A 53,590-nucleotide genomic window follows, 5' to 3' on the forward strand; every position below is an offset into this window, starting at 1 on the left:
GCCCGCCGGTGCGGACCCCGATCCTCAAAACGCCGTTTTGAACGACACGGCTGACACGGAGGACATCGGCGGAGCTGATCGGCCTTTGGCCGATGGCGTCCCGGAGCCGCGCCAGGCCTCCGCCGAGCCGCTGCGCGGTCTTCGGCGGTTCCCCTATGACGACGGGGAGCAGGCTGCGTACTTCCTGGACCAGAAGATGAGCGACGCCGAGTTCTTCCGGATGGCTGACGCTGTTGCGGCCATGGCGACGCAGCGCCGGGAAAGAGCTGGCGCGGATTCATAGAGCCTAGTCGGCCCCGTTGCCCCCTCCTTGGGGGAGCGGGGCCGTTCTGGTCTCGTGGAGCCGAGCCTCGGACCCGGAGCGCAATGCCGCTGGACCTCCGCTCCCGTGGTGCCAAGAGTCGGGCTGAGGCGTCCCGGCAACGATGATCAACTAGTCGGCGGGAACGTCAGGAAGCCAGGCCGACCAGGTCTCCACTACTGCTGCCATCCCTCGTAGTTGCCCAGCAAAGCGCTCGGCCTCAGCCCGGGTGGAGACCTTGCCCGCGTTCCCGCCCGCCACATCAATTTCGATACCTGCTGATCCAGGTGTCCTGTCGGGATGAGACTGAGCAGTCAGAGACAGGATCCACTCGAGCCAGCCCTTAGACCCGTACCGTTCTACGGCAAGACCGGGGCCGAGCAGGATGTGCACCATGTCGTCGGTTGTTTGGACACCTGGGTCATCAGGGCCATGCGTCCAGTCGCACCACGGCGGACATGAGAAAGAGAGCGGCAGGGCAGTGGCCGGGATGATATTCAGGCGCCATATCCAGCTCGCTGGCTTCCTGTCCTTGGCACAGGCGCGCCCCGGAATTCTCGGGGCGTTGTGGAGTGAAATGCCTTGACCGCATAGCTTCGAAGAAGAGATCAACGAGTGGCCGTCCGAAGAGGTTCTTGCCCGTCTCGGAGGCCAGGCAGAGCCCGCCCGGACAGGGGTGGCGGCGATCGTCGAGGCGGCCTTCGACCTGATGGATCAGTCGGAGAACACCCGGCAGTTCATCGCCATGGCCACCGTCGGGGACTGGACCCTGCTGATCGAGCCCGTCGGCCACCTCGGCGCCACCGAGGAGCGAGCGCTGCCGGCCTCGGCGGGAACACGTTGGGTCTCGCACTTCCGCAACATCAACGGCCTCGCCTCATTCCTCTGGGCCCAGGACACGACGGAGCGCCTGACGTTCGAGCCTGGGGTACCCGACCGCCGCTGGGGAGCGACCCCGGACGAACTTCTGGAGCCCATGCACCACAGTGGATTCCAGTTCTGGGACGAGATCTCCGAGACCGAGCAATACCTGGGCGGAGAAGCGGCGTTTGCCCTGGCCGAGCACCTGACGGGGGTCCGCATCACACCAGAGCTGTTCGAGACCACCACCTTCATCTGCGGCAGCGCACAGATCGGGTAAGTCACCGCCAAGACCGTGAACACCAAGAGATGACGGCCAAGCCCTGCCGTGTTCACGGCGCCCCGTGAACACGGACCGGCGACTCGCCGACGGTCAAGGTGGGCGGGGCAGTACGGTGGCGGACGGCATGAAACGAACGCCACCTGCCGCCGTTGCAGCGACCACGCCGCTTGCGACGCAGTTCGGCCAGGCTCTCCCGGTACTCGCCGGCACGGGCTTTGCCCGGCCACAGCACTGCCGTTTTGAACACGGTGGGAACGCCCGCCGGTGGCGGCAACTCAGGCTGGGCCTGGGGGCGGGAACTCGTCGGCGAAGGGGGCGACCGGGCTCGGCCAGGTGAAGGCGAAGCGGTGGGAGGGCCTGTCGTACGTGACCGAGGCACCGCAGGGGGCGAGCCCGAAGCGACGGTGGATCCAGCCGTCGAGAGCGAGGGCAGCGACCTCCGCGCGGTAGTCGGCGCCGGGGTACGTGAACGCCTCGACGTCGAGGACCAGGGCCCGGCCGTCGGCCAACTGCTTGGCGTGCAGGGAAGCCCCGAAGGCAAGCCAGGCTGCCTCCAGCCAGTACGGGGCTCGGTCCGCGGGCAGCCGCAGGTACAGGGAGCGGTGGATGAGGAGGGCGGATGGAGGTGGAGGCTCGTCCGTCTGGTACGCGTCGGCGCACAGGTTGGCGGCCAGGCCCACGCCAGCGTGGAGGTAGCGGTAGCGGAAGGTCTCGTACATGGCACACATCCTTCGCTACGGACCCGCTTCGGAACCCGGGACCCCCAACCAACTGCGGACCGATCGAAGTTCAGTGGGATCGGTCAAGGTTCGCCGCGACAGAACATCAGGACACCATTCAGGCATTTCTGAGAAAACATCAGAAATGCGACGCGCAGAATGGTGCCATGGGAACCCGAACTCAAGTCCGTCGGTGTGATGGGACCCCCGAGAGGCTGAGAGGCGGTCAGCGAGCCGTACAGCGCTTCCGGACCTCGCGATAATGCCGTTTATCCCGTCAGGGCGAAGGCGCGGGCATGAAGGAGTCCGACGTTCCTGACGTGGCGAGCGCGGTTCGTGCCAGCCCGCGCAGCCAGGCGTGGGCGTGGTCGGTGTCGTAGCGCTGATGCCAGGACAGGTATATCGGCGCTGAGGGTAGTTCGAGCGGGAGAGGGAGCACCTCCAGGCCGAGGTCGGCGACCGCGGACCGTGTGGTGGCTTCGGGGACGCTGATCAGGAGATCGGAGCCGCGCGCGAACTCCAGCGCGGCCGCCTCCGTGGGCGCGGTCGCCACCACGCGGCGGGTGAGGCCGAGCCGCGCGAGGGCGTCGTCGAGGGCGTTGCTGAGGTTTCCCCGTCGCGAGACGGTGACGTGCTCAGCGGCGGCGTATCGCTGTGCGGTGACGGTTCTGACGCGGGTGAGGGGGTGCCCTTTCCTCACGACGATGACGAGACGGGTCTCGCCCACGTTCTCGGCACGGATATCCGGTGCGCTCGGGGGGTTGGCGTTCGCCTCCAGGTCGACCTCGCCGCGCCGCAACTCGGGGGTGTCGATGCCGGATTCCGCGATGAAGCGCAATCGCACGCCCGGCGCCTCTTCACGTACGGCCGTGAGCAGTGCGGGGCCGCTCAAGGCGACCAGGGAATCGTGCCAGCGGAGTGTGAAGGTGCGCTCCAACGTTGCCAGATCGAGTTCACGGCTGGGTGCCAGCACCCCTTGGACCTGGTGCAGCAGCTCGTGCACCTGTTCCCGGACGGCGATCGCGTACGGCGTCGGGGTCATCGTGCGGCCGGTGCGCACCAGGATCTGGTCCCCGGTCGTGCGCCGGATGCGGCCCAGGCTCCGGCTCATCGCGGGGGCGGTGACATGCAGGCGTGCGGCAGCCCCGGCCACACTGCCCTCCTCCAGCAGCGCGTCGAGCGCGGCCAGCAGGTTCAGATCCAATTGCATGTGAGTAATCCTAGTCGTGCTTTACATGCATTTGAAGTTAATCAAGGGGCTGTATAGCTTCGAGACCAGAGCGCTGAACAGAGCGCACAGTCTGGCCCGAACGGCCCCAACACCTCCTTCTCAAAGGGGAGTTCACCATGTCCGAAACAGTTCAGACCACTGATGTCGCCGCCTCCGACGCCGACCTGCTCGACCAGACCGCGATCGCCGTGAGCGCGGCCGGTTCGGCGCTGCGCGAGCGCTTCGGCGAGGTGGTCCGCTACCAGACCCGCGAAGAGCTGATGCGCGCGCTCGCCGCCAACGACGACACGGCCCTCGACATCCTGCGCCCCCGCCTCACGCGCCTGCGCCCGGACGCCGGATGGGTGGAGGACGAACTGGTCGGAGGGGCGCTGCCGCCCGGCGAATGGTGGGTCGTGGATCCGGCCGAAGGCAACGTCAACCACCTGCACGCCCTGCCCGAGTGGGCGGTGACCGCCACCCTCGTGCGCGACAACCAGCCGGTGCTCACCGCGGTCCACCTGCCGTTGACCGGCGAGACCTACACCGCGCTCACCGGCGCGGGCGCCCACCTCGACGGCCGGCCGCTGCATGTGTCCCAGACCACGGACCTCGGCCTGAGCATCGTGGCCACCAGCCAAGCCCGGCCGGACGAGGACGAGAAGGTCGTGCGGCGCGTCGGCTCCTCGATCACCGCGATGCTCTTCGAGGCGCTCGTCGTGCGCACCGCCGTGCCCGCGACCCTGCACCTGCTGCATGTAGCCGCCGGCCGGATCGACGCCTTCTGGCAGTTCGCCGGCGCCCGCGCGGACCTGCTGCCCGGGGCCCTGCTCGTCACCGAGGCCGGCGGACAGATCTCCGACGCCGAGGGCCGCCCCTGGACCCCGCAGAGCGAGAGCCTCCTGGCCGCCGCACCCGGCGTCCACGCCGAGGCCGCCGCCACACTCTCACGCTGACCGCGCACCACAACCTGCACGCACGGAAGGACCAGATCATCATGACCACGATCGCAGTTCTCGGAAACGGCCGCGTCGGCGGCAACCTGGCCACAGCCCTCACCCGGGCAGGGCATGAGGTGACCGTCGCGGACCGCACGCCGGGCGCCGCCGCCGACGCCGCCCGCACAGCCCAGATCGTCATCAACGCCACCCCCGGCGCCGGCTCGCTGGACCGGCTCGTCGCCCTGCGCGAGGAACTGCGCGACAAGATCCTCGTCGACGTATCCAACGCCACCGTCGACGGACCGGACGGACTGCCCGCCCACCTGATCTACCCCGGCTCAAGCCTCGCCGAGCAACTCCAGGAAGCGCTCCCCGAAACGCACATCGTCAAGACACTCAACACCATGCTGTTCCCGGTGATGACCGCGCCGGCCACGCTCACCCAGGCGCCCGACGCCTTCCTCTCCGGCGACGACCCGCAGGCCAAGCAGACCGTCCGTGAACTGCTCACCGACCTCGGCTGGCGCAAGGAGTGGATCACTGATCTCGGCGGGATCCAGACCGCCCGCGCTACGGAGGCCGCGATCCTGTTCGTACCGCACGTGATCCGGTCCAGCGGATTCGCGCCCTTCGCGATCTCGATCGCCCGCTGATCCGCACACAGTGCACCGCCCCCGCCGGGCCCACATCCACAAGCGCGTACGAAGCGCGCCTGCATTTCGGGTGCCCTGCGCCCGGTCGAGGCCGAGTTGAGCAGGGGCGTTCGCGGCCGCGAGGGGGGTGCCCAGGATCGGCTGCCTGGGCTGCTCTCACCCTTCGGGTGTTTCCACGATGACCAGGGTGCCCCGGCTCCCGGTGCGAACGGCATGCCGAACGCCTGCGGTCACCACGTACAGTTCGCCCGGTCCCCGGTCCCCGGTCCTACCGTCACTTCGGCTCCCTCCACGCTGAGTTCCAGTCTGCCGCGTCATCGTCGGGGACATCGATGTTGCAAGTTCAGTGTCCGCGTCGAACTCCGCCAGAGCCTCGCGCAGACGCCCCACGGTCCAGAACTCACGCTGCGGGTTCTCGTCCATAAGGGCAGCATCCTGCGATGCGCTCAACTGGCCAAGCGGAGCACTAAGTCACACCGGCAGCAGGGAGGAGCAGCACTGCTAGCGTCCCGATGACGGCTGTCCGGTCCCGGTGGAGGCTGCACGCTCGGTGGCGTGACCAGCGGCATGCAAGGTTTGGCTGCGCGCCGACTCCGCGGTTGGTCAAGCTGTTCTTGCACCTTCGGCGACTGCGTCCGGGGCTTCCGCTTCCCTGCCGCTGTCGGTGGACACGAGAAGCTGCCGTCAGCTCGGCCACAGGGTGAACAGCGCGACCATGAGCAAGATCAGCAGCGCCCAGCCGAGCACCCCGATTCCCCGGCGCCGCGGGTTGCGCCCCTGGGGCCATTCGTTGACTTCGCGCGGAGCGTCTCCCATAGCCGACCACCGTATCGCCCTGTCGTGGACGGCAGGGCGATGGGCAACCTGATCGCGGTCCGATGCAAGATCCGCCCGCAATGTGCAGCCTCAGATGCAAGGCCGATCTGACCTGTGCAAGGCCGACCGCTACCGGACAACGCCGTCGATGGTCACGTACCAGCGGGCTAGGGGGCGCTCCTGGCAAACCCCTACGGGCAGGCGTCGTGCGCGCCCGTCTGCGGGCCGATGCGGGGTCGGGGAGTCCGAGCCACATTGGGCACCATGAGACGAACTCATCGCATCGCGGTGTCCGGCATGCTCGCGATCGTGCTCTGCCTTCCGCTGGTCCTGCCGGCCGTCTCGGCGCAGGCGGCCGTCCCGGCCCCGGCCGTCACCGCCAGCACGGACGTCCACCTGGCGCTGCCCCGCCCCACCGGCCCGCACGCCGTCGGCCTCAGCACCTTGGAATTGGTGGACACCCACCGCCAGGATCCCTGGGTGCCCTCCGCCGGCCCGCGCCGGCTCATGGTCTCGGTGTTCTACCCCGCACGGTCCGGCTCCGGCGTACCCGCGCCCTACATGACCGTCGCAGAGGCCGCGCTGCTGCTGCAGAAGCAGGCGCCGGGAGCCGGCATCCCGCCCGGCACGCTCAGCGGCACGCGCTCTTGGGCCCGCACCGGCGCCCGTCCGGCCTCCGGCCGCTTTCCGCTGGTCGTGCTCTCACCCGGCTTCACCCTGCCTCGTACCACGCTCACGAGCCTCGCCGAGGACCTGACCAGCCGTGGCTACGTCGTCGCCCTCGTCAACCACACCTACGAGGACTCCGGGACCACGTTCCCCGACGGCCGGACGCTCACCTGCACCATCTGCGACACCCTTCCCCCGGGCGGCTGGATCGCTGTGAATGAGAGCCGAGGCAAGGACGTCTCGTTCGTCGTCAACCAGCTGACCGGCCGTCATTCGCCGTGGCCGTACCACTGGACGATCGACCGGAACCGCATCGGCGTGGCCGGCCACTCTGTCGGCGGCAGCGCAGCCGCCTCGGCCATGGCCGCCGACCGGCGGGTGCACGCCGGTGTGGACATGGACGGCACCTTCGACGTCCGGCCCCCCGCCGCGGGCGTGGGAGGCCGGCCCTTCCTGCTACTGGGCACCGAGTCCGGGCACGCTCCGGGCAAGGACACCTCCTGGGACCAGGCGTGGGCGGACCTCGGCGGCTGGAAACGCTGGCTGACCGTCGCGGGAGCGGTCCACTTCGACTTCACCGATCTGCCGGTTCTCGCCTCCCAGGCGGGTATCCCCCTCCCGGCCGAGACCATCGCCGCCGAGCGCGCCGCGGCGATCACCGGCACCTACGTCGGCGCCTTCTTCGACCTCCAGCTGAAGGGAATTCCACAGCCTCTCCTCGACGGCCCCTCCCGGGCCTACCCAGAGGTCATGTTCCAGCACCCTTAGGTGCCGCTGAGCAGCGCCGTCCGGCGGGGGAGGGCCATTCTTTCGGATCAGGCCGGCCCCGAGCGACGGCGCTCAGCAGGCCCCGCGGACAGCCGGCGACCGAGACCGTGACCTTCACCATGGCCCGGTGCAAAAGCACAGCATCACCCAGCACATCGAGATCGTAGCCTTCACCGGCACCGAGGAATCCGTGTGGTCCATGCGGCGGTTTGCGCCGGATGCCGTGCGGCTTTCGGCTTGCCCGGTAGGTGACACTGGAGGGGTCCGGCGGCGTGGACGTCCGGCCGATGCTGCCCGCCGCCGGACCCCGGCAGAGTCTGACGCGCGGCGGCTTCTCGAACCTCCCGCCCGAGCGGTGCCCCCTGGCTGGGTCTGGGCGTTGAACTGGGTGGTCCGGCGGGCAGGTTGCCCCCGTAAGCTCCCGTTGGGCGTTGGTCAACTCCGGCACGGAGCGGGTCAGGTGGCGGATGCACGTCGGAGCGGCGCTGAGTCACTGCTGTCGGTTGCTGGCCGAGATGGAGACGGCGGCCCGCGTTGAGCAGGAGATGGCCGCGCGCCTTCTGTTTCGGGCACATCTGGAGGCCGGGGCGGTGTGCCTGTACATCCATATCGGCGGGCACCAGGCCCTGGAACGCCTCGCGCGGGCGGAAGTGCGGTATCAGGAAGGTCTCCGACTGGAGGCCGACAGCATCCGCGCCCACCTCGCCGCCGCTCGCAAGGAAGCCCGCATACGGCGGAAGGGGGCGGGGAAGGAGAACGCTCACAAAGCCCAGTGGAACGCGGCCAACCCCACCGAAGTCGCCAAGTCTTTGACCGAGTTGCCGCACGCGCCGCAACTCAAGCCGCTGAGCATCGACCGCAGCGAGGCGATCGCGGAGTTCGGCACCTTGGGGGCACAGGAGCTGACGGTCTCCGAGATGGTGGACACCCTCACCAAGTGGGGGCCGACGCGCGGCTTCGGCACGGAGAACTTGCGAATCCTCTACCTCTACTACCGCCACATGTCCGGGCTCGGGTCACACACCACCATGCCCGTTTCCACGGCAGAGTCACCGTCGCCGCGATCCGGCTCTGGCTCCACCCGTGACCAGCCCCGGGCGCCGGGACGTGCTGGGAATCCGGTTTGACGTTCAACCTGGTCGGATGGTCAGGTCAGGACATGGAGGCCAGCACGACCGGTGATCGAGTACCCGCAGAAGCGGTCGAGCTCCTTGAGGCACTCCTCAAGAGCGACGACCCTGTTCATCGCGCTCTGCGGGCGCAGATCCCGCACCTGTGGGTGACCGGGCACTGCACGTGCTCCTGCGCCAGCATCGATCTTGGCCTGGACGAGGCTCTCACGCCTGCCGCTCGCATCGCCGATGATCCCGTCGTCGCCGAGGCCGAAGTCGTCGATGCCGACGGGCAGGCCATCGGCGGAGTGCTGGTCCTCGCCCATGCCGGCTACCTGTCCTGTCTGGAAACCTACACCTGGCTCGACGAGCAGATCACGCAATTCCCCTCCCCAGACCGGCTCCGCTGATGCCTCTGATGGAACGGCCTTCCAGAACCGGAGAGTCCCATGCGTTCGGCATGATCCTCCGGAGCCCTGGGCTCATTCGATGCCGAGCTTGCATAGTGCGTCCCGCTGTTCTGGGGTGAGTCTGTCCCGCCGAGTTTTGGTGTTGGAGATCCATACGCCGAGCTTCACGGCTATCGGGTCCGTTTCGCCGTTGACCGTGATCGTCTCGCTGTGGCCGCGCGGGACAGGTCGGTTGGCGCCCTTCCCGTTCCGCCCACTGCGTGAGGGCTAACAGGCCGCGTTGCAAGGCCTGTTGTGCTTTGCTCGGGCCGTTCGGCGCACGCCTGGCTGCGGGGGCGGGGGAAGGTGCCTGGGCGGGCTGCACACCCAATGCGGTCAGCCGTTCCTGTTGCTCGGTCGACAACTGCGCCCAGGTGCCGGGCTGTTTCCGCTGCTGGAGCCACCGTCCGATGTCGTCGCCGTCGAACTGCACGCCGGGCTGGATGTCGGGGAGGCTGCCGTCGGCGTCGACCAGGTCCGCGAGGATGCGGTGGTGGTGTTGCCAGTCCAGTGGCCATGGGCAGTTCCAGTCCGGGGCGATGGCCGTCAGCTGCTTTGCGCGTTTCGTCGCCCGTTCCGGGTCTTTGTCCAGGCCGTTCTTTGTTCCTTTCCGGCGGAGGTTGGCCATGTGCTGTCCGATGGGGACCATCGCCTCACCCTCGCCCCAGACCGCGTCCTGCCGGGGCGCGAGGTGCCCGGGTCGCCCGCCGGTACGAGCGCAGCGCGGCAAGCTTGGCCTTCCCACGCCTCTTCGCCCGGCTCCCAGACCATTCCGGCTCCGGGCGCGTCGAGCAGGGTCTTGCGCCGGGCCTCGAATTCCCGGCGCGCAGGGTCTTGCGTTGCTGGTGTATCCACCGTCCGAGGGGGAAGTTCTTGGTGACGCCGACCTCGGTCTCGGTGTCGTAGGGGACCGCGTGCAGGCCGGTGATCTTATTGCTCGGCGCGCCAGCGGATGAGGGCTTGGTAGCCCTCCAGCCACACGAATGACTCCGGCCGGTAGACGCGGGTGCGCAGGAAGGCCGTGATGGTCGCTGCGTCGCGCGGGCTGGAGAAGTGCGGCAGCGCCAACTCGACGGCGGCATCGGCGCCGTCCTGTTCCTGGTCCTCAGCGTCGTCCTCGCCAGCGGCCCCGATGATGCGGCCGTCCTGGTCGCGTTGGATGTGCACCTTGCGTTCGTGCTTGCTGCGGGTCAGGGCGTGGGAGGTGAGCTGTGCGACCAGGTGCTCGTCGTGGGAGCGGAGGCCTTGGAGTACGGCTACGAGTGGTGAAGCTGGCGGAGGCGACCATGTCGGCCGGGTCTTCGCCGGCTTCGAGGAAGACCGGCACGATGATGCGTGCGGTCTTCGTGGTGCCGTCGCGGTTGGGCCGGAGTGCCAGGCCGATGTTCTGCACGATCTCGACCTGCGAGCCGCGGGTGCCCGCGAAGCACACTGCCTCCACGCCCGCTCGTCGGTGAGGTCCACGCCCTCACCGAGCACGCGAACGCTCGCGAGGAACGCGCGGTGGACCCGGTGCCGGTTGCGTCGATGCCGCCTGCGAACTGGCGCAGCGCCTCGCGGCGTTCGGCCACGAGGTGGTCGCCGCACAGCCACGCCGGCCACACCCGGTCCGGCGGGACGTGGCGGTCGGCCTCCAGCTCGTAGAACTGGGCATCGATCGAGGACTTCGGCAGCTCGCCAGCGGTGGCCCAGTCGCTGTCGGAGGCGTCGGTGACGTACAGCTCGGCAGTGGTCTCCGGCAGCTTCTCCGTGAACGCCGCGGCTTCCTCCACCTTCTGGTGGAACGTCATCACGGTCTTGAGGTTGTACGCGGCAGCGTGCTCCAGCAGCACCGTCTGCAACAGGGCCGGCCGTCGGCCGCGCCACGCCTCCTCGGACTCCCCGCGAACGGGGGAGGGGGCGCAGATCTCCAGGACGGCGGTCTCGACCCGGGTGAGGATGCCCCGCTCGATCGCCTCCGACAGGCCGAGATCGGCCAGCCACACGCGTAGGGTCCGTCCGGGTCATCGGCCATGCTCGCGAGCTCCGCCCCCTGGCCGTCGGGCCACCGCTACGAGGTGGGTGAAACGGTCAAGCGACCCGAGAGCGTCGTCGAGCAAAGCCGAGGCGGACCCTGACGCGGTCGTGAGAGACCCCGAGTCTGTTTCCACCCCGATGGTCAGGTCGCGGTGGGGTTGTAGGGCGCTGCTGCGACCCGGGCCATCGTCCGAAGTCTCGTGAAGTAGGAGGCGCAGTACTCTTCGTTGATCAGAGGGACGATCTTGTCCAGGTCAGCGATGCAGCCCCACAGGTAGGCGATGCCGCTGTCGTCGAGTCCGCCTTTCAGCTCCCTCTGCACGAGGCCGGCGACGTCGGCGTCCAGGAGGACCAGGTCGACGCCGTCGAAGTCCACGCCGCGGAAGCCGTCGGGGAACGGGGCGCGCAGGTGGTCCTCCCACAGCCGGGCGAGTCCGCCTTCGGGCTGTGCTCCGCCCACGTCGGCGGCTGTCGCCTACGCCGCGGACGGTGGACGAAGGAGCAGGGAGACGGCATCGAAGACGGCACGCACCATGGCGACGGCCCGGATCGGGCGGAGGGCGGCACTTGACTCGGTGCCCTGCGTGAGCTTGTCGCGCAGCAGTCGGCTGCGGTCGAGTTCGGCGGCGAGTCCGGGCGTGATGAGCCCTGCGCCGGCAGCCCGCTCGATGAGGACGGGGAGCGGTTCGTTCATGGCCAGACGTTCGGCGAGAACGTGCTCCAGGGCGAACAGGGAATGCGTGACGGCGACGGTGGCGAACTCGTACCGGTAGTAGGAGTGCCGGATGAGCTCGCGGGAGGTTTCCATCGCGCTCATCAGGTACATCGATGCGTGGCCGGGCAGAATCAGGTCGGCAACCAGGGCATGCATGTCCGCATAGTCGAGAACGAGGTTGCCGGCGCGCGGGTCCCGTACCGGTAGGAGGAGCGGATCGGGCCGCGGTGGCAGGGTATTCACCGGTGCAGTCTTGTCGCCGAAAGGCTATCGGTGCCATCGGATTTGCTCGGGGCGGTTGGTAACCCGCTGCCGCACGTCGTCAGTGGCCCGAACCTTGGAGGACAAGCTGAGCTTGGACATGAACGGGCACCACCTTCAGGCACGGGGAAGAGCCGCCTCCGGCCGCACCGGCTTGAGCTGGGATCATCCTCGACGAGGGCATGGGCAGGGCCGTCTCGGGGATTCATGGTGGCATTGGCGAAGAAGGGCACGAAGTGTCTCACGGTCGACGGTTGTCGCTACCGGTGGGTGGTGGCGCCGGACGACGAACCCGGCCTCGCGATCGTGGTGGAGGACGCCGATGCCGGAGGACAGCGGATGGTGACCTGGGTGGAGCACGGCACGGTGATCACCCCCTCGCTGGTAGCCCGCGCGATTCGCCGGGCCCAGGAGTCGGGCTGGGTTCCCGGGCGACGAGGCCCACAATTCAACCGTCGTCTGCCCGGAGACGAGTCGACCCGCTGAATCGTCCGCCTGCCGCTCGCGGACACTGCGACCGCACCACCTCGTTGACGACAACTCGGGCCCAGCCACTCATGACTGTCATCGCATGCCGTTCGGCGTGCCGAGTGCCTCGTTACTGCGGCCCGCGCTCACGGCACGGCCCTGGGAACCGCCCCGGGGGCCGTCGCCATCGGCAGCAGACCTCTGGGTCTCTACCGGGGCGAATAAACCACCGGTAGTCTCGCGCACAGTCCCTTCATCGGGGCTGGTGCCTGTGGCTGCCGGGTCATGGTGGAAGTCCTGGCAGCCGGTGCTGACCGATCGGAGACCGTGTCGTGGCGGACGAGGAATTCGCTGAGGCTCTGGGGACAGTCCTGCGCGATGTCAGAGCGCAGTGTGCTGTAGGGCCGCGTGTGCGTGCGGACACGGAGCACGGGGTCATGCTCTACGCACCCGACGGCAGTGGCCGGGGCCTGACCCCGCCCGTGGACGCCACTGCTGCGGAACGTCTGGCAGGCCTCGCGGAGCAGGTTCAGGAGTGGGCGGTGGAGGCGCTGTGGTCCGAGGGTGCGCCGGCGGTCTGGCCGCACTGCCCGGCCCACCCGGACACCCACCCGCTGGTGGCGGCCGTGGTGGCGGGCGCGGCGGTGTGGGTGTGTCCGAAGAGCGGGGCGACGGTGGCGCGGATCGGCGCGCTGGAGAGCGGTGCTCGGCCGCGGTGACGTGGGGCCCGGTCGCGGCCGAGCCCCACGCCGTGGGCGGGGGCTGACCTGTACCGGTGATCACCTCACCCGTCCATGGTGCTCTCCTGTCCGTGGTCAGCGTGTTGGGCGGCGGGGATAGTGGCCTGAGCGGAGGTGATGGTGTTCGCACCTGTGGCCGAACGGGCCGCGCCGTAATTGGGTTTGGCCGTATCTGTTCGTGTGCGGTGGCCGGTCCTGCCGTGGGGGTGGGAGGTCTGCCCCGGGGTGTTCGTCGGGAATGGTCCAGGACAGCATCGACCATGTCGCCCGGCGGCCATCGGCCGGGGGCCCGGGAGGCGGGAGCGAGGCGAGCCGGCCGACAGCCGTATAGCAGTCCTGCCACCTTCCTGACCGCAGTGAATCCACTGCGCGCAGCACAACGCGCGCAGGAGCGGGAGGAGCCCGTCGGTAATCCGGAGTGCTCCCGAGGGTGCTTACGCGGCCGGTTGTCTCCCGCACGTTGGCGACCGGCCGCAACGCTGCGCTGCCGGCGGCGCCGTTTCACGTTCTGTGGGAGCCGACGCTGCCCGACCTCGACACCTTGCCTGAGCCGCGGGCAGATGGATCCCTGGCTCCGTGTCCTTCGCCCGGCTCCCCGCAGACGGGGGTGACGTCGTTGTCGAGGGTGACCGTCGAGGCCGGGCATGGTCGGGCTGTTCTGCCGGGGAGCTGGCTGGGCCACCCTTGACCGGTCGGCCGGGGCTTATCCGCGGGTGTGGCCGCAGAGCAGGTCGGGGCCGAGGTGGCGGCGCAGGACGGTGTCCACGGGTGGGCAGGGGCCGTCGTCTCCGTGTTTGTAGCCGGTGGAGACGAACGTGCGCACCGGATGGTAGGGGCCTCCTGGTTCGCCGTTGAGGCTGCTGGTGCACACCGGCCGCTCCTGCTGGGTCGCGAGACTGAAGCAGGCCGGCAGGATCCGGTGATCGGGGCTCCCGTAGTGGTCCTCGACCGGCCGGTTGGTGAAGTCGAGCCCGCAGAGCACCAGCGCGACATCCTCCTGCCCATACGGTGCGTCGGACAGCGCGGGCACGAGGTCCTCGACGGCGCCGCTCGTGGCCAGGACCCGGCCGCGCTCACGCACCGGCCCCCACGGGGGAGGAGTGTCGAAGTCCTCCTCGTCCGTCCACGACTGGTCACTGACCACCGTCTCACCCACCGCGGGGGAAGTGTTGCGGATGTCCCACAGGACACTCGTCCAGGACGGCTCCGCGTTCGCCGACAACTCACCTGCCACCAGCCACCATGGTGTGCGCACCACCTGTTATTGCACCAACTCCTCCGCCATCGCGGCGAACGCACCGACCGGCAGCAGCGCCGGCGTGACCGGCGCGGCGAACTCATCCGTCCATATCCCCATGCAGCCGTTGTAGCGGGCACCCCCGGCCCCACGTGAACGAGTAAACAGACAGCAGCGTCCCGGGAGTTCCTGCCCGGTCGGCGCTGTTTTGGTCAGTTGGGGGTGACGGCTGGGGATGCAGTGGTTGACGACAGGGCGGTCGTACGGTGGGCTGGAGTGAAGTGCTTCCGAGAGCGCTCGCGCGGCCGGTCGTCTCCCGCATGTTGGCGACCCGGCGCTGCCCCAGGTGTGGGTCGGAATTCGCGCTGCAGCGGCTGGGGTTCGTGTCGCAAGGGCTGGCCGAGCCGGCGGTGTGCTTGCGCGGGGCACTCGATCGGAAGGGGGGTTCGGGAAGGGCCCAGCGAGAGTCCTGTCTCCGGCAGGCATGCCCGTGCGCACGAGGTCGAGGAACTCCCCGTTCTGCTCAATCGCCCGCGCCAGCGGGGCCGTCGGGTTCTCCTGCTGCGGGGCGGCCGGGTCGCTCATGGCTTGTGTCGCGCCGACGATGTGGTGGGCCTGTCGGGTCTGCACCTGTAAAGCATGCTTGACATCGATGATGGGTGACAAGCATGCTTGACAGGTGAGAAACACGGTCAGAGACCTGCGGTCGTCGCGAGGGCTCTCCCAGGGACAGCTGGGCACGGCGCTGGGGGTCTCGCGGCAGACGATCAATGCCATTGAGACCGAGCGGTACACGCCTTCTCTGCCGCTCGCGATGTCCATGGCCAGGTTCTTCGAGGTCAGCGTTGAGGAGATGTTTCATGTCGATGAGGGCCCAGCAGGTGACCAGTAGTGCAGCCAGGCGGTCCGTCCCTGGTTTCTTCCTCGCTGTCGGAGGTGCCTGCCTCGTGGCGGCGACGTTCGGCGGCCGCCTCGTTCTCGGCCTGGTGGCGTTCGGGGTCCTGGCGGTCTGCAGCCTTGTCTTAGTGGTGCTGGGACGCCGGAGCGAGACCTATCAGGGCCTCACCGAGAAGGAGCCCGACGAGCGCTTCGCCCGGATCTCGGGGCGAGCCTGGGCCGGCACCGGCGTGGTGCTCACCGTGGGGAGCCTCTACGCCTTCATCGGTGACCTGGCATCCGGACGAAGCGGTGATCCGTACTTCTGGTTCGTGGCCACCGCCGCCATCGCCTACATCGCGTTCGTCGCCTTCTGGTCCCGGCACGCCTGAGACACCACCGCCTCGAACGGCTGCGCCACGGCAGACCCCTGCCCCGGACGCCCGGACCGTGACTGGCCCCTGCGCCCGCAACCTGCGCCCTGCCCGGCCGACGCTGCCCCGGCTTCACCGGCGCGGACAGGCCGAAGGCGTCGGCACCGGCCGCCCCTATGAGTTGTGGATCACCCTCAACTGAACCGCGGCCCGGTCGGCGGCACGAGGAACTCTTTGCCGAACGTCCGGGATCCGGCGGTGAGGGGGCCGGGCGTTCCTGCCCGGTCGGCGCTGTCCCGGTCAGTTGGGGGTGACGGCTTCTTCGCCGTGTTCGACGGCGGTGAGGAGGCGCGTGTGGAAGTGTTCCAGCGCGCTGTCGGGGACGGTGGCGGGGCTTCCGGTGAGGGTGTGCCACTCGTCGGCGCCGGTGTACCGGACCTTGATGTCGATCAGGTTGTTGGCCGGGCGGGTGGTGCGGATGGTTGATCCTTACCAGTCGCGCAGACCTGGGAACAGGAAGACCCAGGCGAGCCCGAACAGCAGGCCGTATGTCACTTCTGTCGGCGTGTGGGCTCCCACGCGGACCCGTGCCCATCCCATTACACCGGCGAGTGCAATCCCGAGAGCTGCCCAGGAACCGTGTGCCGCGCCCAGCAACCCGAGCACACTTGCGACAGTCCCCGTGTGGATACTGATTTTCCGCTTCCGGGTCAAAACCGCGGCTACGGCAATCCCGCCGGCCGAGAAGACGAGGAACGTCGCGAGTGGACGCGGGCCGTGGAGTCCGACCATCAGCATGAGGCCAGCGGCCAGGGCAGTGAGAGAGACCAAAGCGGTGGTGATGCGCTGGCGCTGTTCGAGGCGTTGCAGAGCGAGTCGAGGCCGGGTGAGTGAGCGATCTCGGCCTCCCGTCAGCAGGGCATAGGCGGCGGGCGGTGCGCCGCAGCCCGTTGCCAGGACAGTCGCCCACGCCAGTCCCGATGGGGAGGGCCACCTGCTGGCGCCTCCGATGACGGCAAGGGCGAGGAGGCCCATCACGGGCGGCGAGAGGAACCCGGAGTACACGAGGGCGAACGTGTGGAGAGCGCCGGCCTGAGGCAGCCGGCCGGATTCCGCCCGAAGCCCCCTGGTCGTCTTCGGCATCGACAAGAAAGAACCTCCGGCGGGCCACTGGACTTCCCACGTACCTGAGTCGGATGTGACGGCCCTTGGCGGTGGACGTCTGCGCCGCTTCGAGGAGCGGGCCGGGCTCGACGGCACCCGCCATCACGATCGCGGTCGTACAACGGGCGCTGCCATCCATCCGTAACGCTTGGCTCCCGGGCGCGGGTTCATTACCCCTGGGGCGTGGCGATGGACCGGGTGCCGGCTTCGAAAGCCACGTGGGGCGTGACCGTTGTTCTGCTCGGGCTGTTGGGCAGTCGAGCGGCCGGCATCACGGCGTATGCCGGGTCGGCGTTGTCCGGGGAGGGGCTAGTGGAGGTCAGGGACGTGCATCACGCCTACGGGAAACGGGTGGTGCTGCGCGGCATCGACCTGGCGTTACGGGGTGGGGCTTTGGCTGGGATCGCCGGAGAGAACGGCGCCGGCAAGACAACCCTCCTCAAGATCCTCGCGGGCGAGCTGCGTCCAAGCCGTGGGATCGTTCGGCACCACGGCGGGTTTGGCTACTGTCCTCAGAGCGTCGTTGTCAACGATCACTTGACTGTCCGTCAGCATCTGCGTCTGTTCCGTACGGCCTTCGGTCTCCCGGATCTGGGACGCGCGCAGGAGATCATGGAAATCCTGCACTTCACGGACTGCCTCGACGAACTGGCCGGGCTGCTCAGCGGCGGCACCCGGCAGAAACTCAACCTGACGCTGGCCCTGATGCACGACCCGCAGACGCTCCTGCTCGACGAGCCCTACCAGGGCTTCGACTGGGACACCTACCTGCGCTTCTGGGAACTCGCCACCCACCTGCGCGATGCCGGGCGCACCGTTCTCATCGTCTCGCACCTCGCCCACAACACCGAGCGTCTCGATGAGCTCTGGCACCTGGACGGCGGCCTGCTGCGTGAACACGACGGGGTGCGGGCGTGAAGAGACACCTGGTCCTGTTCGCCACAGCGAGCCGGTACGAACTCGTCGTGCACGCCCGCAACCGGTTCGCCATGCTCCTGGTCGCAGCGTTCATTCCCACCTGGAGCGCGGTGGCCAGATGCGTTGTGCCCGACACACCCGCGCGGTTCCGGCTCCGTGCCACCGGGGCCATCGTGACACCCCCCGGAAACCAACTGACCCAGATCACCGGCGCCATCAACGCCGTCATCCTGATCACCGGATTCATGATGTTCGCCGCCGGCTTCGCCAGCGGCCGGTTCGACCACCGCCTGGCGCTCGCCGGCTACCCACGCACGCACCTCGTCCTGGCCAAGACCGCGGCGCTCACCGTCGCCTCGGCGCTCATCTCCGTCTATGCCACCGCCGTCACCAGCCTGTCCTGGATGCCCCGCCAGCCCCTCCTTCTGACAGCCGCCCTCTTCTGCGCCGCCATGACCTACGGCGCTCTGGGCGTTGTCTTCGGATCACTGCTGCACCGGGAGGTCGAGGGCATGTTCGCGTTGATCATGACGAGCGTCCTGGACGTCAGCCTCCAGAACCCGGTCATCAGCTCCAACGCGGACAGCACCGCGATCCGCTACCTCCCGTCCTACGGCGTCATGCAGAGCGCCATGGCCGCCGGCTTCACATCCACCCGCGCCCTCTCCTACCTCGCAATCCAGCTCGCATGGTTCATCGCCGGCGCACTCATCGCCCTGCTCGCCTTCCACCGACGGACCCGCAACACCCTGCCCCAACACCACCCGACCCCATGCGTGATCGCACAGCCGGCTGGATGAGACCCCTCGCAGCCATGCCGCTCTCGCCCGCAGGGCCCCGCCCGCCCGACAGCGCAGCAGCATGCGGGAACAGCCCGAACACTCCAGCCACCGCCGACAGCCGCTCGAAGCACACCAAAAGGGCGCACCCACCTCATTCACGGACACCACAAGGACAAGGACCGCCGCGATGACCTGCTGGGACGACACCCACTACCAGCAGCACGTCCTGCCCTACTACCGGGCATTCGAGTCACGCCTCGGATACGTGACGCTCCTCGGCCGCACACGCCACTTCGGCTGGTACGAACCCGCCGACCCCCCCTGGCGATTCTCAGCCGCCATGCGGCGCATGGAGATCGTCGCTGCCCGCAAGCTCGCCCTGCCCCCAGAGTCGGCGGTACTCGATGCCGGCTGCGGAGTCGGAGACGCGGCACGCACCATCGCACAGGCGAGCGGGGTCCATGTCACCGGGATCGACGGCATCGAATCCGACATCGCCATCGCGCGGCGACGCTCGGCCCGCGCCGGCGAACCGGGCACACGCACACGGTTCTTCAAGGCGAACTACCACGCCCTCCCCTTCGCCGACGCCTCCTTCGACGGCGTCTACACGATGGAGTCCTGCGTCCACTCGCCCGCCCCTCAGCAGGTGCTCGCCGAGTTCCACCGCGTCCTGCGCCCCGGGGGCCGACTGGTGATGTTCGAGTACTCAAGCACCCCCCAGGCCCAACTTCCGCCCCGGGCGCGGTCCGCGCTCGTCCGGGTCTGTGAGTTGTCGGCCATGCCCGGGATGCTCAGTCTGACCCACGGAGAACTCGAGCGGCTGCTCCAGCAGACTGGTTTCACCTTGGAGTCGGTCTATGACGCGACGGCGAAGATCCTGCCCATGCTGCGGGCCTTCTCGGTGCTCGGATGGCTGCCCTACACACTCGCACGCAGCGTGGGACTCGGCGACAAGCTGATCAACGCGATGAGCGGGGTCGAGATGCACCGGCACCAGGAGACGTGGCGGTACACCATCACCGTGGCCACCAAGTCGTAATCTGACGGCTCCCTGCCCCGCCACCGCCGGTGGACTCGACGGTGGGTCGCCGCGCGGCCGGTCGAGCGCTCCCCTGCGCGCAGGACCGTTGGGCGCAGGTCCGTTCGACGAGAGCGGGGGCGGCCGGTCCAGGAGATGACCGAACGTGGCTCAGACCGGAGCGGTAGCGTGGCAGGCGTAAGACGAGTGACCGAGGAGGGGAACGCATGACGGCACAACCCGTGCATTCCGGCGAGCCGTACCAGCCGCCCATGAACACGCTGCCCGAGCTGCGTGCCGCGCTGGCGGGGCTGAGCTCGCTGGGTATCCCGACCGAGTTGGAGAGCTTTGAGGCCGAGCTCGCCGACACGCCACTCGACCAGGTCAAGGAGCTCGCCGACCGGTACCGCGCCTATGTCCTGGGCAACACGACACCCGAGGCGGTTGCCGCGCTCACCATGTCCTCCGCCGAGTCCGCCGCCGTGCTCCGCCGCAAGATCGCGGAGACCGGGCGTTGACTCCCGTGCACTATTCCGACGAGGCCGACAAGGTGCTCACCGAACTCACCCGGGACGAGCGAGCGGCCGTCACCGATGTCCGGGCGTCGCTGGAACTGGACCCGCACAGAGGTGACCGCCGCCCCGGGTACGACCCCGACGTCGAGGAAGGCGTCGTACGCCTCACCACTGAACAGACACGGGGACGCGGTGTCTCGGTGCTGTACCGGTATCACCGCGACATGGACGCGGTGCTCATCACGTGGTTGATCGTCGGCCCATAGCCCCGCAAGCCATCGTGAGCGGTGGGCGCGGATCAGGGCGCTGTCTGAGCGGCTGGTGAAGGCGGGCGGGGTCGTCTTGGCCGGTCGCGCTCGCCGGGCACCTCGACCGGGCAGGCATCGCCGCGTCGATCGGATTGGTCGCGACGCCTACGGCAATCCCCTGATGGAGTCCACGATCGGCCTGTTCAAGACCGAGCTGATCAAGCCCCGACGGCCTGGAAGACACTCCCCGAAGTCGAGCTCGCCACCGCTGAGTGGATCGACCGGTAGAACCACCGTCGACTCCACGGTGAGATCGGGCACATCCCGCCGCCGAATACGAAGCCAACTACTACCGAGCAACCACAAAACCCCAGGTCACAGTCAACATCTGAGATGGTCTGCCCCGGGGCTGATGGAGTCGGGTTGCTGGACAATTGACTATCCAGCGGCCTTCAGAGGCCGTGATGCCCCGCAGCTATCCGCCCGAGTTCCGCCGCAAGGTTCTTGATCTTGTACCCAGAGCGGTCGCCCGCCCAGCCAGTGCCAGGCCGATGCGGCCCAGCCCGACGATGCCCAGGGTCAGTTCCGACAGCTCTGCCGCCGGTGCGGCCGGTGCCCGCCAACCACCCTGGTGCGCGGCATGGTTGTGCGCCGGGAGGTCTCGGGTCAGGGCGGGCAGCTGGGCCAGGGCGAACTCGGCGACCGCGTTCGCGTTGGCCCCCGGGGTATGGGTAACCGCGACACCGTGGCGGGCGGCGGCCGGCAACTCGACGTGATCGGTGCCCGCCCCGGCCCGGCCGACCACGCGGAGCCGGTTGGCCAGCACCGGATCGGTGGCCGCCGCGAGGAACGCTGCGCGCAGCGGCGCACCGGCACGGGACTTCACCGCGTGGTAGCCGAGCCCGCCCCGCACGGTCTCGGCAACCAGCGCGGACTCGTCGAAGGCGTCGAAATCGGCGAAGTCCACCCTGCCACCCCAGGCAGCACGCGCCCCGGCCTGATCGTCCACCCTCCGAAGATTCAGCGTGACGGCCAGCCCATAGCCGAGCAGATGCCCCAACTCCAGACCGAGCAGCTCGCCAGGAGCCGCATCCAGCAGCAGAACCCGGCCCCGCTCCATGTGACACCCCCTCCCTGCACCGACCCTATTGGGGGTCAGGCACTGGCCACCGAGAGCTCCCATGCCCAAACCAGGGCGTGTCAATGGCTACTGCTGTCGGGGTACAAGGTCACGTGGCCCTGACACGAAAGACCCAGTAACTGTGCTGGTCAAGTGGCAGTGATGGGTTCGAACCGGATCGTGAGTCCACGGCTGATGGCTTCCTTGGTCATGCGTCGCATGGCGCGTGCGGGATCGCGCTGGGCGAAGTAGTCGGCGCCGAGCTTGCGATAGGGCACCCAGCCGTGCAGGACGTACCAGATCGCGATCGTGAGCTTGTGCATGACCGCGACCACGGCCCGCTTGCCTCCCCGGCGGGCGGAGAGGCGCCGGAAGTACGCGGAGAGATAGGTGCGCTTGTTCCTGATCGCAGCCAGCCATCGCCGCGACCCCCAGGACGCGCTTGAGGTTGCCGTTGCCCGGCCGGGTCCGCCCCGACTTGTTCACGCCCGCGGACTCGTTCTGCCCCGGGCAGACACCGATCCACGAGGCCAGATGCTGCGCGGTGGGAAACTGGCTCATATCACCGCCGGTCTCGGCGAGAATGATCTCTGCGGTCATCCGGCCGACCACCGGGATGGTGTCCAGGAGGTTGAGGTCCTGTCCTCGTCCGCTCAGCGCTTCCGCGATGCATGCGTCGAAGGCGGTGGCAACGGCCCGGATACGGTCGATCTCGTCGAGGTAGTGGCGGACCATGAACGCGTGGTGGTCGGTGAAGTCGCCGTCCAGCGCCTCAACCAGGGCAGGGATCTTGGCACGAGCCTTGCCCACGGCCAGGTCGGCCAGGCGCTCGGGAGAGCGTTCCCCGGCGACCAGGGCCTGCAGGATGGCGCGGCCGCTCACGCCGGTTACATCGGTCAGCACCGAGGTGAGCTTCATGCCGGTGTCCTCCAGCTCCTTCTCCAGCCGCTGGGCCTCCCAGCCGGCGGCGCGGACGAGTTCGGTCCGCCGCCGGGTCAGATCGCGCAGTTCGCGCACCGCGCGGTCGGGGACGAAGGAGGCCATCACCATCCCGGACGCACCGGCCCGGGCCAGGAAGGCCGCGTCGCTCGGATCGCTCTTGCGGCCCCGGATTCCCTTGAGGTGAGCGGGGTTGACCAGCATCAGATTCAGGTGGGGCTGCAGCAGGTAATAGACGCCGCGCCAGTAGTCGGCCGTCGCCTCCATGACCACCACCTCGACCTCACGTTCCGTCAGCCAGGCCAGCAGCCGCCGGAGTTCCGCCCGGGTAGTGCCGAACCGCTCGGTCCCCAGACTCCAGGTGCTCGCCCGCCGGGTGCTGGGCGTGCGCACGCAGGCCAGCAGGAACCGCTTGTCCCGACTACCCCGAACCGGAATCTGACACGCGTGCTCGCGGACGGCACAACGGCCGCCATGGCGACAAACCGTGCTCCCCTGGCTGCCCCGGCACCATCCTGGCAAACGAGCTCACTGGCATCGCAGAGCCTTCGGTGCGACCGGGACACCCACCACGACTTTCCCGCACTCGAGGTGATCAGCGCAGCCATCCGCGTTTCTGGCAAGACTTTCGTAGGCGGAGATCAACTCGCGCGACGCGTCTCGTGCGCGGGGAGGGCTATACCGAGATCACCGGTACACCACTCAGCGCGACACCATCTGGTAGTTCGTAGGTCGTCCGGGTCGAGCGGCGCGTCATCAACGCACCAGCCGGAGCCATGCACGGACCACGGTCAGAGCACCCGGCGCAGCCGGGTCGGCGAGCAGCGGCTGGGGCAGCTGCGGGTGGGTGAAACCGTCCGGGACCTTCGCCCGAACGGCTGCCCGGCCCCGCTCAGCTCTTCCGCTCGCCCAGGACACAGAATTCGTTGCCCTCGGGGTCGAGGAGGGTCACCCAGTGCTGCTCGTCCTGCACGGTGTCGGCGGGCCGGGCACCGAGGGAGAGCAGCCGGGCGACCTCGGCCTCCTGGTCGTCGGGGCGGAAGTCGGGGTGGAGCCGGTTCTTCGACGTCTTGCCCTCGGGGACAGGCACGAAGAGCAGCCCCGGCATCTGGTCCGGCTCAGGCCGGATCTCGATGATCTCCTCGGATTCGTCGACCACTACCCAGCCGAGAGCTTCGGCCCACCAGCGCCCGAGGGCGATGGGGTCGGAGGAGTCGACGATGATCTGTTCCCATTCGAGTGCCATGGGCGTGAGCATAAACAGGGTCGGCCGGCTGCCAGGGCTGGGGGTGCCTGCCGTCGACCGCCGGTCCGGCGTGCGGATCGTGTTTCGCAGAGGTGTAGTAGCGCGATGCGGTAGCAGCAAGTCGCGAGAAGAGATCGCTGCTACACCACTACAGGAGACATCACCATCCCCTTCTGCCCGTCCCCCTGCGCCCCATGGTCAAGAAGGAGAGGGTGGGGTCTTGGGGGAGCGGGTGCGGCGGGGACGGGGCCGTGGGGGAGTTGGGATCGTGCGGCCACGGGGTGTCCGCGCGGTGCCGGGCCTCCTGTGCGGCTGTTGGCGGGTACGGAAACGACTCAGGCCCCACTACGGCTGCGGGGCCCTGAGCCCGTGCACCTCACTGGGGGTGTGAGGCGAGTGGTTCAACGAGTTCCTGGCCGATCAGTTCCGGGCGGCGACTGTTGCTGTGGCACGCCTTTGCGGGGCTGTGCGGGGTGCCCGGGGGCGGGTGTGCACCTCGAATCGGACGCCGAAGCGCACCTGCATCCCGGATGTCCTATGCCCAGTCCATCCCGAGCTCGGCGAGGTTGGCGAGTTGCTGTTCGTTGAGCTTGTCGCGGCTGCTGTTCTGGTTGGACACCCACATGCCGAGGCGTACGTCGTGGTCCTGGCCGTCGATGGTGATGTGTTCGGTGTGCTGGCGGGGGATGACGGTGCGCTGCTCGCGCTGGACGTACTGCGTAAGCGCGGCCAGGCCCCGTGTGAAGGCCTCCGTATCCCGTCCCGCCAGTCTTCGCGGCGCCGGACACCGGTGCCTTGCGGGCCTGTACAGGTGGGCGCACACCGAGTTCAGCGAGTCGCTTTCTGCTGCTCGGCGTTGAGCCTGCCGAGGTCGCGCTGCCGGCGGGGGAGCCAGCGCCCGATGTTGTCCCCGCGCCGTCACCCCGGGGACGATGTCCGTCAGCAGCGCCCCCTCGTCCAACAGGGCCGCCAGGCCGACGTGGTGGCGCTGCCAGTCCACCGACCACCCTAGTGCGGCCGGGTTCCAGTCCGGATCGGCCGCGGAGAGCTGAGCGTCCCGCCGCTCGGCGCGGTCGGCGTCTTTGCCCAGTCCGCCGGGGCGGCGGATGTTGGTGAGCCATTGCCCGACCGGCCGATCCAGCGCCGTGGCATGCCGGGGCGCGGCCAGCGCGCAGCCCACGGCTGCCTGGCGGCTTTGACGACCCTCGGGGACGTCCAGGATCGGGCCGAGGGACGATTAACCGCGCCCCCGGCGCGCACCGAAGGTGCGCTGGATCGCTGACCAGCGTGGAGGGGTCTGTGGAGGAGTCGGCTATGAGTCCCACCACAGCCCCCTCCAGCGTCCCTCCACGGGGCCGGCCGTTCACAGTGAGGCGCTGGTTACAGCGCGGCTCACCGAGAACCTTTGGCAAATCCCCAGCCCCTGCCCCTTGCCCCAGTTGTCTGCGGGCTCAATCAGCGGGCGTGTCCGCCTCGTAGACCGACGACCGCACCAGCCCTTCGCTATGGCTAGCCTGGCGGTGTGGAAGCAATCTTGGTCAGTGCGTGTCTGCGCGGGGTGCCGTGCCGGTTCGACGGGCGCCACAAGGCGTCGTCGGCGATCGAGGCGGCAGTGGCCGCTCGCGAAGTCGTCTCCTTCTGCCCAGAGGTCGCGGGTGGCCTCGCGACACCGCGGCGGCCGGCGGAGCTGGTGGGCGGCGACGGGCACGACGTGCTCGACGGGACGGCGCGGGTCGTTGAAGACACTGGGCGTGACGTGACAGCGGAGTTCGTGGACGGAGCACGGCGCGCACTCGCGGCGGCGCGGCATGGAGGCTGCACGGAGGCCCTGTTGATGCCGCGCAGTCCGTCGTGCGGACGGGGGGTGGTGTACGACGGGTCATTCGCCGGGGCACTGGTCCAGGGTGACGGGGTGACGGCGGCGCTGCTTGAGCGGAACGGGGTCACCGTGCGGTCCGCACCCGGCGTGTGACGCCGCCTGCCCTGACGGTCAACCGATGTCGACCACCCCGCGGGGTTGTTGAGCGACTGCCGTCCGGCTGGCCGTTGAGATCGGCCCCGGACGATGACGCCGCGCCTGTCCTCTATCTGCGTACGTCGCTGCTGCGGTCAGCGTGAATAAGTGGATAAGGGGATACGCCCGCGCCCACCTCCTCAGTAGCCGTACACAGGAGAGTTCCTGGCCGTGGTTGGCGCTTCCCCCTGAAGGATGTCTACCTACCAGGGGTATTGGCTGTCGCTGCAGGGCGTCGGCTTCTGCTCGGGCTTCGAGTGCCTAAGTTCGTCGTCGCTGGTTGTGGCCAAATGGTCACGTCCGTTTCAGGCCCGCTCCCTTGTCCCGGCTCGCTCCGCTGCCTGTCCGGGTGGTGCGTGGCTGCCCTGGTGGTCCGGCAGGCGTACGGCGCTGCCGCGGACTGATGGGAGCGGCTGACGGTGATCACCGCCCGGGGGGGCATGTCGTGTCGGCTTGTCGAGGATCAGCTGCGGCCGGGAGCGCGGCGACGGGACGCGCGATGCTGGCCGCAGCCCGCCCCGCGGACCGCGCGGTGCCGTCCGCCCGCCGTGTGGCGCGTTCCGCCGCGACCGGTGGCCACGGCGGCCACGATGGCGCCGCCCGACAGCGCGACGGCGAATCCGATCATGGCGGGCTGTAGCCGAATGTGCTGGATGACCACGCTGAAAAGGATCGAGGGCAGGCCCATGCCGATGTAGGCGATGACGAAGAACATCGCGAGCACACCCGCGCGCGACGTGGGGCTCGCGACCACCGCGATCTGGCTGGCGGCGCCCTTGAACAGCAGACCCGCGCCGGCGCCGGCGACCGCGGCCGCGCCGAGGAAGAGGGTCAGCGTCGGGTGGTACAGCGATCCGGCGGTCAGGGCCATTCCGACCGGGAAGAGCACGGCGCCGATCTGCAACAGCCGGACCAACGGCAACCTGCCCACAGCCAGTTGGGCGACCGCAGAGGCGGCGAACATCGTGAACGGTCCGATGCCGGCGACGGCGCGGGAGGTGATGCCCAGCTGGCCGCGGATGATGATCGCGCCGAGCGAGGAGAACAAACCGAGCGCCGCGAAGGTGAAGAACCCCACCGAAGACGCCGCGGCGAATGCCGTACAGGCCGTAGACGGTGCCGGTGAACACGACGTCGCCCATGTCGATGTCCTGGAGGCATTCGGGACGTTCGCGGAGTTCGGGTTCGGTCACCGCTGTGGTCCGGCCTGGTGTGTGCCGCCTTCGGTCTGTATCGGCCGCCAGGCGGGGTCACTCTGGTGCTGGGCGTCGGCGGCGATCTGCATCCAGCCGTGCTCTTCGGCGAACACGCCGCCGGTGGCTTCGGTGAGGGCTCTCTCGACGATGTCGCGCAGCCGTACGGGTCCGGCTTTCAGGACCGGGTCGACCAGGACGAGGGGAGTGCCGTCTTCTTCGCTGCCTTCCCAGTCCCAGTGGCCTCCGGCCGTGTGCAGGATCGTCTCGCCCAGGTAGGCGGCCAGAGCCAGGGTGTAGAAGGCGATCTGGGATCCGTGGCCTTCGGCCGCCGTCTGCGCCTGGTAGGCCAGGGCGGCGTCTTCCAGAACGGGAAGACTTGCGGGGCTGTAGTCGAAGAGGAAACCGTCGGGCAGCGCGGGACCGTCGGCGGCCTGGAGCTTGCCCACTTCGACGTCCCGGCGCATCAGCCAGAGGGCCAGGAGATCACTGTCGCCGCCGTCGCGGCCATGGTCCGTTGTCATGGTCCCTAACCCTACGGGCCGGGCCTTGGACCCCAAGTGGGGTGTGGAGATGCGGTGTTGGGCGCGCGGCGGGGCGTGTATCTGCTGTTGTTCGCGGGGTGTTGGTGGTTAGGGTGCTGGGGCGTGAGTGCAGCAACGGGGGCCATGCACCACGCCCGCCCGGCGAGGCCACGTCCCGCCCTGGCGCTCTACTTTCTGCCCCCATGAGGGACCGATCAATGCACCTTGCGATACGCGCACGCAGTTGGTTCTGGCTGCGTACGGCGGCCGTCGTGCTCGGCATGACCGCGCTGACCGCAGGCCCGCTTCCCGTTCCGGGTGGGGCCGGCGTGGCCGTCGCGGCGGCCCCGGACCGCTGCATGGACCGTTACGGCACGAGCGCGACCCCACCGCCCCGGTACACGTTGCCCGGTTACAAGCCGACGGGACCGGGCCAGTGGAACACCCCGGGGGCCCCGGACACGTTCTACCCCTACGACAACTTGGCGCTCGGGTACGGGGACCTGCAAGACCCGGGCGAGATCCACATTCCCGAGGGGAAGACGAAGAAGGACTACGACTGGGGCACTCCGGAGCACTCCAAGCTCTCCTGGGAGGAGAACCAGGCCAACCCCAAGGCCGACAAGCGGTATGCGGGCACCTACAACGAGTGGCTGAACAACGTCTACGCCCGCAACGAGGGCAACAACAAGCGGGGCGAAGCGTACGAGCGTGAAGTGGTACGCCGCTTCAACCTCGGCGGCGTGGACTGGCTGTGCCAGAAGAAACTCAAGGACATGGACCCCAAGCTCTACAAGGAGCTGGAAGCCAAGCTCGGCAAGGCGGCCTTCAAGGACGGCCGGACCTTCGACGCGGTCAACCCGCGTACCAAGACGGTCTACGAGATGAAGTCGGGCATCGACCAGTATCGGCCCAACCAGCTCAAGATCGATGAGGAGCTGGCCAAACGCGGCTGGAAGGTCGTCTACATCACCGGGCAGCAGCCCGACCCGTCCACCATCGCCAAGTACAAGGCGGCCGGTGTCGAGTACTACCGGCACGACGCCACCCCCAACCCCCGCTTCACCACCGGCAAGTGGACCCCGCGCAGCACCAACCTCCTCACTCCCGACCCCAACCGTCCCTCCTTCGGGTCGGGAACGAACACGATCCGCCAGTCCCCGCCCAAGCCGAGCGACGTACGGCGCATGCAGGAACGCAACAACCCCCTCATCACCAACCCCAGCCAGAACCTCCGCGCCTACGGAGGCATCGACTTCTCCACTCTCGACCTGTCCTACATCGGCCAGACCAAGAACGGGAACGTCTCCTACGCGTTCTCCGCGAGGAACACTGAGGACGGCGAAGGCGGCTGGGGCGGCAAGGAAAAGTCGCAGCTCATCAACGACGCTTTCTTCACCTGGCTGGCGCTGACCCCGGACCACTTCTGGGTGAACCTGAACCCGGACGACCCGGCGACGATCATGAAGGCGCCGTTCGACAAGACCGACGCCGGTCGCGTACTGCTTCAGGCCGACATGGAGATGAAGCGTGACTTCGGCCGCGCCGAAGACCCCAAGACTGACGCCGGTAAGCGGTTCTGGAACGAGATCAGCAAGGTCGACGGCAAGCCGTGCATGGGCTCGACCCGCAACTGGATCACACCGAGGAAAGCGAAGGTCCGCGAGGAGGACGACGGCCTGTACATCCTGGACGCACCCCTTGAGGTCAAGACCGTCGCCCAGGACTACAACAGCCCCGGACCCGGCGGCGGCATGCCGTGCAAGCTGACCAAGGCCCAGACCGACCACAACATGGACGTCTACAAGCGGACCCTGCTGCCCGTCGTCGAGAAGCAGGTCAACGAGGCTCCCAAGTACGCCGATCTGCGCCGCGTCTACAAGGCCCGCATCGGAGCCGAGTACGTCCGCCAGACCGTCACCAAGAACCCCCGGGCGTTCGCCGGGTCCTTCAACAAGATCCTCAACAGCAACCAGGTAGGCCGCTGGCCGCTGCGCGGCCAAAACGCCGACTGGGACAAGCTGACCGTGTGGAAGCAGATGAAGAAGTCCTACACCGAGGGCGACTTCAAGTACCAGATCCCCGTTGGCGGACAGGTGTGGGTCTACACCGTCGGCGGCGTCGACTTCTCCCAGCAGCCCCAGCAGCCCATCAGCCAGGCCCGCTTCCGCGTGGAAAAGCCCAACCTTCCCTCCGTCACCAAGGGCGCCCGCAACGAGGCCGTCAGCTACCAGGACAGCGGCACCACGCTGATCGGCGGCGACAACAGCGCTTCGGGCGACGACAACCCCACCCCCAACCCCACACCGACGCACACCGGGAAGCCCACCACACCCCCCACCCACACCCCCCAGCCCACACCCACTAACGGAGGCCACACCCCGCCCCCCGCCACCCCACCGGCCGCAGGCGGCAAGAACGACGGCAACCTCGCCAGCACCGGAACCCAGATCGTCACCATCGGCGCCCTCGCAGCAGCCCTGCTGTCCGCCGGCATAGCCCTGGCGTGGTGGCAGCGGCGCCGCCCCACCGACAGCTGACCTGACAGCGCGCGATGGCGTCGCTGTAGTAGAAGGCCCCCACCCGGCACTTTGGGTTCTAGGAGTCGTCGCAACACCCCAGTTCAAGGGGGGGCAATGGAGTTCGAGATCCGCAAGGTGCGGACGGTGGCCCAAGGCCACACATGCGGGCCCATGTCGACTACGGCGACAACAAGGCCGCAGCTGGCGAGCTGGGGCGGGTGGTGAAGTCCGATCGCATCCTCGACGGTGAGGCGTACCAGGTGATCATCGTCCCCTAGGCGGCGGGCCTCCCTCGCCGGGCACCCGGGGAGGGAGGCCCGTGCTCGGTGAGCGGTCTCGCCGAAGCCGTCGGTATGGGAAGGCCTCCGCCTGCTCCCACCAGCTCCGCCTGCTGCGCAATCTCGGACTCGTCATCGGAGAACGCCGGGGCCGTGCAGGGGCCCGGCGGAGATGTCAGGCGCACCCAGGGCGAGCTGTCCGTGGAACTGGCAACAGAACGCACCACCTTGAGCAAGGCTCTGCAGCACCTGGTGGCCGCACGCCTGATCATCGACCGCCGTCCCGGCCGCTATCAGCTCAACCCGATGGTCAGCGGCTACCGGTTCCCCGAGGAGCAGGAACGTGCCATCCGGGACCTGCCGGCGGATCTGCGGCTTGACATCGGGCACTTCGAGGAGGAGTACGAACTCCGTCTCGCGGAACAGACCGCGGAGAAGGCTCGCAAGGCAGCCCGTCGCACCAGCAAGGTCGTCAACATTGCCAGCGTGAAACGCGAGCCGGCCAACGACAGCTGACCGGTGAACACAGCAAGGGCCTCAAGGGATTACCGGGGGCCCTCACTGCGTCTAATACCTGGCAAAGGCCTAACCGGGGACCCGGAAGACCGCCAGTCAGGCTCTGCTGAACGAAGACGATCTCCCGGCCGAGAAACGGCCACGCTGCCTGAGAGTCATCCGCCGTGGCAGAGGCTGTCGATGCCGACCTTGAGCGAGCTGTCGGAGGACGGGGGGTTGTGTCGGCGGCACGCCAGGTGAGGCTCGGGAGTTGCATGTGAGGCCGCCGCGACGAGTGTCAGGCGTACGTGCCCAGGTCGCATGCTTTGGAGGGAGGGCTGGTCGTGCGTGAAGCGCTCCCGCGCGCTTGATCTGCAGGGCAGGTCATGGTTGGTCCTGGTGGTGTCTTTGCAGGCGGTGGCGGGTGGTGCGGGGCAGGCTGGCGACGACGTGTTCCCAGGAGTGTTCGATCATGTCGGTGAGTTCGTCGGCGGGTATGGTGCCGTCCAGGGCCACGGTGTTCCAGTGCCGCAGGCGCGCGTAGAAACTGGGGCCCACGGCTGGGTACTGCTCACGCAGGTGCAGGGCGCTGTCGGGGTCGCTCTTGAGCGTTATTTGCTCGGGGCGCGAGGCAGTGGCCTGGGTGAGGATGGCGAAGATCTTGCCGCCGACCTTGAACAGGGTCATCCCGGGCCCGGGTTCGCTCTCCGCCGTCTCCGGCAGCCCCGTGGCGAACTCGGCGACATCCGCCGGAGTCATGGCACCGTCCTTCAGATCGGCCGTTCCGCATGGGGCAGGCCCGGGAGCCCGGGACCTGCGGGGTGGTCAGCGGTAGTCGGCGGGGTCGGGGGCGGTGCCGGTGCTCATGAATTCCTCGAAGTACCGTGCGGGGTCCGGGGAGGAGCCGTCGGTGTCGGTGAAGCCGTACTCCTTGGCCAGGGCACCGGCGGACAGCGAGTGGCCGTTGTGGCGGCTTACCGCGGGGTCGGTGGCGAGGGCGGTGACGGCCCGTGCGACGTAGGCGGGGGTCTCGGACATCGCGAAGGTGGGGTCGGTCTTGCAGCCGTCGCGCCAGTTCTCCTCGCTCACCCCGAACATCTTCAGCACCGCCTCGGTCCGCATGAAACCGGGGGTCAGGCTCACCGCGGTGCAGCCGTACTCGCCGGCTTCCTGGGCCAGTGCCTTGGCCATCCGGATCGGCGCGTACTTGGCGAGGTCGTAGTAGAACGGCTCGCGGTAGCGGCGGTTGAACTCCTCGGTGCCGTCGGTGAGTTCGACCACCAGGGCGCCCGGTTTGCGGATCATGAGGGGCAGGGCGTAGTGGCTGGTGATGAAGTGGGTCTGGACACCGAGCCGCAGGATCTGCTGCCCCTTGTCCAGGTCGTACTCCCACATCTTCTTGCCGTGCTCAATCAGGTGGTCGCCGCCCCAGACGGCGTTGACGAGCACGTCCAGGTGCCCCTGCTCCTTGTCGATGCGCTCGGTCAGGGCCTGTACCTGGTCGGCCTGGAGGTGGTCGGCCACCACGGCGATGCCGGTGCCGCCGGCGGCGCTGACGAGTTCGGCGGTCTCCTCGATGGTCTGCGCGGAGGGATTTGTCTGGCTGGTGTTGTCGAGGGTGGTGCGGCCGGTGACGTAGACGGTGGCGCCGGCCCGGCCCAGTTCGACGGCGATGGCGCGGGCCCCGCCCCGGGTGGCGCCGGCGACCAGGGCCACCTTCCCCGCCAGGGGATGATTGGTAGCGCTCGGTTCCCCGGACTGGTGGTGAGGGGTGTTCATCAGGGTGGGCCTTTCTGGGGTGTTCGGCGTCCCGGGGGCAGCAGGAGTCGGCATGGGTCTGCTGTCCTGGAGGTGACGGTGCGTGGGGGTGAGTGGGCGGGTCAGCCGATGTAGTCGTCCTGCGTGGCGATCTTTCCGTCGCGCAGTCGCAGGATGGTGCAGAAGGCGGCGGTGACGGGCTGTCCGGCCGGGGGCAGGGCCGGCACGGTGCCGGCGCTGGTGCCCGCGAAGTCGGTTTCGACGGCGATGAGGTCGCCGTCGGCGATGATCCGCTTGGGGGTCAGCGTGCGGTCGGGGACCGCGGCCGCGTACTCCCGGATGTGGCTCACGAAGGTGTCCCGCCCGGTGAAGGCGAAGCCGTACGCGCTCACGGTATAGGCGACGTCGTCGGTGAAGAGTGCACCGAACCGTGCGAAGTCCTGCGCGTTGTAGGCGTCCGCCCACTCCTGGACCAGCTTGCCGGCGTCCGTGCGGGTCTGGGGGCTGCTCATGGGTATTGCTCTTTTCTGTGCCGTACAGGACCTGTGCTGTGCTGTGCGGGGAGGTAGGGAGAGGATGGCGGCGGTATAGGCCAGCTGAGGTCCTAGATGCCGCGGTGTGAGCCGGGGGTGGCTTCGACGTCCGTAATCGCGGACGTCGAAGCCGGCCGGGGGTCTGGTCAGGCGGCGGGGGCGGCGGCCTTCTCGTTGACGCCGATGACGTAGCCGTCGAGGTCGCGGAAGTAGAACAGGCGCATGCCGTTGTGCTCGGTGAGCGGCTTGACGATCTCCGCGTGCCGGGCGATGAGGTCGTGGAAGGCATCGAGGTCGTCGACGCCCAGGTAGTGCATGCCGGCGAAGCCGATGGGCGCGTCCGCCAGGACGGGCAGCCAGTTCTTGAGGTCCGCGTTGCTGTAGAGCATGGCGCAGAACTCGCCGTCGTAGAACAGCATGTGGATGTCGTCGCCGGGCTTGGCGCCGCTGGAATCGACCGTGAAGCCGAGCTTTTCGTAGAAGGCGATGCTGGCTGAGGTGTCCTTGACGCTGAAGCAGGGTGCGTAGCCCATGGTCGGTCTCCTGTCGGTGTGTTCCCGTTCGCCGTACGGGAGTTGAGGGGAATGAAAGGGGAGGGGTGCCGGTGGGGTCGCTCAGGCGTCCTGGGGTGCCCGGGCGGCGCTGATGCAGAACGGCTGGCCGGAGGGGTCCTTGAGGACGGTCCAGTGCTCACCGCCCGGCTGGTGGGCCGGCTTGGTGGCACCCAGGTCGAGCAGGCGCTGCTCGGCGGTCTCGATGTCGTCGAAGGCCAGGTCGAGGTGGAAGGGGAGCTCGTCCTCGGGCCAGTTGGGGGCCTTGAAGTCCTTGGCCGTGTAGAAGACGTACGTCGTGGTGCCGTCGGTGACGAGGAACGCGGTCGGCACGCCGTTCTCGTCCGGGTACTCCTGGGTGACCTGCCAGCCCAGGGCGGATGCGTAGAAGGCGGCGAGTGCCTTGCCGTCGTCACCCCAGAAGGCGTACGAGGTCACCGTTCCGACGGCGACGGGCAGGGAGGAGGTGCGGGACATGAGAACACTCCGGGGGAGGGGAAACACAAGGGGTACGGGCCGCGGAATGTGGTCGGCGGCAGGCGGAGGGGTACGTGACCATCGCCCTAACTGTGGGCGGAGCCTCCGCTCAAGCAGTACATAAGTACAGTACATCCGTCCTGCAGGCTGCGCAATACGGACATTCGTCGTGATCTGCCCTACGGGGCGAGACTCCTCCGGTGCGGTCACGCGGGGGTCGTGGGGCGCCGCCGCCTGCGCGGACGGGCCGACACGGGGCCCTTCGCCGACCCGGCTCAACCGTGACACGGAGCCTGTCGCGGCACTTCCCGGGGTTCCCGCCCATTCCAGAGGGTGTCGCGGCCTCCCGCTCCGGCGCCGCCCGGTCGGAGCGGGTGATTGACGGATGGCTTCCCCTGGCCGGGGCGCTCGGCTTCGCAGGTCGGCCCGGTGCGTCTTCCCGGGGTACAGTACGTACGTACGTACATTAGTTTCTGATTCCATGATCCGGAGCCCGGACGCACATGCCCAGTCAGTCACCAGCCCGGCGTCGCCGGGACCCGCAGCGCCGCATCGCGGAGATCGCTGAGGCCACCGAGCGTGTCATCGCCGCCCGGGGGATTGAGGGCCTCACCCATCGGGCCGTCGCCGAGGAGGCGGGTGTGCCGCTGGGTGCCACCACCTACCACTTCGCGACGAAGGACGACCTCATCCAGGCCGCCCTCCAGCGGGCCTACGAGCGCTACGCGGCCATGCTCACCGAGTGGGTGGCCCAGCGCCCCGACCTCACCCTGGAGCAGTACATCGTGCTGCTGACCGACGCCATGATGGGCTGCTTCGGCCCCAACCGCGACTACCAGGTCATCGAGCTGGAGCTCTACCTCGCCGCCCTGCGCCGCCCGGCCCTGCGCCCCATCGTCGACCAGTACGCCCAGGCCACCACCAACGCCCTGCTCCCGTACGTCGATCCTTCGACCGCCCGGGCCGCCCTCGCCGCGATGAACGGCCTCACCATGACCGGACTCGCCGGCTCCCAGCCGCCCACCCGCGCCGAGGTAGAAGACATCCTGCGCCGCATCCTGACCCCCAACCCCACACTCCCCACACCAGGCCCCGCAGCCACGTCGTGAGGGAACGCCCAGGGGAGCCGTCGCCCGAGCCGGCTGTGGTCGGCCGTCGGGCGGTACCAGGGGCGCGGGACGGCTGGGAGGTTCCGCGCCGGCCGTTGAGCTTGTGGCTTATCCATCGGGCTTCGAACGTGTTCACACGTGAGTGGGGTTTGCCCAGATCAGGGCACACAGGAGCGGCCTTCTGCTGATGCTGTGCTCCGTCACAGATACACCGCTCAGCAGGAAGGCCGTGGGATGAGTGTGCCGTGTACGGCGACCGCGCGCGAGACGGTACGGGCATGACCAGGACCCTGGTGACACCGGCCGCCGCCACACACCCTCGCTGACGCCGCCAACGGCCTGCAAACGGCCGCCGCGCCCGCGTCGTCCTGTACGCCTGCGTCGCAGACGGCCGCGACCCCGACACCGTCATAGGCGATCTCCGCGCCGGCGCCGCCGCCCGCGACTGGATCACGGCCGCCGTCCACTACGACGTGATGCCGCTGTCCACGCAGCCAGACATGCGGCCCGCCCTGCGCCGCGTCGTCCACCTCCTGGAGGCGGGCGACGCGACCGGCATCGTGCCCCCTCCGAGGAGCATCTGGCCGCCGCGAACGTGCTCGGCCGCACGCGGCTCCACAACTGGCTCGACGACCTCGCCGCGTTCGTGGACTACCTCCACAAGCCCGACGACGAGCCCGACGACATGGGCCTGTTCCTCGATGAAGCCGTACGCCCCGCGCCGGAAGGGGCCACATCATGACCTACACCGCCAGCCCAGCCGCCCCGGACACCAACGCGCTACCGCTGGACCGCGACAGGATCGCCGCGACCGTGAACAAGGCACTCGCCCCCCGCGCCGGCCTCCCTCGCGCAGGCCCTGCTCACTCTGCACCTCCGCCGCCTCCAGATCCGAGCGATCCGGTTGCAGGAGTGACGGCTCACTGAAGCCGTGCGCGGGGCCCCAGCCGGCGGGCGGGGCGACGGCCTCGCCCGGCTCTTGGAGCGCGGCGGCCGGTGGGTGCCGGTCGGCGCACGCCCCCCGAGGCGCTACGCGCCGGCTGCTGCTGCGGCGGAACACGGCTGCCGCCCGCCCATTCACGGTGGGCCCGCCCGTGGCGCCGCCCGTGCGCCGATCCTATGGATGGCGCTCTCAGCCGTCGCTGGGCCGCCGGATCAACGGCCGCGCCGGAGTAACCGGCGGTGCTGCAGGCGGAGTTTGGGCCGAAGGGGTGCCGCTCGGGGTCGGCGGGGTGGTGGTGTCCGGGTCGGTGCTAGCGGTCGGGGTGGATTCAGACATGCGGAAGGGGGCCCTCCAAGGTAGTTGCGGGCATGGAAAGGGCCTGCCAACTGGCAGGTCGTGAAAGGGAATGGGCGCAACTCGTTTCGAGGGACGGGGTGGGTCAGGCGGGGCAGGCCTTGGCGCTTGACATGAACTGGGCGCTCCGTGGCAGTAGGCCGTATTCGTACTGGCTCCAGCCGCAGGAGACCGGCAACCCTTGGGCCGGCGCAGATGGCCGGCGGCGCCGGTTGCGTCGAAGGCTCTGCAAAATCCGACCGAAAGAGGAAGCAATGCGATCTTCTCTGGCAAGGGCACTCGTCACCACGACTGCCATCGTCGGGATTGCCGCTGGGAGTCTTGCGGGCGCGAGTGCGAGCTTCGCGGCCCCCCAGCAGGCTGCAAGGCCCGCGGTCAGCAGTCGGCACGTCTCCCCCCTTGCGGTGAACAACCTCGGCCTGGACACAGCCAGAGCGAGGAACTGGCAGAGTTGCCTGAACGCCTGGGGCTTTAACGCCGGTACTGTCGACGGGCAGCTGGGTACCAACAGCTGGATGGCAGCGCAGAGGATGCTCAACTCCTGGGGCTACAACGCCGGTACCGAAGACGGGATCGTCGGGCCCAACACGATCGGCGCGCTGCAGCGCTTCCTGAACCGCGTCGGCTACAACGCCGGTGCCGACGACGGGATCGCCGGACCGCAAACCAGGGCCGCGTTCTGGAATTACAACGCCACGGGCTGCTGAGCCAACCCGGGGTGCCGTGTCCGGGCCCGGCACGTCGGTGGTGGGGCGGGTGGAGCCGCTCCGTGTTGTGTCACCCGGCGTTCGAGCGGGTCACTGGCCCTGTCCCGTCGGCGTTCCCCGGGACAGGGCCAGTTCTCTCTCCCTACGTGCCGCATAGAGCCGGTAGGCCGCGCAGCCCCAGCCCCACAGGCGGCATGGGGCTGGGGCTCCTACGGTCGCAGTGGCGGCTCCGCTCCCGCCGCACGCACGCAGCGGAGCCGCCCTGTAGCGGCCGGTCGGCGCCCACGCCCTCCGGGGGCACCGCACCGGTCAGGCCCAGTCCATGCCGAGGTGGGCGAGCTGTTGTTCGTTGAGTTTGTCGCGGCAGGTTTCTGGTGGGAGAGCCATACCCCGAGCCGTACGTCGTGGTCCTGGCCGTCGATGCTGATCCGTTCGGTGTGCTGCCGCGGAATGACGGTGCGCTGCTCGCGCTGGACGTACTGGGCGAGCGCTGCCAGGCCCCGTGTGAACGCCGCCCCGCCCCGCCCCGCACCGCCCCAGCCTTCACGCTGCTCGGCGTCGGCGCGGTACGGGCCTGTACGGCGTCGCACACTGAGTTCGCCGGGTGAGCCGGCGTCCTGTGTCGTCGCCGCGCGAGGTCACCCCGGGCACGGTCTCGGCGGGCTCCTTGCGGGGGTGCCGCGGGTCCACGGCTGTCTGGGGCGGGGTGGATGAGGGGCTTCTTTGTTGTCCGGTGAGTGTCTTTTGTTACATAAGAGGCGAGTAGTTGTGATGTCTGGTTCATACTCTTCTGTGTGCCGCAGGTGGTCGTCGGGGCCGGGGCGCCGCACTGCGCGCTGTTCGCACCGCTGGCCGCTGACGGCCTGGGGCGGGTGTGCCGTCCGCCATGGGTGCGTCTGCTCCGGTCGTCTCCCGCGGCCGCAGGCATGCCCCGGCGCGAGGTGCTCATACGGGCCTGCGGATGCGGGCCGGATTTTTCACACGAGGGGGTTCCCATGCGCGGTCTCGCCGCGCCGTTCGACGGCTGTCTGCGTGGTGGATGGCGGGCCGTGGCCGGTGTGCTGGCCGTGGTGGGGCTGGTGTCCGGCTGCGGGCAGGCCACCGGGGTGGTGGACGCGGGGCAGGCTCATGCCCCGCTCCTGCCCGAGACCGTCTGGACCGTCGCGGCGGACGCGCCGACCGCCGAGGTACCGCCCGAGGAGCCGCTCAGCCCCGAGGTGCTGGAGGGACTCACCGTGCCCGCGGGCGCCGGTGCGGACCGCCTGGACCCCCGGGAGGTCATCGCCCACGACCCGCTCGTGCACGATCTGCTGAAGCAGGCCGTCCTCCAATGCGCGCCCGGATCCGGGCGCGGGCTGCGCCCTCCTGTACTGCGGGACCTGACCAGAGACGGCCGCCCCGAGCTGCTGCTGCTCGTCGACCCCGACCCGCGTATCCGCCCGACCGACAGCGCCACGCAGATCGGCCCCGAGCTGCACATCTACTGGGTGGACGGCGGACGCGTCTACTCGATCCTCTTCGCCATGCTCGACAAGGGCACCCAGGTCGACCTCCTGGGGCACGACCTCGTCCTGCGCAGCCCCACGGCCCAACCTGCCGGCAGCCGCCCCCAGGTCACCACCGAACGCTACCGCTGGGACGAAGCCTGGCGCGCACTGGAGGTGAGCTCCCGCGTGGTCGCTCCCGCGCCCTCCATTCCCGCCCCGAAATCCCCTAAAGCGGCACGGGACACACGATGAGCGCACCTCCGTCCCCCGCCGGTCAACGGCCCTTGGCGTTCCCTGTTGCAGCAAGCCATTCCGCCGGATCCACCTGCCGTACTGCAACCGTCTTATGCCACCGTGAACCAGTGGCTATCCTGCAACCATGGCTGTTACCACCATGACTCTGCGGATCCCCGACGATCTGGCACCCTCGATCAAGGCGGCGGCCTCGGACGCCGGCTTGAGCGTGAACGCCTATGTGGTGCGTGCCGCGCGCCGCGCCGCCACCCTCGACGCCGCGCACCAGCTCGCCGCGCTCGGCCTCGGCGACGAGCTGGCGGGCGAGGGAGACAGCCTGTGAGGCGCGGTGAGGTCTGGAGACTCCCCGACCACCGTGACGTCCTGGTCGTCTCCCTGACCGGTCTGGAAGAGGCCTACGGGGCGGTGGTCGTGATCGTGCTGCACCCGAGCGGGCGATACCCCGACACCGCCATGTCGGTCGTGATCGGTGACCCGATCCCGTGCACCGCGGTCGCCGTCAACCTCCAACAGCTCCGGGCAACCCGATTCGACGGCGCGAAACTCCTCGGCGAGGTCGACCCCGCGGCGATGACCCGCGTGGACCAGGCGCTGCGCGCCGTCCTCGACCTGTAGGCACACGGGAGGCCCCGAGCCGCTGTGCTGGCGGGCAGGGTAGGCGCGCCGCGCCCGGCACCTGAAACGCACTATGGAACGCACTATGAAACGCGCCTCGCTTCGATCGGTAGGCCGGTCCTGCGGGGGCTGTGCGGGGCTGGCGGGTGGTGTCACGCTGGAAGGGTGAAGTCCCATGGTGCGGATCCTGGCGACGTCTCCGGCGACGGCTCAGCGATCCAGGGTGCCTGTCAGGTAGTAACCGGTGATCCGGCGCCTGCCGGCTGCCGTGGTGGACGTGGCATGGAAGTAGCTCGCAGGAATCGTGAACCGGAGTCCGCCGCTCGGCCCGCGGTGGCCGGTCACCTCGACGGTTCGGGCCCCGGGCTCGTAGGAGCTGACGATCACGTGCTCGGGGTAGTGGGAGGTCGCCCCGCCCCGACACGTTGAGTAGATCTGGTGGGCCTCAATCCGGTGCACGGGCTCTCCCATAGGAATGGACGACTGCTCCGTCGACGGTAGTACCCCCACCAGGGCTCGGGTTCAGAAAACAGGCACTCGGCATTTCAGCAGCTGTGCGATATCCCTACTGCAGTGCTGTGGGAGGGTGGAGGCATGCCGAGCAGCCGTCCCAAAGTCCGTGTGTGTTCGCCTGCCGAGTGCGTTCTCCCCATGAGCCATGCACGCGGTGGCTGCCCTTTCACCAGCAGGGCAGCCACGATTGAGGAGATGAGAGCAGAGATCCGGAAGCATCGGGCGAATGACCTGATGAAGGAATGGACAATCGTCGGCGAGTGGGTGCACTGACCTTCATCGGGCTGTGCGGAGGGTTCTCGCACAGCTAATCAATCAGGAGGCTCGATGAATCACGGAACTGAGGACGTGGAACGGGTCGAGGTCGACGTGGTCGACGCCTACGGTCAGGTCATCCGAACCGCGACTGCCTTTCCTCGCCCAGGCGAGACCCTGGAACACGCGGTCGAGCGAGCCACCTACTCGGCGCGCACCGGACGGCTATCCCGGCAGTAGGCGCGGCCTGCCGCACCTCTGTGCGGTCCGGGTCGTTGAGCAGCGCAGCCACACCCCCCCCTGTGGCGGCAGTACCAGGGTCCCGGGGACGTCCATTCCCCGGGACCCTGGTGCACTTCCACTTCCACTTCCCTTGACTGGCTGGTTCAACGACCGGCCGCGGCCGCGGTCACCCTGACGGCCTACACCCAGTCCATGCCGAGTTCGGCGAGCTGGGCGAGCTGCTGTTCGTTGAGCTTGTCGCGGCGGTTCATCTGGTTGGAGACCCACACCCCGAGCCGTACCTCATGTTCGTGGCCGTCGACGGTGATCCGCTCAGTGTGCTGGCGCGCAATGAGGGTCCGCTGCTCATGCTCGACGTACTGGGCAAGCGCCTTCAGGCCCCGGGTGAACGTTTCCGCGACCCGCGCTGTCCCTGCCCCTTCGCCCCGTCGGCCGACGGGGCCCTGCGTGTCCGCAGCGACGGTCGGTGTATCTGGCAGACCCGCGCGACGAGACCCTCCAGCGGAACACTGGTTGGCCTGCAGGGAGTGGGGCGGACCCTCTTGTGGGCGGGCTCGCGGTCGCTCGAAGGGGTGTTTTGCCCACCGTCGGCGAACCGTCTCCCGGCGGGTTGGCGTCACCTGTGCATGGAGCCGATCGACAACTCGCATGTGTCCGAACCGGGCCTGGTCGTCTTGGATATCACCGCCGCGGACGAGGCGACCGCCTTCGCTGTCCAGTCCGAGCTGGAGCGGTGGTGGGCGACTTCCGGCGCTGACACCGTCCGGCGTGAGCCCGGGGCGCTGGGGGTAAAGGCCCGCGTGTACGCGGACCTCCGGCGCCCCGGCACTCAGGCGTAGCGGGATCCTAAGCCGCTGGCAGGAAGCATGGGCAAGCCTCCTCTCTGGGGGCTTGCCCATGCCACCTGGCATGTGATTGTGCGGTGTGGTGTCAGCGGGTTGGGTGTCAGCGGGCCGGGCTTCGGTGAAAGGGTTGTTGGCCTGCTCTTTTCGGGTGCCGTGGCAGGGCGCTGTGGCTGTCATGCCGTGAGGAAATGGCTGTCATGGCCTGCGAGTTGGGCGTAGCACACCTGATGGGCGGCTGACGTGGGGATGCCCATTCCTGTGCACCCGGTGCCAGCGTCCCGGTGTGCTGGTGGGTATGACTGCACGGTCCTCGCCACTTGCTGCCTCCGCCCCGACCTCGGGGGAGGAGGCGGAATCGCGATCTGCTTCCCCAGGGCTGGGCTCGCCCGTGCAGGATCGGGCGTTGATCCGCCAGGTGGTGGTGCGGCGTCTGCTGACTCTTCGTGAAGCGGGCATGCTGGAGACGGTCCATGTGCGGATCGCTGCGGACACGGCCGGGGTACATCTGCGGACGGTGTGGAACTGGCTGGCCCGAGCACAGGACACGGGGCGGGTAGAAGGATCACGCCGACGTGTGGCGTACACGGTCACGGACGAGTTGTGGGCCCGGCTGTCGGACCTGGGCGGGAACGTCAAGGCTTTGCACCGCTGGATGCAGGAACAGGCCGAAGCCGCGAACCCCGAAGGGGACGTGCCGGGCGCGAATCGGGTTCCGGCGCTGACGACGCTGCATGACGCGATCCGCCGCGAGAAGCAGGCCGGCCGTACCCTGGCGATCTCCCGCCCCGCTCATGCCCGCCGTACCCCCGAGCGTTACGACCGTGCCCTGGCCGAGCTCGCCCTGCCGGGCACCGTCGACGAGTTAGGCCGGCCTGCCCCGCCCGCTACCGAGCCCGGCGGGGGTGACAGCACTCGGGAACAGCCAGGCCCGTCCTCGTTCGGCTACGGGGTACGGCTCTACGCCCCGGGCGCACGTATGGTCTCCACCCTCCAACTCGGCGAGGTCACCGAAGTTCTCGCTCATACCGTCGCCGCCCGGGGTGTGCTGTGCGTGTACGGAGACACGGGGCACGGCAAGACCGTCGCCCTGGACCAGGCCCTGCGCCAGCTGCCGCGCCGTGTCCCGGTGCACCATGCGCTGGTGGCGGTGAAACCGGCCCTGCCGCAGTTGCGGGCCGCGCTGCTCACCGCCTTCGGCTTGCCCGCCACCGCGTTGACGAACCGCACGGATGCCGCCGACCGCACCCTGCTGGAGGCATTCCAGGCCCCGGGCGTGCTGGTGATCGACGACGTCCAGCGCATCGCCGCACCCGAGCTGGACTACCTCCGTCTGCTCGTGGACGCCCCCACTACCCAGACCTCTTTGGTGCTGTGCGGGGCCGGCGCCGAGCGCACCCTGGCCCGTGCTCCCGCGCTGGCTTCCCGCATCCTCACCTGGCAGCACATGCCACGCCTCACGGCTTCCCAAGCCCCGGGCGTGCTGCGCCTGTTCCACCCGCTGTGGGACGCCGCCGAGGATGCCGATCTACTGCACGCGGACGAGACGTGCGCCCGCGGGAACTTCCGCACCTGGGCCAAGATCACCTCCCACGTCTACGCGGCCGTGAACCGCCGCTCCGCCGCCGCTTTGGACCGTGCACTGCTGACCTGGGCCTGTGCCCGCCTCGGCCCCCGCCCCTGACCGGCTCACCACCGAATGCCAGCCCCCTACGAGCGGGACAGAAGGGCCCAGATGAACACGTCCACCCCGGACAACCCGCCACCATCACCGATTCCTTCCGAACCCGCCTTGGACGCGGTGTCGCTGACCGCCCTGCGCACCCCGGCCGTGCGACAGCTTCTCCAACTGCGCGCCCAGGGCAGGCTCAGTCGCGGCCATGTGGCCGCGACTGCCCGGTGCTTCAACGTCTCGGAGCGCACCGTGTGGCGGTGGCTGGCCGACGCCACCACCCCCACCACGGTTGCTTCCCCGGGCGCCCGCCGCGTCACCCGTTTCGAGATCACCCCCGAGCTGCGGGTGCTGCTGGCGTACTGGCACGGCAACGCCTCCGCGGTCCACCGCGAACTCCTCACCCGCGCCCGCCAGACCCCCGCCGCGCCACCCGCACCCTCACCAGACGCATACGCCTCCGACCCACGCCCGGCCACGCCCCCACCCCACTCGCCCCGCAGCGCGCTCCCGGGCGGTGCCCCGCCCACCGCTGTGCCGCTGCTGGATCCGGTCCCATCGCTGGCAACGTTCCTGCGGGCGGTGCGCCGGGACCTGACGGCGGGGGAGCGGGCCGGATACCGCAACGGCCCTGAGGCCGCCCGTGCCCTGGACGTGTTCGCCAAGCGTCCCCGGACCTGGCGCAACCAGGTGTGGGAGGCCGATCACGTCCAGGCCCCGCTCCGGGTGGAGGCCGACGGTGACCTCGTCGACCCGTACGTCACCTGGTTCATCGACTGCGCGACGAAAGCCGTCACGGGCGTCGCGGTCACGCCCGGCTGCCCGACCCGCGCCTCGGTCCTGGCCGCGCTGCGCTCCGCGGTCGTGCGTACCGAGCCGTACGGGCCGTTCGGCGGGCTGCCCGCCCATGTGCGGTTCGACCGGGGCAGGGACTTCCTGTCGCGCACGGTGTCCACCGCGCTGACCGCGCTGGACTCGGACATCACCGTGCTGCCGCCCTACAGCCCGCACTTGAAGGGCGGCATCGAGAACCTCAACCGCTGCGTGGGCCGGATGCTGTTCGCCGCCCTGCCCGGCTACACCCCCAAGGAGCACAAGCCCCGCCGCCGCCCCGTCCAACCGCCCGCCCCGGTGCCGGCGATGACGTTCCAGGCCTTCACCGAGGAGCTGCTGGCCTGGGTGTGCTGGTGGAACACCGAGCACCGCCCCGACGGCCTGCACGGCGCCACCCCGCTCGAAGCGTGGCAGGCCGATCCGACCCCGCTCAACGACGTCCCCGCAGCCGACGTGTGGTCCTTCACCCTCGAGGACGACGGCCGCACCCGCACGATCACCAGCCACGGCGTCCGCTTCCGCAACCGCGACTACATCGCCGGCTGGATGACCGGGCAGGCCGGCCGCGAGGTCAGTGTGCGCTTCATGCCGCACCACACCCACGAGATCGAAGTCTGCACACCCCACGGCCACCGCCTGGGTACCGCGCACCTCGCCGACCGGGCCACCGACGAACAACTCGCCGCGCTGCGCCGCGCCCGCGCCCGGCGAGCTCGGCGCCTGCGGGCTGACGCCAAGGCGGCCGAACAGCTGCGCCACGAACGCTTCGCCCCCGCCACGGCCCCCACCGACGCGCTGCGTCTCAACGCGGTCACCGCGGCCGAAGCCACCCGGGAACTGGCCCGCCACGATGAAGGCGACCTCGCCAAGCTGGCCCTGCCCGATCTGATCGCGCCCGCACCCCCGCCCCCCGACTGGCCCATCCCGGACTCTCTGAAGGCCCGCACCCGGCCCACCGGCTCGCCGCCCACCCCCGCTCACGAGGACACCCCATGACCCGTCATCTGCCGCCCGCGCCCACCGACCAGTACGTCGCCCTGCCCGACGCCCGTCTCGTGACCACCCGGGCGCTGCTCACCGCCCGGGAGAACCTCGCCGACACGATCAATGCCCGCGCGATGATGTGTATCCATGGCGGCGCCGGCTTCGGCAAGACGGTGGCGGTCACCAGCTGTCTGCGCGAACTCGAACCCGGCGAGGACATCCACCGCATCACCTTCCACGCCCGCGCTACCACCCGCGCGGTGCGCCACGAACTGTTCACCAGCCTCGGGCTGCCGGGCCAGCCCCCGCGCTACGCCAGCGAGTTCGACCACGTCCTCATGAACGAACTCGCCACGCATCCGCGCACCCTCGTCCTGGACGAGGCGCAGTGGCTTTCCAGCGACCAGCTGGAGTACGTCCGCTACATCTGGGATGACCCCTACACCCAGCTCGCGATCGTCTTCGTGGGAGGAGAAGGCTGCTACCAGGCCCTGCGCAAGGAACCGATGCTCTCCTCCCGGATCTTCATCTGGCAGCGCATCAGCCGTCTCACACCCGAGGAGGTCCTGGACGTCATCCCGCTCTACCACCCCATCTGGGCCGAGGCCGACCCCGACAACATCACCTTCGCCGACAGCCGCGCCGCGCACGGCAACTTCCGTAACTGGGCCCGTCTGACCGCCCACACTCATATCGCCCTCGAGCGCACCGGCCGTACCCGTGTCGACCAGGAAGTACTGCGGTGGGCCTTCAGCCGGCTGGGCCCCACCGGTTAGCCAGCAGCCCCCTCCTGACATCCATTCACTGCCCAACATGACTGCTGTTCCAGCTACTTGACGGAATATCAGCTGGGCAACCTCAGCCGACCCATGCGCTGAGGAAGCCCGGAGCACTCTCAGGGGACAGAACCGGAGATACGGATACCCCGAAACTTTTCTGCGAAGGAAGCACTGCGGCCCATCCGGCCTCCGCCAGGGGTGACCAGTCGGCTCGGGACACTACACAGTGCTGTGAAGTTGTTGGTGGGTGTCGCGGTGGGGTGATGGGGGCGTTTTTCTGTCACCGGGGTTGAGCAGCTCGTTTCGGTTTGTTGATCTAGTGAGTGTCTGTTCGGCGTGGCTCTGGTGGTGACGTGTCGTGTTGTTTCCCGTGACAGCGGGATGCGGTTTCCTGAGCGTTGATAGCTGGTAGGGGTGGGTCAGTTTGGGCCCGACTCGCCCATGATGCGTGCCCTGGTGCACTTGTTGATGTGGGCTTCCATTCCTTCAGCCTGGCGGTGGGCATTGCTGAGCTTGGTGTCGTCGGTGACCGAGGCGGTGAGGAGTTGTTCGACGTCGACGACGGTGATTTTCCCTCCGGTGGAGGTGTCGACGAGCTGTGCCTCGTGGAGGCTGGCGCCGTGTAGGTTCCCGGCCGTCAGGTGTGCGCCTCGGAGGTCTGCCTTGTGCATCAGCGCGTCGCGCAGGTCGGCGCCCAGTGCGTCCGCGTCCCGCATGTCTGCTTCGGAGAGCTGAGTTCCGCGCAGGTTGACGTTGTTGGCTTGGATGTGGCGCAGCGAGGCTCTGTAGAAGCTGCTGCCTGCGAGGTTGGCACCGGTGAGCTCGGCGCCGTCCAGGTTGCATCCGACGAAGAGTGTCCGTGGCAGACGGGCGTGGTGGAGATTGACGCAGGGGAGGTCGGTGTTGCTCAGGTCGATTTCTGATTCTGCGGCACGTTCAGGGCGCCGTCCGAGGACAGTCAGCGCGGCCCGTATGTCGTCGGAGGGCGGGTTTGGTTTGCTGCCGATGACCTGAGCACGGGAGCGGTCTCTTTTCGCGTATTCGCGTATGTAAGCGGCGAGGAGCTGGACTACGGTGTCGTGGTCTTTGGCTGAGTCCCGCATGATGCGTTCCAGGGCGTAGATTCCGCCCAGGCGCTCGGTGCGGTCTGTGTGAGCGAGGAGACTGACAGCCTTGATGTAGTAGTCCGTCAACTGGGCTTCGAGCGTGAGCTCCAACTGCCGTCGGTCTTTCTGTCGGTTGTGCTCCAGCGTCTGCTGGGTGATCTTTAGGTTCCGCTGCTGGAAGATCAGGCCGATCGCTCCGGCTGAGGCGACAGCGAGGGCGGCAAGGCCGGTGCGGAAGCCGGATACCACGGTGGCTTTCGGGCCTGGGTCATGGAGCCGCCCGAGTTCCACCCGGTCAAGGAACCACGGCGCGCGCCACATCACGGTGAGGACCAAGCCGAAGGCGACCACGATCGTCACGGCGATGACGGTCCATTGACGCCATGAATGCTGGTGGTCTGGGAGCGAAGGAATCTGGTCTGGATCGGGCATGAGAGCTCCGGGGAGGTCGGGCCGAGAGCGATGACCCTAGCCGCCGCCGTGCGTTCTGGGGCGTGATTCTGGTGTTGACGTTGCTTGCTGTCCGCCGACAGCCGACAGAGAAACATGGCTACCTGAGCGAGAGCAGAGGTTGAAGGCCGGAATCGGCTCGCAGCCGCACCAGTTGGGCTTGTACCACTCCCGTAGATCGGTGGCAGCTGTATGCGGTTTGCGGTGTGAGGTTTGCGCGGTTGGCGGTGTCATGGATGGTGTCGGCCTGCCGGTTCTGACGGTGAGGTGCTGCCGGGCGGGTGGACCCGAGGTGGTGATAGTCCATGGCCCAGGTGCCGGACATGGTGGGTGGTGGTGTGGTGCCGCCTGCGTTGGGGCGTGAGCAGGCTGTCGGGCGTCTGCTGGCGCTGGACGGGCGTGGGGAGCTGACGACGGCGCATGTCCGTCTGGCCGCGACGAGTGTGGGGGTGTCGCTGCGGACGGTGTGGCGGTGGCTGCAGGTGGCGCGTGTCGAGGGCCGGGTGGCGCGGAAACGGCGTGGTCGTTTCACGATCACGCCTGAGTTGCATGCCCGGTTGGCGTTGTGGGGTGGGAACGCGGCTGCGGTCCACCGGGAGTTGCTGGCCGAGTCCCGGGCGGTCTCGCCAGATGGCGCCGCGTACGGCGGTGATGGGGGAGAGGCAGGCCTGGGCAAGGGGGTGGGACCGTGCTCCGCGCCGTGTGTACCGGTGCCGTCGTTGGCGACGTTGCAGCGGGCGGTGGTGCGGGATCTGAGTGTGGGGCAGCGTGCGGCTCTTGTGGGCGGGGAGCGGGCGCGGCGTCTGCACGATGTGCATCTGCGGCGGCCGCGGGAGTGGCGGAATACGTGTTGGGAGGCTGATCACAAGCATCTGCCGGTCGAGGTGGTCCTGGACGGGGTGTTGGTGTGTCCGTGGGTGACGTGGTTCATCGACTGCGCGACGAACGCGGTCACGGGGGCTGCGGTGACGCCGCATCAGCCGTCGCGGGACGCGATCCTGGCTGCCTTGCGGATCGCGTTGTCGCGGGGCGGGGCGTACGGGCCGATCGGGGGACTGCCGGGACTGGTGAGGATCGACCAGGGCGCGGATTTCCTGTCGGACACGGTCGGGTCGGCCCTGGGCGCGTTCGCCGTGCCGGTGCAGCGGCTCCCGCCGTACCGGCCGGAGTTGAAGGGCACGGTGGAGAACCTGAACCGGTGTGTGGTGCGGATGTTCTGTGCTGCGCTGCCGCGTTACCGGCACGCTCCGAGTGCGACGCCCAGGCCGCGGCGGGCGGACCGTGATGGGGGTGAGGCGCTGCCGTTCACGGTGTTCGTCGAGTTGCTCCTGGACTGGGTGCATCAGTGGAACACCGCTCACATATCCCAGCCGTTGGGCGGCCGTACGCCGCTTCAGGCGTGGCAGGACGATCCGACGCCCGTCGAGGACGTGGATGCGGGGTTGTTGTGGGCGTTCACGCTGGAGGATGACGGCCGGGTGCGCACGCTCACCGCGAGCGGGGTGCGCTGGCGTAACCGGTATTACGTGGGGGAGTGGATGCACGGGCTGGGCCGCCTGCGGGTGCGGGTGCGGTTCGTTCCGCACCACGACCACGAGATCGAGGTGTTCGACGCCGCTACGGGCACGCATCTGGGGCCGGCGTTCCTGGCGGATGCCGCGACCCATGAGCAGCGCCTGGCGCTGCGCCGGGCCAAGGACGCGGAGCGGCGCCGTCTGGTGAAGGCGCTGGCGGCGGCGGACCACATGCGTTACCGGCGCTACGAGGCGGTCACCGAGCCGGTCGTACCGAAGCAGCTGGGCGCGCTGACCGAGGCCGAGGCACACGAGCGGCTGTCGCGTGCGGCAGAGACAGACCTGACTGCCAAGACGTTGCCGGACCTGATTCCGCCGAGCGCGCCGCCTGATACCTGGGCCCGCCCTGTGAACCGGCCCTCCCACAGCCGACCAACGGCCACGGCTGCCGACTCCGCTGGTCCTGCCGAGCCTGGCGAAGGCAGGGGACCCGTTGCAGCGCCCGCTCCTCCTCCTGACCTCCCGCAGGGGGAGCGGTGAGCGCGGCTGTGCGCCGGGGCCTGCTGCCGTCGGTGCGCGACGACCACTACATGCGGCTGCCCGACGCCCAGGTCGTAGCGACCAAGGCACTGCTCGCCGTGCGGGAGAACGTCCGGGCCGCGATCACGGCGAGAGCGATGATGTGTGTCCACGGCAACACCGGGCATGGCAAGTCGCTGGCAGTCAACGCCTCCCTGCGCGACCTCGCTCCCGAACAGACCTACCGGATCCAGTTCCGCGCCCGCCCCACCACCCGCGACCTGCGCCATGAACTCTTCTACGCACTGCGCCTGCCCGGCCGGCCGCCGCAGCGCCCGATCGAGTTCGACCGGACGCTGCGCGGGGCGCTGGCAGAGGAGTTCCGGGTGGTCGTGTGCGACGAAGCCCAGTGGCTTTCCAAGCACTGTTTCGAATACCTGCGCTACCTCTGGGATGACGTGGACACCGATATGGCCATTGTCTTCACCGGCGGAAACGGCTGTTTCGAGGTCCTGCAGAGCGAGCCGATGCTGGAATCCAGGATTTACGTCTGGCAGGAAATCCCGCGGATGTCCCTGGCGGAAGTCCGGTCGGTGATCCCCGCGTTCCACCCCTTATGGGCCACGGCTCCGGCCGAGCTGATCGCCATGGCGGACACCGAGGCGGCGCACGGCAACTTCCGGGCCTGGGCAAAGATCACCCACATCATGCTCCAGGGCCTGCGCGACACCGACAACAAGGTGGTCGACGAACAGCTCCTGCGCTGGGCCTACAGCAAACTCAAGCACAGGCGCGCCCCGTGATCCTCCTCGACCGCACCCCGGAACCGGTCACCGTGATCGTGGACCGCCGCGACGACCAGGCCTTCACCGCAGCCCTGCTCGCCTCCCACCACCTCGCCCAGGGCCGCATCACCGTGCATCCGCCACCCCCCAGGCCCAGCCCCACCGACCTGGCCTACGAAATCCTCGAGGCCCTCGGCAAGCCTGTCGTCCCCCTGAACAGACAGCGTTGGGGCGCAGCCCCGCCCTGGGCCGTGTCGGCCGCCTGGATCGCAGGACTGCCCGTCACCCGCCTGACCGTCCTGCGTGCCCACCTCCTGCCGCTCCCGGCATGGAAGTACCTGCTCCGGCTGCGCGAGGCCACCGCCGTGCCGCTGACGGTCGTCTTCCACGGCCCACAGCCATACGCCGCTCCCCGAGTCTTCGACGACGTACCGCACGCCCTCATCGACGACCTGGAAACGGTACGTCTGCTCCACCCGCCGGCTCCGCCCGTCCCACCGATCCGCTACCGCACGCCCGGCCGGTGGATCACTCTCCCGGCCCTGGACCGCCTTCCCCACGGCGGCTACTTCCCCGACTGCACCTGCCGTCATCCACCGCCGGCCGTGATCTCCCACGTCGCCCGCCTGAAACCGTTGACTCCCGCCGTACTGAGGGAAATCAGCCACCGGCTGGCAACTCGTACCGCGCACCCCTACCTGGCCGGAGCACTGGCCACTGCCGTCTTCACCGCAGCCGCCGAGTCCCAACTCGCCACCGTCCGCCTCCACGACTACGACCCCGACCGCTCCGAACTCACCCTCCACGACCCCAACCGGGTCACCCACCAAAGGCGTTGCGCAACCCACACCGTTCCACCCTGGGCCCGCCCCCTCATCACCGCCACAGCACACCTCGCCCTGGCCGCTGCGCCCCGCGCGGGCGCGGGGAGACTGCGGCTCTTCCACCCGCCGGCGTTCGCCACCACACCCCTGACCGAGTTCGCCGAACAGTGCCGACTCCGCCCGCCTCACCCCTGGTTCATCCAGCCGTGAGTGCGCACAAGGACCTGACCGGCGTGATCAGGGCTACCGCCCCCATGCGCGGGGCCGGCTTCCCCGCGGAGCTCGCCGTCCGCCTCCAGAGCCCCACGCCCTGACCGCCGGAGGAACACCTCGGTTTCAAGATCCTGTCCGCGCGCACTGGGTGAGACCCCATCCCATCGAGAGGCATGGTGGGGAGGTCAGGCATCCCCTTCTACCCGACTCTCTGCGCCCAATGATCAAGAAGGGTGGGGGCGTGGTCTGCGGGGCGGACAGGGGGCGGGGGTTCGAGTGGCGCGGCGGCCCAGGGCGTCGCGCTGAACGGCCCGAACCTGACCGAGGATGCAGCGAAGCCGATGCCTGGCCATAAGGGCCGGGGATCGGCTTCACTTGAGCAGGCGCGCCAACGCCTGGCTCGGTTTCCCTGCGCGCCGGTTGGAGCCAGTAGCAATCAGGGCGGCTACCGCGGGAGCTACAGGCCGCGTGCCGTGATGACTATGGTGGACCACCATCTCCAAGATCATTTCTCGGTAACCGGCACAATACTGAATCAATGCAGGTCGGAGTCATGCGCGACGGCGGTTACGGAACGTAAGTGTCGGTGCAATATCACTACGTCAACCATCCCCTGGAAGCCCAAAAAGATGCCTTGACCTGCGGTTTTCCAGTGCTGAGCCGCTGTCAGTGGCGCGTGGTAGAGCCTCCTACGAGGCCCTGACCTGCGTCTTTGTTGGTCAACATCGGGACAGACGGTCTTAGCCCTCGACGACGACGTGTACCCGGTGTTCGGAGAGAACGAGTTGGGGCGGTCCTGAGCCAACGGTTTGCTGGAGTGTCGTCTATGGCTTACGGGCTGCCACTCTGTTCGGAACAGGGTCCCCTCTTTGCGTGGAGCGCCAACTCCCTTGAACACAACGGGTGGACCGAAGGTTGGAGCCGAGTAGTACCGTCCGGCGATCTCAAGATCGCCGGACGGTGAAGAGGGAGCGCTACATGGGCGACATGCCCGCTGCCGCAGCAATCGCTGTGGCCACCACACCCGCGTCCAGCATCAACGCCATCACCAGGAGCGCCGCTGAGGCGCCCTCCACGCCCGACATGCCTGCGCACGCCCGCTTCGGGATGCCACACGCCCTGGTCATCATCGCGTGCATCGTCACCGCGGCCGTCCTCACCCAGGTGGGAATGAACGTCGCGAACGCCCTGGAGCTCCTCGCGGGGGCGGGAGGCATCGGCGCCATGATCGTGCTCCTGGTGGTCACCGGCGGAGGCCGCGCCCGCCGTCGCCTCGACCGCCTCGCGCAGGCCTACCGCGCCAGTGCGGAGAACTGACGTGTCCGCCGCAGGGAGGCCCGAAAAGCCCGTCGATCAAACCGTCCCCGCACGCGCGAAGCTCGCGAGCTTCCTGCGCGCCCGCAAGACCGAAGCCGGACTGACCTACCAGCAGATGGCCGACTCCGAGGAAAGCAAGTTCTCGAAGGCCACCTTCGAACGCGCGGCCTCCGGCACGATTCTCCCCTCCTGGAGCACCGTCGAGGCCTTCGTCACCATCGCCACGAACGAAGACTTCACAGACACGCTCGACACCGCTCTGCGCCACAGCCGGAAACTGCTGATCCTCGCGCGCCGCGCGGTACGAGCCCCCTACTACCTGCACAAGGCGCCCGATCCCACTCTGATCGGCGGGAAGGGACATCTTCTTCAGACCCTCCGCGATCAGCACGTGTGGGCCGGCTGCCCCACGCCGGGAGAGATGGAGCGCGAGGCAGGACCTGGTGAGCTGCCGAAGAACACGGCCCGCCGCATCATCAACGGCCGCACCCTGCCGGTCACTCCCCGCCAAGCCATCGCGTTCCTCAAGGCCTGCGAAGTCGCGGACGACGACCTGGAGCTATGGGTCAAAGCTGGAGCCGAAGCCCTCACTCGTGATAACGACCCCAAGAGTTACGAGTGGCGGATTGAAGCCGAGTATTGGACTCGAATCTCAACCCAACCGTCAGAGCTGAAATCTGTTGCGTAGTCAGCCAGAGGATTTTGTGGCCCTGAATCCCAGAGGCTCAGGGCCACAAGTCTCAGAAAGCACCGATCTGCGACAGGGGACAGTTGAATGTGTTTCTCTACCTTGCCTGTTTTTCGTGACTATACATGCTGCATCTTCTGCGGTGTAAGGTTCGAATTAGGGGGCCGTGTCTGTTGCCTGCATGCTGATACAGGAAGAGTGGGCGCGTGAGTTCCGGGAAGAAGGTGGATGTCGGCCATGACTGACGAGTGGTATGTCCTCATTGAGGAGGACACCCGGATATCTGAGCGTCCTGACGGTGTGGATCTGAAGTTGCATCGGTGGATGCTGGTGGGTGCTCACCGGATCGGTCGGGATGAGGCGGAGGCGGTTGTGGCGGCTGAGGACGCGGCGCTGCATTACACGCCACGTGTTCTGGCCCGGCATGCGCGGCCGGGGGATGAGCCGGGCCGGCATGTGTTCCTTGCTCAGGACGGTACGTGGGTGGTGCTGGTGAGGCAGCGTCATCGTGAGTGCCACTTCCGGGTGACCACGGCCCGGCTCATGCATGCGCAGGCAGAGAAGGAGGCACCACCGAAAAACCTGAAGGACAAGGTTCGTGGTGCCTTGGAGGGCCCGCCGCCTCTTGTGAAGCCGTGGGCTCCGCCAGGCAAACGAGAACAAGCCTGACCCCGAGCCCCTCTCTTTGTAGCCAGCTGGGCCCGCGGAGCGGGCCTTGGGCTTGGAGGCGGAGCCGGAAAGCCAGCGGGGGAGCGCAGCGAGTCCGCCAGGCCGAGCAGAGCGAGGCCAAGTCCTAAGCGAAGCGCAGGACTGCG

Annotated in this window: 60 protein-coding genes and 2 pseudogenes (1 of these 62 cut by a window edge); 40 read left to right on the forward strand and 22 right to left on the reverse strand. The window is 68.7% G+C overall.

Going from position 1 to position 53,590, the window contains the following annotated elements:
* Positions 1–283 carry the final stretch of a ParB/RepB/Spo0J family partition protein gene (locus tag ACSHXC_RS42175; protein WP_438297569.1) on the forward strand. The gene continues 662 nt to the left of window position 1, outside the view, so only the last 283 of its 945 coding nucleotides appear in the window; the start codon falls outside the window, past its left edge; its stop codon occupies positions 281–283.
* Positions 284–433: 150 nt separating this feature from the next.
* On the opposite strand, the gene ACSHXC_RS42180 is transcribed toward ACSHXC_RS42175, so the two are convergent.
* On the reverse strand, positions 434–913 hold the full coding sequence (locus tag ACSHXC_RS42180; RefSeq protein WP_438297571.1) for a DUF6907 domain-containing protein: 480 nt from the start codon (positions 911–913) through the stop codon (positions 434–436).
* Between ACSHXC_RS42180 and ACSHXC_RS42185 the strand changes: the two genes are divergently transcribed.
* On the forward strand, positions 909–1,442 hold the full coding sequence (locus ACSHXC_RS42185; protein WP_438297656.1) for a DUF6461 domain-containing protein: 534 nt from the start codon (positions 909–911) through the stop codon (positions 1,440–1,442). The two genes, ACSHXC_RS42180 and ACSHXC_RS42185, sit on opposite strands and share 5 nt — an antisense overlap.
* Before the next feature lie 278 nt (positions 1,443–1,720).
* Here the strand turns inward: ACSHXC_RS42185 and ACSHXC_RS42190 are convergent, their stop codons facing one another.
* Both ACSHXC_RS42190 and ACSHXC_RS42195 read right to left on the reverse strand, forming a co-directional pair.
* The gene (locus tag ACSHXC_RS42190; protein WP_438297573.1) at positions 1,721–2,164 is read right to left on the reverse strand and encodes a hypothetical protein; all 444 of its coding nucleotides are present in this window, start codon (positions 2,162–2,164) and stop codon (positions 1,721–1,723) included.
* A 277-nt stretch (positions 2,165–2,441) separates the two neighbouring features.
* Positions 2,442–3,374: a LysR family transcriptional regulator gene (locus tag ACSHXC_RS42195; RefSeq protein WP_438297574.1), complete on the reverse strand. Its 933-nt coding sequence runs from the start codon at positions 3,372–3,374 to the stop codon at positions 2,442–2,444.
* A 137-nt stretch (positions 3,375–3,511) separates the two neighbouring features.
* Between ACSHXC_RS42195 and ACSHXC_RS42200 the strand changes: the two genes are divergently transcribed.
* Together ACSHXC_RS42200 and ACSHXC_RS42205 are read left to right on the forward strand one after the other, a co-directional pair.
* The gene (locus ACSHXC_RS42200) at positions 3,512–4,330 is read left to right on the forward strand and encodes a 3'(2'),5'-bisphosphate nucleotidase CysQ (protein ID WP_438297576.1); all 819 of its coding nucleotides are present in this window, start codon (positions 3,512–3,514) and stop codon (positions 4,328–4,330) included.
* 41 nt (positions 4,331–4,371) lie between these two features.
* On the forward strand, positions 4,372–4,968 hold the full coding sequence (locus ACSHXC_RS42205) for an NADPH-dependent F420 reductase (RefSeq protein WP_438297577.1): 597 nt from the start codon (positions 4,372–4,374) through the stop codon (positions 4,966–4,968).
* Positions 4,969–5,652: 684 nt separating this feature from the next.
* Here ACSHXC_RS42205 and ACSHXC_RS42210 read toward each other — a convergent pair.
* Positions 5,653–5,784, reverse strand: a complete 132-nt coding sequence (locus tag ACSHXC_RS42210) for a hypothetical protein (protein WP_438297578.1) — start codon at positions 5,782–5,784, stop codon at positions 5,653–5,655.
* Between the two features lie 264 nt (positions 5,785–6,048).
* Between ACSHXC_RS42210 and ACSHXC_RS42215 the strand changes: the two genes are divergently transcribed.
* The 3 genes from ACSHXC_RS42215 (at position 6,049) to ACSHXC_RS42225 (ending at position 8,743) form a co-directional block, all read left to right on the forward strand.
* The gene (locus ACSHXC_RS42215) at positions 6,049–7,221 is read left to right on the forward strand and encodes an alpha/beta hydrolase family protein (RefSeq protein ID WP_438297580.1); all 1,173 of its coding nucleotides are present in this window, start codon (positions 6,049–6,051) and stop codon (positions 7,219–7,221) included.
* Positions 7,222–7,688: 467 nt separating this feature from the next.
* Positions 7,689–8,348 (forward strand): hypothetical protein, encoded by a 660-nt coding sequence (locus ACSHXC_RS42220; protein WP_438297581.1) that lies wholly within the window; start codon positions 7,689–7,691, stop codon positions 8,346–8,348.
* Positions 8,345–8,743 (forward strand): hypothetical protein, encoded by a 399-nt coding sequence (locus ACSHXC_RS42225; RefSeq protein ID WP_438297583.1) that lies wholly within the window; start codon positions 8,345–8,347, stop codon positions 8,741–8,743. Before ACSHXC_RS42220 ends, ACSHXC_RS42225 begins: the two co-directional genes overlap by 4 nt.
* Positions 8,744–8,815: 72 nt before the next feature.
* Here the strand turns inward: ACSHXC_RS42225 and ACSHXC_RS42230 are convergent.
* From ACSHXC_RS42230 to ACSHXC_RS42240, 3 genes and pseudogenes are all read right to left on the reverse strand, one after another.
* A pseudogene (locus ACSHXC_RS42230) lies at positions 8,816–10,823 on the reverse strand (Helicase associated domain protein); the annotation flags it as partial.
* A 117-nt stretch (positions 10,824–10,940) separates the two neighbouring features.
* Positions 10,941–11,258 (reverse strand): hypothetical protein, encoded by a 318-nt coding sequence (locus ACSHXC_RS42235; protein ID WP_438297584.1) that lies wholly within the window; start codon positions 11,256–11,258, stop codon positions 10,941–10,943.
* A gap of 15 nt (positions 11,259–11,273) precedes the next feature.
* Positions 11,274–11,756 (reverse strand): hypothetical protein, encoded by a 483-nt coding sequence (locus ACSHXC_RS42240; RefSeq protein ID WP_438297586.1) that lies wholly within the window; start codon positions 11,754–11,756, stop codon positions 11,274–11,276.
* A 225-nt stretch (positions 11,757–11,981) separates the two neighbouring features.
* Between ACSHXC_RS42240 and ACSHXC_RS42245 the strand changes: the two genes are divergently transcribed.
* Positions 11,982–12,260 carry a hypothetical protein gene (locus tag ACSHXC_RS42245; protein ID WP_438297588.1) on the forward strand — a complete coding sequence of 93 codons (279 nt, stop codon included), beginning with the start codon at positions 11,982–11,984 and terminating at the stop codon, positions 12,258–12,260.
* A gap of 419 nt (positions 12,261–12,679) precedes the next feature.
* Entirely contained in the window at positions 12,680–12,961 is a 282-nt protein-coding gene (locus ACSHXC_RS42250) for a hypothetical protein (protein WP_438297590.1), read from the forward strand.
* A gap of 724 nt (positions 12,962–13,685) precedes the next feature.
* Here ACSHXC_RS42250 and ACSHXC_RS42255 read toward each other — a convergent pair.
* Positions 13,686–14,216, reverse strand: coding sequence for a hypothetical protein (locus ACSHXC_RS42255; protein ID WP_438297591.1), 531 nt, complete (start codon positions 14,214–14,216; stop codon positions 13,686–13,688).
* A gap of 682 nt (positions 14,217–14,898) precedes the next feature.
* On the opposite strand from ACSHXC_RS42255, the gene ACSHXC_RS42260 reads away from it, so the two are divergent.
* The 9 genes from ACSHXC_RS42260 to ACSHXC_RS42300 all read left to right on the forward strand — a co-directional run bounded on the left by ACSHXC_RS42260 (position 14,899) and on the right by ACSHXC_RS42300 (position 20,135).
* Positions 14,899–15,111, forward strand: a complete 213-nt coding sequence (locus ACSHXC_RS42260) for a helix-turn-helix transcriptional regulator (RefSeq protein ID WP_438297592.1) — start codon at positions 14,899–14,901, stop codon at positions 15,109–15,111.
* 55 nt (positions 15,112–15,166) lie between these two features.
* A complete protein-coding gene (locus tag ACSHXC_RS42265) occupies positions 15,167–15,487 on the forward strand; it encodes a hypothetical protein (protein ID WP_438297593.1) in 321 nt (106 codons plus the stop codon).
* A 58-nt stretch (positions 15,488–15,545) separates the two neighbouring features.
* Positions 15,546–15,671: a hypothetical protein gene (locus ACSHXC_RS42270; protein WP_438297595.1), complete on the forward strand. Its 126-nt coding sequence runs from the start codon at positions 15,546–15,548 to the stop codon at positions 15,669–15,671.
* 482 nt (positions 15,672–16,153) lie between these two features.
* Positions 16,154–16,363, forward strand: coding sequence for a hypothetical protein (locus ACSHXC_RS42275; protein ID WP_438297596.1), 210 nt, complete (start codon positions 16,154–16,156; stop codon positions 16,361–16,363).
* A 582-nt stretch (positions 16,364–16,945) separates the two neighbouring features.
* Positions 16,946–17,551 carry an ATP-binding cassette domain-containing protein gene (locus ACSHXC_RS42280; RefSeq protein WP_438297658.1) on the forward strand — a complete coding sequence of 202 codons (606 nt, stop codon included), beginning with the start codon at positions 16,946–16,948 and terminating at the stop codon, positions 17,549–17,551.
* The gene (locus tag ACSHXC_RS42285) at positions 17,548–18,351 is read left to right on the forward strand and encodes an ABC transporter permease (protein ID WP_438297598.1); all 804 of its coding nucleotides are present in this window, start codon (positions 17,548–17,550) and stop codon (positions 18,349–18,351) included. Before ACSHXC_RS42280 ends, ACSHXC_RS42285 begins: the two co-directional genes overlap by 4 nt.
* A gap of 169 nt (positions 18,352–18,520) precedes the next feature.
* Positions 18,521–19,375 carry a class I SAM-dependent methyltransferase gene (locus ACSHXC_RS42290; protein ID WP_438297599.1) on the forward strand — a complete coding sequence of 285 codons (855 nt, stop codon included), beginning with the start codon at positions 18,521–18,523 and terminating at the stop codon, positions 19,373–19,375.
* Between the two features lie 206 nt (positions 19,376–19,581).
* The gene (locus ACSHXC_RS42295) at positions 19,582–19,872 is read left to right on the forward strand and encodes a hypothetical protein (protein ID WP_438297600.1); all 291 of its coding nucleotides are present in this window, start codon (positions 19,582–19,584) and stop codon (positions 19,870–19,872) included.
* Positions 19,869–20,135, forward strand: a complete 267-nt coding sequence (locus tag ACSHXC_RS42300) for a hypothetical protein (protein WP_438297601.1) — start codon at positions 19,869–19,871, stop codon at positions 20,133–20,135. The genes ACSHXC_RS42295 and ACSHXC_RS42300 overlap by 4 nt, the downstream gene beginning before the upstream one ends.
* 457 nt (positions 20,136–20,592) lie before the next feature.
* Here ACSHXC_RS42300 and ACSHXC_RS42305 read toward each other — a convergent pair whose 3' ends face one another.
* From ACSHXC_RS42305 to ACSHXC_RS42320, 4 genes are all read right to left on the reverse strand, one after another.
* The gene (locus ACSHXC_RS42305; RefSeq protein ID WP_438297602.1) at positions 20,593–21,237 is read right to left on the reverse strand and encodes an NAD(P)-dependent oxidoreductase; all 645 of its coding nucleotides are present in this window, start codon (positions 21,235–21,237) and stop codon (positions 20,593–20,595) included.
* An 87-nt stretch (positions 21,238–21,324) separates the two neighbouring features.
* Positions 21,325–22,569 carry an IS110 family transposase gene (locus tag ACSHXC_RS42310; protein ID WP_438297603.1) on the reverse strand — a complete coding sequence of 415 codons (1,245 nt, stop codon included), beginning with the start codon at positions 22,567–22,569 and terminating at the stop codon, positions 21,325–21,327.
* A gap of 499 nt (positions 22,570–23,068) precedes the next feature.
* Positions 23,069–23,434 carry a VOC family protein gene (locus ACSHXC_RS42315; protein ID WP_438297604.1) on the reverse strand — a complete coding sequence of 122 codons (366 nt, stop codon included), beginning with the start codon at positions 23,432–23,434 and terminating at the stop codon, positions 23,069–23,071.
* Positions 23,435–23,957: 523 nt separating this feature from the next.
* Positions 23,958–24,602, reverse strand: coding sequence for a helicase associated domain-containing protein (locus tag ACSHXC_RS42320; protein WP_438297606.1), 645 nt, complete (start codon positions 24,600–24,602; stop codon positions 23,958–23,960).
* Between the two features lie 342 nt (positions 24,603–24,944).
* On the opposite strand from ACSHXC_RS42320, the gene ACSHXC_RS42325 reads away from it, so the two are divergent.
* Entirely contained in the window at positions 24,945–25,394 is a 450-nt protein-coding gene (locus ACSHXC_RS42325; protein ID WP_438297607.1) for a DUF523 domain-containing protein, read from the forward strand.
* 505 nt (positions 25,395–25,899) lie between these two features.
* Here the strand turns inward: ACSHXC_RS42325 and ACSHXC_RS42330 are convergent.
* On the reverse strand, positions 25,900–26,514 hold the full coding sequence (locus ACSHXC_RS42330; protein ID WP_438297608.1) for a hypothetical protein: 615 nt from the start codon (positions 26,512–26,514) through the stop codon (positions 25,900–25,902).
* A gap of 111 nt (positions 26,515–26,625) precedes the next feature.
* Entirely contained in the window at positions 26,626–27,153 is a 528-nt protein-coding gene (locus ACSHXC_RS42335; protein ID WP_438297609.1) for a hypothetical protein, read from the reverse strand.
* Between the two features lie 218 nt (positions 27,154–27,371).
* Here ACSHXC_RS42335 and ACSHXC_RS42340 point away from each other — a divergent pair, with 218 nt between their 5' ends.
* From ACSHXC_RS42340 to ACSHXC_RS42350, 3 genes and pseudogenes are all read left to right on the forward strand, one after another.
* Positions 27,372–29,693, forward strand: coding sequence for a hypothetical protein (locus tag ACSHXC_RS42340; RefSeq protein ID WP_438297611.1), 2,322 nt, complete (start codon positions 27,372–27,374; stop codon positions 29,691–29,693).
* 317 nt (positions 29,694–30,010) lie between these two features.
* Positions 30,011–30,111 (forward strand): annotated as a pseudogene (locus ACSHXC_RS42345) (ArsR family transcriptional regulator); the annotation flags it as partial.
* A 70-nt stretch (positions 30,112–30,181) separates the two neighbouring features.
* Entirely contained in the window at positions 30,182–30,469 is a 288-nt protein-coding gene (locus ACSHXC_RS42350) for a hypothetical protein (protein WP_438297662.1), read from the forward strand.
* Positions 30,470–30,832: 363 nt separating this feature from the next.
* Here ACSHXC_RS42350 and ACSHXC_RS42355 read toward each other — a convergent pair whose 3' ends face one another.
* The 5 genes from ACSHXC_RS42355 to ACSHXC_RS42375 form a co-directional block, all read right to left on the reverse strand.
* On the reverse strand, positions 30,833–31,207 hold the full coding sequence (locus tag ACSHXC_RS42355) for an MmcQ/YjbR family DNA-binding protein (RefSeq protein WP_438297613.1): 375 nt from the start codon (positions 31,205–31,207) through the stop codon (positions 30,833–30,835).
* A 66-nt stretch (positions 31,208–31,273) separates the two neighbouring features.
* Positions 31,274–32,227, reverse strand: a complete 954-nt coding sequence (locus ACSHXC_RS42360) for an SDR family oxidoreductase (protein WP_438297615.1) — start codon at positions 32,225–32,227, stop codon at positions 31,274–31,276.
* 101 nt (positions 32,228–32,328) lie between these two features.
* Complete coding sequence (locus tag ACSHXC_RS42365; RefSeq protein ID WP_438297617.1) at positions 32,329–32,718, reverse strand: ester cyclase; 390 nt, start codon at positions 32,716–32,718, stop codon at positions 32,329–32,331.
* A gap of 167 nt (positions 32,719–32,885) precedes the next feature.
* Positions 32,886–33,272: a VOC family protein gene (locus ACSHXC_RS42370; protein ID WP_438297619.1), complete on the reverse strand. Its 387-nt coding sequence runs from the start codon at positions 33,270–33,272 to the stop codon at positions 32,886–32,888.
* Between the two features lie 81 nt (positions 33,273–33,353).
* Positions 33,354–33,767, reverse strand: a complete 414-nt coding sequence (locus ACSHXC_RS42375) for a VOC family protein (RefSeq protein ID WP_438297620.1) — start codon at positions 33,765–33,767, stop codon at positions 33,354–33,356.
* Between the two features lie 503 nt (positions 33,768–34,270).
* On the opposite strand from ACSHXC_RS42375, the gene ACSHXC_RS42380 reads away from it, so the two are divergent.
* The 7 genes from ACSHXC_RS42380 to ACSHXC_RS42410 all read left to right on the forward strand — a co-directional run bounded on the left by ACSHXC_RS42380 (position 34,271) and on the right by ACSHXC_RS42410 (position 39,237).
* Positions 34,271–34,876, forward strand: a complete 606-nt coding sequence (locus ACSHXC_RS42380) for a TetR/AcrR family transcriptional regulator (RefSeq protein ID WP_438297621.1) — start codon at positions 34,271–34,273, stop codon at positions 34,874–34,876.
* Positions 34,877–35,471: 595 nt separating this feature from the next.
* A complete protein-coding gene (locus ACSHXC_RS42385) occupies positions 35,472–35,618 on the forward strand; it encodes a hypothetical protein (protein ID WP_438297622.1) in 147 nt (48 codons plus the stop codon).
* An 809-nt stretch (positions 35,619–36,427) separates the two neighbouring features.
* On the forward strand, positions 36,428–36,880 hold the full coding sequence (locus tag ACSHXC_RS42390) for a peptidoglycan-binding domain-containing protein (protein WP_438297624.1): 453 nt from the start codon (positions 36,428–36,430) through the stop codon (positions 36,878–36,880).
* Positions 36,881–37,254: 374 nt separating this feature from the next.
* The gene (locus ACSHXC_RS42395) at positions 37,255–37,488 is read left to right on the forward strand and encodes a hypothetical protein (protein WP_438297626.1); all 234 of its coding nucleotides are present in this window, start codon (positions 37,255–37,257) and stop codon (positions 37,486–37,488) included.
* A 387-nt stretch (positions 37,489–37,875) separates the two neighbouring features.
* Complete coding sequence (locus ACSHXC_RS42400) at positions 37,876–38,619, forward strand: hypothetical protein (RefSeq protein ID WP_438297628.1); 744 nt, start codon at positions 37,876–37,878, stop codon at positions 38,617–38,619.
* A 127-nt stretch (positions 38,620–38,746) separates the two neighbouring features.
* Positions 38,747–38,944 carry a toxin-antitoxin system HicB family antitoxin gene (locus tag ACSHXC_RS42405; RefSeq protein ID WP_438297629.1) on the forward strand — a complete coding sequence of 66 codons (198 nt, stop codon included), beginning with the start codon at positions 38,747–38,749 and terminating at the stop codon, positions 38,942–38,944.
* A complete protein-coding gene (locus tag ACSHXC_RS42410) occupies positions 38,941–39,237 on the forward strand; it encodes a hypothetical protein (protein WP_438297630.1) in 297 nt (98 codons plus the stop codon). The genes ACSHXC_RS42405 and ACSHXC_RS42410 overlap by 4 nt, the downstream gene beginning before the upstream one ends.
* Before the next feature lie 210 nt (positions 39,238–39,447).
* Here the strand turns inward: ACSHXC_RS42410 and ACSHXC_RS42415 are convergent, their stop codons facing one another.
* Positions 39,448–39,624, reverse strand: coding sequence for a hypothetical protein (locus tag ACSHXC_RS42415; RefSeq protein ID WP_438297631.1), 177 nt, complete (start codon positions 39,622–39,624; stop codon positions 39,448–39,450).
* A gap of 453 nt (positions 39,625–40,077) precedes the next feature.
* Here ACSHXC_RS42415 and ACSHXC_RS42420 point away from each other — a divergent pair, with 453 nt between their 5' ends.
* Positions 40,078–40,245, forward strand: coding sequence for a hypothetical protein (locus ACSHXC_RS42420; protein WP_438297633.1), 168 nt, complete (start codon positions 40,078–40,080; stop codon positions 40,243–40,245).
* A gap of 182 nt (positions 40,246–40,427) precedes the next feature.
* Here ACSHXC_RS42420 and ACSHXC_RS42425 read toward each other — a convergent pair whose 3' ends face one another.
* Positions 40,428–40,898, reverse strand: coding sequence for a helicase associated domain-containing protein (locus ACSHXC_RS42425; RefSeq protein WP_438297634.1), 471 nt, complete (start codon positions 40,896–40,898; stop codon positions 40,428–40,430).
* On the opposite strand from ACSHXC_RS42425, the gene ACSHXC_RS42430 reads away from it, so the two are divergent.
* The 4 genes from ACSHXC_RS42430 (at position 40,875) to ACSHXC_RS42445 (ending at position 45,356) form a co-directional block, all read left to right on the forward strand.
* Positions 40,875–41,087, forward strand: coding sequence for a DUF6207 family protein (locus ACSHXC_RS42430; RefSeq protein ID WP_438297636.1), 213 nt, complete (start codon positions 40,875–40,877; stop codon positions 41,085–41,087). The genes ACSHXC_RS42425 and ACSHXC_RS42430 overlap by 24 nt on opposite strands.
* A 409-nt stretch (positions 41,088–41,496) precedes the next feature.
* Positions 41,497–42,774: an AAA family ATPase gene (locus tag ACSHXC_RS42435; RefSeq protein ID WP_438296352.1), complete on the forward strand. Its 1,278-nt coding sequence runs from the start codon at positions 41,497–41,499 to the stop codon at positions 42,772–42,774.
* Positions 42,775–42,825: 51 nt separating this feature from the next.
* Positions 42,826–44,592 (forward strand): transposase, encoded by a 1,767-nt coding sequence (locus ACSHXC_RS42440; protein ID WP_438296354.1) that lies wholly within the window; start codon positions 42,826–42,828, stop codon positions 44,590–44,592.
* Positions 44,589–45,356: an AAA family ATPase gene (locus tag ACSHXC_RS42445; RefSeq protein ID WP_438296355.1), complete on the forward strand. Its 768-nt coding sequence runs from the start codon at positions 44,589–44,591 to the stop codon at positions 45,354–45,356. Before ACSHXC_RS42440 ends, ACSHXC_RS42445 begins: the two co-directional genes overlap by 4 nt.
* A 422-nt stretch (positions 45,357–45,778) precedes the next feature.
* Here ACSHXC_RS42445 and ACSHXC_RS42450 read toward each other — a convergent pair whose 3' ends face one another.
* Positions 45,779–46,897, reverse strand: coding sequence for a pentapeptide repeat-containing protein (locus tag ACSHXC_RS42450; protein WP_438289511.1), 1,119 nt, complete (start codon positions 46,895–46,897; stop codon positions 45,779–45,781).
* Between the two features lie 323 nt (positions 46,898–47,220).
* On the opposite strand from ACSHXC_RS42450, the gene ACSHXC_RS42455 reads away from it, so the two are divergent.
* From ACSHXC_RS42455 to ACSHXC_RS42480, 6 genes are all read left to right on the forward strand, one after another.
* Positions 47,221–48,969, forward strand: a complete 1,749-nt coding sequence (locus tag ACSHXC_RS42455) for a transposase (RefSeq protein ID WP_438289510.1) — start codon at positions 47,221–47,223, stop codon at positions 48,967–48,969.
* Positions 48,966–49,751 carry an AAA family ATPase gene (locus tag ACSHXC_RS42460; protein ID WP_438289509.1) on the forward strand — a complete coding sequence of 262 codons (786 nt, stop codon included), beginning with the start codon at positions 48,966–48,968 and terminating at the stop codon, positions 49,749–49,751. The genes ACSHXC_RS42455 and ACSHXC_RS42460 overlap by 4 nt, the downstream gene beginning before the upstream one ends.
* Positions 49,748–50,767: a hypothetical protein gene (locus ACSHXC_RS42465; RefSeq protein WP_438289508.1), complete on the forward strand. Its 1,020-nt coding sequence runs from the start codon at positions 49,748–49,750 to the stop codon at positions 50,765–50,767. Before ACSHXC_RS42460 ends, ACSHXC_RS42465 begins: the two co-directional genes overlap by 4 nt.
* Positions 50,768–51,748: 981 nt before the next feature.
* A complete protein-coding gene (locus ACSHXC_RS42470) occupies positions 51,749–52,087 on the forward strand; it encodes a hypothetical protein (protein ID WP_438289507.1) in 339 nt (112 codons plus the stop codon).
* Between the two features lies 1 nt (position 52,088).
* Entirely contained in the window at positions 52,089–52,775 is a 687-nt protein-coding gene (locus tag ACSHXC_RS42475; RefSeq protein ID WP_438289506.1) for a helix-turn-helix domain-containing protein, read from the forward strand.
* Between the two features lie 237 nt (positions 52,776–53,012).
* Entirely contained in the window at positions 53,013–53,444 is a 432-nt protein-coding gene (locus ACSHXC_RS42480) for a hypothetical protein (RefSeq protein WP_438296357.1), read from the forward strand.
* Positions 53,445–53,590 lie beyond the last annotated feature (146 nt).

Origin of the sequence: Streptomyces sp. HUAS TT7 (genome assembly GCF_051550175.1) — a bacterium.
GTDB lineage: Bacteria > Actinomycetota > Actinomycetes > Streptomycetales > Streptomycetaceae > Streptomyces.

What these genes read in the sequence shown, in the direction of transcription:
- ACSHXC_RS42190 (WP_438297573.1), bottom strand. Translation starts at nt 2,164, where the DNA reads ATGTACGAGACCTTCCGCTACCGCTACCTCCACGCTGGCGTGGGCCTG.
- ACSHXC_RS42195 (WP_438297574.1), bottom strand. Translation starts at nt 3,374, where the DNA reads ATGCAATTGGATCTGAACCTGCTGGCCGCGCTCGACGCGCTGCTGGAG.
- ACSHXC_RS42200 (WP_438297576.1), top strand. Translation starts at nt 3,512, where the DNA reads ATGTCCGAAACAGTTCAGACCACTGATGTCGCCGCCTCCGACGCCGAC.
- ACSHXC_RS42205 (WP_438297577.1), top strand. Translation starts at nt 4,372, where the DNA reads ATGACCACGATCGCAGTTCTCGGAAACGGCCGCGTCGGCGGCAACCTG.
- ACSHXC_RS42210 (WP_438297578.1), bottom strand. Translation starts at nt 5,784, where the DNA reads ATGGGAGACGCTCCGCGCGAAGTCAACGAATGGCCCCAGGGGCGCAAC.
- ACSHXC_RS42215 (WP_438297580.1), top strand. Translation starts at nt 6,049, where the DNA reads ATGAGACGAACTCATCGCATCGCGGTGTCCGGCATGCTCGCGATCGTG.
- ACSHXC_RS42220 (WP_438297581.1), top strand. Translation starts at nt 7,689, where the DNA reads ATGCACGTCGGAGCGGCGCTGAGTCACTGCTGTCGGTTGCTGGCCGAG.
- ACSHXC_RS42245 (WP_438297588.1), top strand. Translation starts at nt 11,982, where the DNA reads ATGGTGGCATTGGCGAAGAAGGGCACGAAGTGTCTCACGGTCGACGGT.
- ACSHXC_RS42250 (WP_438297590.1), top strand. Translation starts at nt 12,680, where the DNA reads ATGCTCTACGCACCCGACGGCAGTGGCCGGGGCCTGACCCCGCCCGTG.
- ACSHXC_RS42290 (WP_438297599.1), top strand. Translation starts at nt 18,521, where the DNA reads ATGACCTGCTGGGACGACACCCACTACCAGCAGCACGTCCTGCCCTAC.
- ACSHXC_RS42295 (WP_438297600.1), top strand. Translation starts at nt 19,582, where the DNA reads ATGACGGCACAACCCGTGCATTCCGGCGAGCCGTACCAGCCGCCCATG.
- ACSHXC_RS42305 (WP_438297602.1), bottom strand. Translation starts at nt 21,237, where the DNA reads ATGGAGCGGGGCCGGGTTCTGCTGCTGGATGCGGCTCCTGGCGAGCTG.
- ACSHXC_RS42315 (WP_438297604.1), bottom strand. Translation starts at nt 23,434, where the DNA reads ATGCTCACGCCCATGGCACTCGAATGGGAACAGATCATCGTCGACTCC.
- ACSHXC_RS42335 (WP_438297609.1), bottom strand. Translation starts at nt 27,153, where the DNA reads ATGACAACGGACCATGGCCGCGACGGCGGCGACAGTGATCTCCTGGCC.
- ACSHXC_RS42340 (WP_438297611.1), top strand. Translation starts at nt 27,372, where the DNA reads ATGCACCTTGCGATACGCGCACGCAGTTGGTTCTGGCTGCGTACGGCG.
- ACSHXC_RS42355 (WP_438297613.1), bottom strand. Translation starts at nt 31,207, where the DNA reads ATGACTCCGGCGGATGTCGCCGAGTTCGCCACGGGGCTGCCGGAGACG.
- ACSHXC_RS42360 (WP_438297615.1), bottom strand. Translation starts at nt 32,227, where the DNA reads ATGAACACCCCTCACCACCAGTCCGGGGAACCGAGCGCTACCAATCAT.
- ACSHXC_RS42365 (WP_438297617.1), bottom strand. Translation starts at nt 32,718, where the DNA reads ATGAGCAGCCCCCAGACCCGCACGGACGCCGGCAAGCTGGTCCAGGAG.
- ACSHXC_RS42370 (WP_438297619.1), bottom strand. Translation starts at nt 33,272, where the DNA reads ATGGGCTACGCACCCTGCTTCAGCGTCAAGGACACCTCAGCCAGCATC.
- ACSHXC_RS42375 (WP_438297620.1), bottom strand. Translation starts at nt 33,767, where the DNA reads ATGTCCCGCACCTCCTCCCTGCCCGTCGCCGTCGGAACGGTGACCTCG.
- ACSHXC_RS42380 (WP_438297621.1), top strand. Translation starts at nt 34,271, where the DNA reads ATGCCCAGTCAGTCACCAGCCCGGCGTCGCCGGGACCCGCAGCGCCGC.
- ACSHXC_RS42390 (WP_438297624.1), top strand. Translation starts at nt 36,428, where the DNA reads ATGCGATCTTCTCTGGCAAGGGCACTCGTCACCACGACTGCCATCGTC.
- ACSHXC_RS42400 (WP_438297628.1), top strand. Translation starts at nt 37,876, where the DNA reads ATGCGCGGTCTCGCCGCGCCGTTCGACGGCTGTCTGCGTGGTGGATGG.
- ACSHXC_RS42405 (WP_438297629.1), top strand. Translation starts at nt 38,747, where the DNA reads ATGGCTGTTACCACCATGACTCTGCGGATCCCCGACGATCTGGCACCC.
- ACSHXC_RS42420 (WP_438297633.1), top strand. Translation starts at nt 40,078, where the DNA reads ATGAATCACGGAACTGAGGACGTGGAACGGGTCGAGGTCGACGTGGTC.
- ACSHXC_RS42430 (WP_438297636.1), top strand. Translation starts at nt 40,875, where the DNA reads ATGGAGCCGATCGACAACTCGCATGTGTCCGAACCGGGCCTGGTCGTC.
- ACSHXC_RS42425 (WP_438297634.1), bottom strand. Translation starts at nt 40,898, where the DNA reads ATGCGAGTTGTCGATCGGCTCCATGCACAGGTGACGCCAACCCGCCGG.
- ACSHXC_RS42440 (WP_438296354.1), top strand. Translation starts at nt 42,826, where the DNA reads ATGAACACGTCCACCCCGGACAACCCGCCACCATCACCGATTCCTTCC.
- ACSHXC_RS42445 (WP_438296355.1), top strand. Translation starts at nt 44,589, where the DNA reads ATGACCCGTCATCTGCCGCCCGCGCCCACCGACCAGTACGTCGCCCTG.
- ACSHXC_RS42450 (WP_438289511.1), bottom strand. Translation starts at nt 46,897, where the DNA reads ATGCCCGATCCAGACCAGATTCCTTCGCTCCCAGACCACCAGCATTCA.
- ACSHXC_RS42455 (WP_438289510.1), top strand. Translation starts at nt 47,221, where the DNA reads ATGGCCCAGGTGCCGGACATGGTGGGTGGTGGTGTGGTGCCGCCTGCG.
- ACSHXC_RS42470 (WP_438289507.1), top strand. Translation starts at nt 51,749, where the DNA reads ATGGGCGACATGCCCGCTGCCGCAGCAATCGCTGTGGCCACCACACCC.
- ACSHXC_RS42480 (WP_438296357.1), top strand. Translation starts at nt 53,013, where the DNA reads ATGACTGACGAGTGGTATGTCCTCATTGAGGAGGACACCCGGATATCT.